The 57,671-nt window shown below is 71.2% G+C and carries 47 protein-coding genes (2 of these 47 cut by a window edge); 27 read left to right on the top strand and 20 right to left on the bottom strand.

Going from position 1 to position 57,671, the window contains the following annotated elements; all coding sequences use genetic code 11:
• Together ADK36_RS09755 and ADK36_RS09760 are read right to left on the bottom strand one after the other, a co-directional pair.
• Positions 1-336, bottom strand: the beginning of a protein-coding gene (locus ADK36_RS09755; RefSeq protein ID WP_048584383.1) for an AAA family ATPase. 1,527 nt of this gene lie to the left of the window's left edge; only the first 336 of its 1,863 coding nucleotides appear in the window; it begins with the start codon at positions 334-336; its stop codon lies off the left edge, out of view.
• Between the two features lie 435 nt (positions 337-771).
• Entirely contained in the window at positions 772-1,392 is a 621-nt protein-coding gene (locus ADK36_RS09760; protein WP_078916490.1) for a uridine kinase family protein, read from the bottom strand.
• Positions 1,393-1,669: 277 nt separating this feature from the next.
• On the opposite strand from ADK36_RS09760, the gene ADK36_RS09765 reads away from it, so the two are divergent.
• The 5 genes from ADK36_RS09765 to ADK36_RS09780 all read left to right on the top strand — a co-directional run bounded on the left by ADK36_RS09765 (position 1,670) and on the right by ADK36_RS09780 (position 6,804).
• Positions 1,670-2,623: a hypothetical protein gene (locus ADK36_RS09765; protein WP_199830139.1), complete on the top strand. Its 954-nt coding sequence runs from the start codon at positions 1,670-1,672 to the stop codon at positions 2,621-2,623.
• 36 nt (positions 2,624-2,659) lie between these two features.
• Positions 2,660-4,198: an amino acid permease gene (locus ADK36_RS09770; RefSeq protein WP_078916489.1), complete on the top strand. Its 1,539-nt coding sequence runs from the start codon at positions 2,660-2,662 to the stop codon at positions 4,196-4,198.
• Between the two features lie 247 nt (positions 4,199-4,445).
• A complete protein-coding gene (locus ADK36_RS09775; RefSeq protein WP_053197001.1) occupies positions 4,446-5,810 on the top strand; it encodes a peptidase C39 family protein in 1,365 nt (454 codons plus the stop codon).
• Between the two features lie 46 nt (positions 5,811-5,856).
• Positions 5,857-5,997, top strand: coding sequence for an SCO1431 family membrane protein (locus tag ADK36_RS47805; protein WP_107083842.1), 141 nt, complete (start codon positions 5,857-5,859; stop codon positions 5,995-5,997).
• Between the two features lie 147 nt (positions 5,998-6,144).
• Positions 6,145-6,804: a TetR/AcrR family transcriptional regulator gene (locus ADK36_RS09780; protein ID WP_048584338.1), complete on the top strand. Its 660-nt coding sequence runs from the start codon at positions 6,145-6,147 to the stop codon at positions 6,802-6,804.
• Between the two features lie 108 nt (positions 6,805-6,912).
• On the opposite strand, the gene ADK36_RS09785 is transcribed toward ADK36_RS09780, so the two are convergent.
• Positions 6,913-8,160, bottom strand: coding sequence for a glycoside hydrolase family 18 protein (locus tag ADK36_RS09785; RefSeq protein WP_048584339.1), 1,248 nt, complete (start codon positions 8,158-8,160; stop codon positions 6,913-6,915).
• 330 nt (positions 8,161-8,490) lie between these two features.
• On the opposite strand from ADK36_RS09785, the gene ADK36_RS09790 reads away from it, so the two are divergent.
• The 3 genes from ADK36_RS09790 to ADK36_RS09800 all read left to right on the top strand — a co-directional run bounded on the left by ADK36_RS09790 (position 8,491) and on the right by ADK36_RS09800 (position 12,232).
• The gene (locus ADK36_RS09790) at positions 8,491-9,663 is read left to right on the top strand and encodes an acyl-CoA dehydrogenase (protein ID WP_048584340.1); all 1,173 of its coding nucleotides are present in this window, start codon (positions 8,491-8,493) and stop codon (positions 9,661-9,663) included.
• Positions 9,664-10,075: 412 nt separating this feature from the next.
• Positions 10,076-11,122, top strand: a complete 1,047-nt coding sequence (locus ADK36_RS09795) for a hypothetical protein (RefSeq protein WP_048584384.1) — start codon at positions 10,076-10,078, stop codon at positions 11,120-11,122.
• A 12-nt stretch (positions 11,123-11,134) separates the two neighbouring features.
• A complete protein-coding gene (locus tag ADK36_RS09800) occupies positions 11,135-12,232 on the top strand; it encodes a phosphotransferase family protein (RefSeq protein ID WP_048584341.1) in 1,098 nt (365 codons plus the stop codon).
• A 40-nt stretch (positions 12,233-12,272) separates the two neighbouring features.
• Here ADK36_RS09800 and ADK36_RS09805 read toward each other — a convergent pair whose 3' ends face one another.
• Positions 12,273-12,710 carry a hypothetical protein gene (locus tag ADK36_RS09805; RefSeq protein WP_048584342.1) on the bottom strand — a complete coding sequence of 146 codons (438 nt, stop codon included), beginning with the start codon at positions 12,708-12,710 and terminating at the stop codon, positions 12,273-12,275.
• Between the two features lie 268 nt (positions 12,711-12,978).
• On the opposite strand from ADK36_RS09805, the gene ADK36_RS09810 reads away from it, so the two are divergent.
• From ADK36_RS09810 to fxsA, 4 genes are all read left to right on the top strand, one after another.
• Positions 12,979-13,419, top strand: coding sequence for an Lrp/AsnC family transcriptional regulator (locus tag ADK36_RS09810; RefSeq protein ID WP_048584343.1), 441 nt, complete (start codon positions 12,979-12,981; stop codon positions 13,417-13,419).
• A 103-nt stretch (positions 13,420-13,522) separates the two neighbouring features.
• Positions 13,523-15,136, top strand: coding sequence for an amidohydrolase (locus ADK36_RS09815; RefSeq protein WP_053197003.1), 1,614 nt, complete (start codon positions 13,523-13,525; stop codon positions 15,134-15,136).
• A 553-nt stretch (positions 15,137-15,689) separates the two neighbouring features.
• On the top strand, positions 15,690-16,502 hold the full coding sequence (locus ADK36_RS09820) for a polyprenol monophosphomannose synthase (protein WP_048584345.1): 813 nt from the start codon (positions 15,690-15,692) through the stop codon (positions 16,500-16,502).
• A gap of 125 nt (positions 16,503-16,627) precedes the next feature.
• The gene (fxsA, locus tag ADK36_RS09825; RefSeq protein ID WP_048584346.1) at positions 16,628-17,182 is read left to right on the top strand and encodes an FxsA family membrane protein; all 555 of its coding nucleotides are present in this window, start codon (positions 16,628-16,630) and stop codon (positions 17,180-17,182) included.
• Positions 17,183-17,358: 176 nt separating this feature from the next.
• Here the strand turns inward: fxsA and ADK36_RS09830 are convergent, their stop codons facing one another.
• The 4 genes from ADK36_RS09830 to ADK36_RS09845 all read right to left on the bottom strand — a co-directional run bounded on the left by ADK36_RS09830 (position 17,359) and on the right by ADK36_RS09845 (position 20,924).
• Positions 17,359-17,733, bottom strand: coding sequence for an RNA polymerase-binding protein RbpA (locus tag ADK36_RS09830; RefSeq protein ID WP_003977404.1), 375 nt, complete (start codon positions 17,731-17,733; stop codon positions 17,359-17,361).
• 278 nt (positions 17,734-18,011) lie between these two features.
• The gene (locus ADK36_RS09835) at positions 18,012-19,385 is read right to left on the bottom strand and encodes an MFS transporter (RefSeq protein WP_048584347.1); all 1,374 of its coding nucleotides are present in this window, start codon (positions 19,383-19,385) and stop codon (positions 18,012-18,014) included.
• Positions 19,386-19,440: 55 nt separating this feature from the next.
• Positions 19,441-20,211 (bottom strand): glycerophosphodiester phosphodiesterase, encoded by a 771-nt coding sequence (locus ADK36_RS09840; RefSeq protein WP_048584348.1) that lies wholly within the window; start codon positions 20,209-20,211, stop codon positions 19,441-19,443.
• Positions 20,208-20,924 (bottom strand): YczE/YyaS/YitT family protein, encoded by a 717-nt coding sequence (locus tag ADK36_RS09845; protein WP_199830140.1) that lies wholly within the window; start codon positions 20,922-20,924, stop codon positions 20,208-20,210. Before ADK36_RS09845 ends, ADK36_RS09840 begins: the two co-directional genes overlap by 4 nt.
• 64 nt (positions 20,925-20,988) lie before the next feature.
• On the opposite strand from ADK36_RS09845, the gene ADK36_RS09850 reads away from it, so the two are divergent.
• Positions 20,989-22,488 carry a PLP-dependent aminotransferase family protein gene (locus tag ADK36_RS09850; protein WP_048584350.1) on the top strand — a complete coding sequence of 500 codons (1,500 nt, stop codon included), beginning with the start codon at positions 20,989-20,991 and terminating at the stop codon, positions 22,486-22,488.
• A gap of 85 nt (positions 22,489-22,573) precedes the next feature.
• Here the strand turns inward: ADK36_RS09850 and ADK36_RS09855 are convergent, their stop codons facing one another.
• Complete coding sequence (locus tag ADK36_RS09855) at positions 22,574-24,208, bottom strand: membrane protein (RefSeq protein ID WP_048584351.1); 1,635 nt, start codon at positions 24,206-24,208, stop codon at positions 22,574-22,576.
• A 40-nt stretch (positions 24,209-24,248) separates the two neighbouring features.
• The gene (locus tag ADK36_RS09860) at positions 24,249-24,443 is read right to left on the bottom strand and encodes a hypothetical protein (protein WP_004002760.1); all 195 of its coding nucleotides are present in this window, start codon (positions 24,441-24,443) and stop codon (positions 24,249-24,251) included.
• A 335-nt stretch (positions 24,444-24,778) separates the two neighbouring features.
• Between ADK36_RS09860 and ADK36_RS09865 the strand changes: the two genes are divergently transcribed.
• From ADK36_RS09865 to ADK36_RS09885, 5 genes are all read left to right on the top strand, one after another.
• The gene (locus ADK36_RS09865; protein WP_030054818.1) at positions 24,779-25,171 is read left to right on the top strand and encodes an ankyrin repeat domain-containing protein; all 393 of its coding nucleotides are present in this window, start codon (positions 24,779-24,781) and stop codon (positions 25,169-25,171) included.
• A 301-nt stretch (positions 25,172-25,472) separates the two neighbouring features.
• The gene (locus ADK36_RS09870) at positions 25,473-26,891 is read left to right on the top strand and encodes a HEAT repeat domain-containing protein (RefSeq protein ID WP_048584353.1); all 1,419 of its coding nucleotides are present in this window, start codon (positions 25,473-25,475) and stop codon (positions 26,889-26,891) included.
• Positions 26,892-27,178: 287 nt separating this feature from the next.
• Positions 27,179-28,309: a glycosyltransferase family 4 protein gene (locus ADK36_RS09875; RefSeq protein WP_053197007.1), complete on the top strand. Its 1,131-nt coding sequence runs from the start codon at positions 27,179-27,181 to the stop codon at positions 28,307-28,309.
• Positions 28,310-28,329: 20 nt separating this feature from the next.
• Complete coding sequence (locus tag ADK36_RS09880; RefSeq protein ID WP_078942691.1) at positions 28,330-29,517, top strand: glycosyltransferase; 1,188 nt, start codon at positions 28,330-28,332, stop codon at positions 29,515-29,517.
• Positions 29,514-30,503 (top strand): SGNH/GDSL hydrolase family protein, encoded by a 990-nt coding sequence (locus ADK36_RS09885; protein WP_048584355.1) that lies wholly within the window; start codon positions 29,514-29,516, stop codon positions 30,501-30,503. Before ADK36_RS09880 ends, ADK36_RS09885 begins: the two co-directional genes overlap by 4 nt.
• 22 nt (positions 30,504-30,525) lie before the next feature.
• On the opposite strand, the gene ADK36_RS09890 is transcribed toward ADK36_RS09885, so the two are convergent.
• From ADK36_RS09890 to ADK36_RS09910, 5 genes are all read right to left on the bottom strand, one after another.
• Positions 30,526-31,395 carry a biotin-dependent carboxyltransferase family protein gene (locus ADK36_RS09890; RefSeq protein ID WP_053197009.1) on the bottom strand — a complete coding sequence of 290 codons (870 nt, stop codon included), beginning with the start codon at positions 31,393-31,395 and terminating at the stop codon, positions 30,526-30,528.
• Positions 31,392-32,009, bottom strand: a complete 618-nt coding sequence (pxpB, locus tag ADK36_RS09895) for a 5-oxoprolinase subunit PxpB (protein WP_053197011.1) — start codon at positions 32,007-32,009, stop codon at positions 31,392-31,394. The genes ADK36_RS09890 and pxpB overlap by 4 nt, the downstream gene beginning before the upstream one ends.
• Complete coding sequence (locus ADK36_RS09900) at positions 32,006-32,764, bottom strand: LamB/YcsF family protein (RefSeq protein WP_053197013.1); 759 nt, start codon at positions 32,762-32,764, stop codon at positions 32,006-32,008. Before ADK36_RS09900 ends, pxpB begins: the two co-directional genes overlap by 4 nt.
• 80 nt (positions 32,765-32,844) lie before the next feature.
• Positions 32,845-33,660 carry a putative hydro-lyase gene (locus tag ADK36_RS09905; protein WP_048584386.1) on the bottom strand — a complete coding sequence of 272 codons (816 nt, stop codon included), beginning with the start codon at positions 33,658-33,660 and terminating at the stop codon, positions 32,845-32,847.
• Positions 33,661-33,689: 29 nt separating this feature from the next.
• On the bottom strand, positions 33,690-34,988 hold the full coding sequence (locus tag ADK36_RS09910; RefSeq protein ID WP_053197015.1) for an MFS transporter: 1,299 nt from the start codon (positions 34,986-34,988) through the stop codon (positions 33,690-33,692).
• A 131-nt stretch (positions 34,989-35,119) separates the two neighbouring features.
• Between ADK36_RS09910 and ADK36_RS09915 the strand changes: the two genes are divergently transcribed.
• The 4 genes from ADK36_RS09915 to ADK36_RS09930 all read left to right on the top strand — a co-directional run bounded on the left by ADK36_RS09915 (position 35,120) and on the right by ADK36_RS09930 (position 43,128).
• Positions 35,120-35,812 carry a GntR family transcriptional regulator gene (locus ADK36_RS09915; protein ID WP_048584360.1) on the top strand — a complete coding sequence of 231 codons (693 nt, stop codon included), beginning with the start codon at positions 35,120-35,122 and terminating at the stop codon, positions 35,810-35,812.
• 90 nt (positions 35,813-35,902) lie between these two features.
• Positions 35,903-37,429: a hypothetical protein gene (locus ADK36_RS09920; protein ID WP_053197017.1), complete on the top strand. Its 1,527-nt coding sequence runs from the start codon at positions 35,903-35,905 to the stop codon at positions 37,427-37,429.
• Between the two features lie 31 nt (positions 37,430-37,460).
• The gene (locus ADK36_RS09925) at positions 37,461-38,342 is read left to right on the top strand and encodes a hypothetical protein (protein ID WP_048584362.1); all 882 of its coding nucleotides are present in this window, start codon (positions 37,461-37,463) and stop codon (positions 38,340-38,342) included.
• A 79-nt stretch (positions 38,343-38,421) separates the two neighbouring features.
• Positions 38,422-43,128 carry a hypothetical protein gene (locus ADK36_RS09930; RefSeq protein ID WP_048584363.1) on the top strand — a complete coding sequence of 1,569 codons (4,707 nt, stop codon included), beginning with the start codon at positions 38,422-38,424 and terminating at the stop codon, positions 43,126-43,128.
• A 123-nt stretch (positions 43,129-43,251) separates the two neighbouring features.
• Here ADK36_RS09930 and ADK36_RS09935 read toward each other — a convergent pair whose 3' ends face one another.
• Positions 43,252-44,811, bottom strand: coding sequence for an APC family permease (locus ADK36_RS09935; RefSeq protein WP_048584364.1), 1,560 nt, complete (start codon positions 44,809-44,811; stop codon positions 43,252-43,254).
• Positions 44,812-45,763: 952 nt separating this feature from the next.
• The gene (locus tag ADK36_RS09940) at positions 45,764-46,411 is read right to left on the bottom strand and encodes a hypothetical protein (RefSeq protein ID WP_053197018.1); all 648 of its coding nucleotides are present in this window, start codon (positions 46,409-46,411) and stop codon (positions 45,764-45,766) included.
• 422 nt (positions 46,412-46,833) lie between these two features.
• Here ADK36_RS09940 and ADK36_RS09945 point away from each other — a divergent pair, with 422 nt between their 5' ends.
• Genes ADK36_RS09945 through ADK36_RS09965 form a run of 5 tightly spaced genes read left to right on the top strand, consistent with a single transcriptional unit; the run spans position 46,834 to position 54,789 of the window.
• Complete coding sequence (locus tag ADK36_RS09945; RefSeq protein WP_048584366.1) at positions 46,834-49,689, top strand: nitrate- and nitrite sensing domain-containing protein; 2,856 nt, start codon at positions 46,834-46,836, stop codon at positions 49,687-49,689.
• Positions 49,686-50,123, top strand: coding sequence for a roadblock/LC7 domain-containing protein (locus ADK36_RS09950; RefSeq protein ID WP_048584367.1), 438 nt, complete (start codon positions 49,686-49,688; stop codon positions 50,121-50,123). Before ADK36_RS09945 ends, ADK36_RS09950 begins: the two co-directional genes overlap by 4 nt.
• A 9-nt stretch (positions 50,124-50,132) precedes the next feature.
• Positions 50,133-50,528: a DUF742 domain-containing protein gene (locus ADK36_RS09955; protein WP_048584368.1), complete on the top strand. Its 396-nt coding sequence runs from the start codon at positions 50,133-50,135 to the stop codon at positions 50,526-50,528.
• A gap of 24 nt (positions 50,529-50,552) precedes the next feature.
• Positions 50,553-54,203, top strand: coding sequence for a hydantoinase B/oxoprolinase family protein (locus ADK36_RS09960; RefSeq protein WP_053197020.1), 3,651 nt, complete (start codon positions 50,553-50,555; stop codon positions 54,201-54,203).
• The gene (locus ADK36_RS09965; RefSeq protein WP_048584370.1) at positions 54,184-54,789 is read left to right on the top strand and encodes a GTP-binding protein; all 606 of its coding nucleotides are present in this window, start codon (positions 54,184-54,186) and stop codon (positions 54,787-54,789) included. Before ADK36_RS09960 ends, ADK36_RS09965 begins: the two co-directional genes overlap by 20 nt.
• A gap of 140 nt (positions 54,790-54,929) precedes the next feature.
• On the opposite strand, the gene glpK is transcribed toward ADK36_RS09965, so the two are convergent.
• From glpK to ADK36_RS09980, 3 genes are all read right to left on the bottom strand, one after another.
• The gene (gene glpK, locus ADK36_RS09970; RefSeq protein ID WP_053197022.1) at positions 54,930-56,441 is read right to left on the bottom strand and encodes a glycerol kinase GlpK; all 1,512 of its coding nucleotides are present in this window, start codon (positions 56,439-56,441) and stop codon (positions 54,930-54,932) included.
• A 22-nt stretch (positions 56,442-56,463) separates the two neighbouring features.
• On the bottom strand, positions 56,464-57,189 hold the full coding sequence (locus ADK36_RS09975) for an MIP/aquaporin family protein (protein WP_048584372.1): 726 nt from the start codon (positions 57,187-57,189) through the stop codon (positions 56,464-56,466).
• Positions 57,190-57,667: 478 nt separating this feature from the next.
• On the bottom strand, positions 57,668-57,671 hold the end of the coding sequence (locus ADK36_RS09980; protein WP_048584373.1) for a GGDEF domain-containing protein. It continues 1,649 nt past the right edge of the window; the window shows 4 of its 1,653 coding nt (coding positions 1,650-1,653); its start codon lies beyond the right edge, outside the window — the gene reads right to left on this strand; the stop codon is at positions 57,668-57,670.

Genomic DNA, 57,671 nt, shown 5'->3' on the forward strand with positions numbered 1-57,671 from the left:
CCAGTGCGAGGCGTGGGCGAGCAGCAGATCGCGCGGGCTCTCCAGCACCGGCTGCACCCACCAGCCCAGCCAGTACCAGGAGTTGATGGTCCGCCGGTGCCGGGCGCGCTGTTCCCCGAAGCGCTCCCGGTGCCGGACCATCCGCAGCAGCGCGGTCGTCGTGTCCACGCGCAGCGCGTGCAGGCCGAGCCAGCCGTCGGCCATCCCGGGGTCGATCCGTACCGCGGTGCGGAACTCCTCCTCCGCCTGCGGATAGGCCCCCATCGTGTAGGCATCCACACCTCGCAACCAGGCGAGGTCGGCCGGGGCCTCGGGGCCCTGCGTGCCGAAGTCCATCACGTCCCCCACAAACCGTGCCCCCGTCGGTTGGCCGGTGCTCGCCCGTCGGCCGCCTTGATCAGCATGATCGAACCACCGTGCCGCGGACCGGAGTTGCAACGGTGCGCGGAGCAGCCGTCGTAGTCGCACCGAGGTCATCGTACCTGCGAGGGTGTCGCCCGCCCCAGGGTGCCGCACCGGCCGTTTGGCGAGGTGGGAGCAGATCGGGCGGAGCGCGCTCGGTGACCGAGGGTGAGCGAATCGCGCCTCTCGGCGCCCGAAAAGGGAAGTCCGGGCAGAACGAAGCCCCCGATCACGGGGGAACAACCGGGGGCTTCGCGTCTGGGGGCGGCTTCGAATAGCCGCACATTGAGAACGTAAGTCCTGTACGGCCCCCGGGTCAAGCAGAGTTGAGGCACTCCGCGAACTTGCCCGAAGAGGCTCTTCACAAGTTCAGCACATTGCCGATGGGTCATCACCGTGCGTGACGGCCTGGTCCGGTCCAACGGTCCCGGCAGGCCCAGGAATTACCTCATATCCCTTGCCGCACTGCCGAACCAGAAGGTCGGCGAAGGGCCGGGACGGGTCCTCGGCGAAGTGCCTCAGCTCCGCCCCGACCCACCCGTCCCAGAACTCCCGCTGCTCCTCCCCGTCCCGCGAGCGGCCCCGCGTCCAGGACTCCTCGCGGGGGAGTTCCATCCACAGCAGCTGGGCGAGATGCGGGCGCAGCGCGCGGCGGCCGGCGCCGACGCCCTCGACCACGATCACCGGGGCGGGCGGAACGGCGAGGGGCGGTCCGAAGCGGCGGGCCCGCCAGTCGTAAGGGGTGTAGTGGGCGGTCTCGCCCCGGGTGAGCGGCTCGATCACCTGGGCCAGCAGGCGCCCGGTCCACTCGAACAGCTCGTCATGGCTCGCGATGTCGTCGAGGCGCAGCACGGGGGCGTCGCCCAGCTCCCGGGCCAACTGCCCGGCGAACGTGGACTTTCCGGAGCCGGCGTGCCCGTCGACGGCGATCAGGCGGGCCGGGCCGCAGGACGGCGGGAGGCGGCGGAGCCGGGTGGCGAGGTCGTGAATCGTTCTTCCTGAAGTGAGACGGGGCGGTGGGCATATCTCTTTGGAACATTCTAGTAGGGGGTGAAAGCGGTTGTGAAAGCGGTCGCGGAGCGGGATGGGCGGGAGAACGAGAACGAGATGAGAAAAGGTGTCACTTTGAACTAGCTTCCGGATGTCCGCAATGCCGCCGAAAAACTCCGGCCACCCCGCTGAAATCTACGTTCCGGTTGAGCCGCACGCTGAGTAAGGTGCCTTGAGTGCAACTGTGAGGCGCCGTAACGGGGATGGGCTGGGACAGATGGCCGCGGGGTTATTCGAAGGGCAGTATGTGTGGCATCCGGCGGCCGACGACCGCGTGCTCGCGAGCGTATGCGTCGATGTCCGGGCCGGCCGATATCTGAGCTCCCTCGACGCCCTGGCCGAAACCCGCGGCGACTTCGCCCTCCGCGCCCACCGCTCCCTCGTGCTCGCCTCGGAGGCCGCCGACTCCGACCTGGCCGAGCGCTGGCTGGCCGAGGAGCCCGGTCCCGAGGCGGCGCTGATGTGGGCCCGGGTGGCCGTGCTGCGGGCGCTGCGCGCGGCCGACGCCCGCGACGCGCGGACCGAGGCGCTGGAACGGATAGCGCTGGCCGCCTGCGCCCGGGCCGCCGAGGCGGACCCCGGCGATCCCACCCCCTGGGTGGCCAAACTGGCGATGGCCCGGCTGCACCGGCTGCGCGACCAGGCACCGCGCGGGCTGCTCACGGCACCGCTCGGGCCCTGGCGCCTGTTCGCGCACGTCCTCTCGCTCGATCCCTGGCATCGCGAGGCCCACCACCGCTTCCTGGCCTGTTTCTTCACCCGCCACGGCGGCTCCGTGACCGCCGCCTGGGACGTCGCCGCCTTCCTCGGCCAGCGGGCGCCCGCCGACTCACCGCTGCGCCTGCTGCCGCTGGTCGCCCTGGTGGAGTGCTACGACCCGACCCAACTGCTCGCCGACCGGGTCTGGGAGCAGCCGCAGTGGCGCTCGACCTCCCTGTCGATCCACCAGGACTGGCTGCCCGCGGTGGCCGACTACCCCTTCACTCCGGTCCTCGACCTGGCCTACCTCGCGCACGCCCTGGTCATGGCCCGGCGAGAGGAGGAGGCACGCGCCGCCTTCACGGCGATGGGGCCGTACGCCTCGCGCATGCCCTGGTCCGTCTTCGGCGACCCGGCCGAGCAGCTGTCCCGGGCGCGCCGCGCCTGCGGACTGCCCGTGCCGGGCGCCTGACGTACCCCAACCCCCCACCAAGAGAAAGGTCCAACCGTGTCAGAACGGATATCTCCGCGTGCCCGAGCGCGCGGGGGAGCCGATCCGATCGCGCTCGACGACGACGCGACCCTGCATGCGATGGGTTATCCCAGAAAACTCACCCGCCGTTTTCAGGCATTCGACAATTTCGCCATCTCGTTCACCATCATCAACATCATCTCGGGTATCTTCTCGGGTTTCGGATTCGGTCTGAACGCGGGCGGTCCGAGCATTCTCGTCTTCGGCTGGATCGGCGTCTCCGTCATGGTGCTCTTCGTGGGAGCATCGATGGCCGAGGTCGCCTCCGCCTATCCGACGAGCGGCGCGCTGTATTTCTCCGCCGGAAAGCTCGCCAAGCGGCACAAGGGCGCCTGGTCCTGGTACACCGGCTGGCTGAACTTCGTGGGCCAGGTCGGCGGCACGGCCGCCACCGGGTACGCCGCCGCCACCTTCCTCCAGGCCTTCCTCACCCTCCAGTGGCCCTCGTACGAGCCGACCGGGCACCGAACGGTGCTGATCACAGCGCTGATCATCGTGCTCCAGGGGCTCGCCAACACCTACACCGTGCATCTGGTGGCCTTACTGAACCGGATCTCCGTGTGGTGGCTGCTGAGCGGACTTGTGATCATCGTGAGCGCCCTGATGGTCATGCCCGATGATCACCAGTCGGCTTCGTTCGTCACGCATTTCGCGAACAACACCGGTTTCACGAGCGGCCTTTACGGCGGGATGCTCGGTCTGCTGGTCACCAGCTGGACCTTCACCGGCTTCGACGGCAGCTTTCACATGTCCGAGGAAACGGTCCGGGCGACGGTCAATGCGCCGCGGGGGATCACACGGGCGATTGCCTACTCGGCGATAGCGGGACTGCTGCTGATGCTCGCATTGGTCTACAGCATTCGTGACTACGACCGTGTGGCAAGCGCCGACGCACCACCCGTGCAGATCCTGATCGACGGCCTCGGCACGGGTACCGCGAAGGCGCTGCTGCTGATCGTGATCGGCGCCATGCTCTTCTGCGGCCTCGCCAACCTCACCAGCAACACCCGGCAGATCTTCGCCTTCTCCCGGGACGGCGCGATGCCCGGTTCCCGCTGGTGGCACTCGGTCTCGCCGCGCACCCGCACGCCCGTCAAGGCGGTGTGGCTGGCGGTCGCCTGCTCGCTGGCGCTGGTGGTGCCCGGCTGGTGGTCGCACACGGCGTTCACCGCCATCGTCAGCGTCAATGTCGTCGGACTGTTCCTCGCGTACGCCGTCCCGATCCTGCTCCGGCTGCGACTCGGGGACGAGTTCCAGCCGGGCCCCTGGCACCTGGGCCGCTGGGGACGGCCGGTCGGGGTCGTCGCGGTGAGCTGGATCCTGCTCAGCAGCGTCCTGTTCATGCTGCCGCACGCCTCGCCGGTGACCGTCGACACCTTCAACTACGCACCGGTCGCCCTGGCCGCCGTCCTGGCCGTGGCCACGGTGTGGTGGTTCACCACCGCCCGCCGCCGCTTCCACGGTCCGGTCAGTTACGGCCGTCCGGATGAGGTCGCGGCGATGGATCTCGTCTGACGTCGCGTCATCCTCCCGGCGTACGCCATCGAGGCGGCGTACGCCGGGATCGTCCGCTCACCCATCCCACCTCGTATGTACGGCGGTTGGAGCAGCGGGCCTCCCCCGGTTCATGTCAGTGGTCGACACCAATATTCGTAGGCGCGCCCGGCGCGAAGTGCTGGCAGACGTCGCCCCCTGCGTTCATAGTGGGCGGACAGCCGTGCACTGGATCCGCCCCACTCGGACACCTGGGGGTCTTCCGCCCATGAGCAGAGCCGAACAGCCCTCGCGCAGAATCGTTCTGGCAGCCGCGGTCGCCGCAGCCGTCCCCGGCAGTGCGGGCCCGGCGCTCGCCGCCGACATCACTGCCGATGCCAAGGCCCCCGCACCGGTCGCGACCCCTACCGTAGACAACCGCGCCTGGACCAGTTACGCCGACTGGCGCAGCGGTGCCGCCCAGGGCACCCGGGCCCTCGCCGGCGCCCGCCCCGGCCTCGTGATCGCCACGGCCGCCGGCACCCGCGACTACACGGACCCGCACACCGGCGAGCGCGCCACATGGGAGTACGCGACCTGGACGTCCCCGGTCCACCGGCTCACCGTCCCCGCCACCGAGGCGATCGCCTCCTGGAACGCGCACACCCCGGGCGGCACCTGGCTCCAGATCGAACTGGAGGGGACGTACTCGGACGGCACCGCCACCCCCTGGTACGTGCTGGGCCGCTGGGCGGCGGGCGACCAGGACATGAGGCGGACCTCGGTCGACGGCCAGAGCGACGGCAAGAGCAGCGTCTGGACGGACACGTTCGCCATCGACGACCCGGCCACCGGGCTGCGCCTGACCTCCTACCGGCTGCGGCTGACCCTGCACCGCAAGCCCGGCACGAAGCTCACCCCCACCGTGTGGCGGGCCGGCGCGATGGGCTCCGACGTCCCGGACCGCTTCACCGTCCCGGCCTCCACCCCCGGCCTCGACCGGGAGCTGACCGTCCCGCGGTACTCGCAGGAGATCCACATCGGCCAGTACCCGGAGTACGACAACGGCGGCGAAGCCTGGTGCAGCCCCACCTCCTCGCAGATGATCGTCGAGTACTGGGGCGGCCGCCTGACCCCTGAGCAGCTGGCCTGGGTCGACCCGGCGTACGCCGACCCGCAGGTCTGCCACGCGGCCCGGTTCACCTTCGACTACCAGTACGACGGCTGCGGCAACTGGCCCTTCAACGCCGCCTACGCGGCCACCTTCAAGGACCTCCAGGGCGTCGTGACCCGGCTCGGCTCGCTCACCGATCTGGAGACGCTGATCGCGGCCGGCATCCCGGCCATAACGTCCCAGTCGTTCCTGAAGGAGGAGCTGACCGGGGCGGGGTACGGCACCGCCGGGCATCTCATGACCGTCATCGGCTTCACCGCCGAAGGCGACGTGATCGCCAACGACCCGAACTCACCGAGCAACGAGGCGGTGCGGCGCGTCTACAAGCGGCGCGAATGGGAGAACATCTGGCTGCGGACCAAGCGGTACAACGCCGAGGGCAAGGTCGTCTCCGGCACCGGCGGCATCTGCTACCTCTACTTCCCGGCGCGTCCCACCCCGCGCCAGCGCGCGGCACTCGCGGCGGTGGGCGTGCTGTGAGCAACCTCTCCGCCGCAAAGGCCGCTTCCGGTGGCAGGGTGGGCATATGACCACGCACTCCGCCACCGCCGGCCGCGTCCGTACCGGCGGCCCCGAGGAAGACGGCCCGAAGATCCTCGAGCACGTGATGGGCTGGACCCTCGTCGTGGTCGTGGCGATGCTCGTCACGCAGCTCGGCCTGCTGTGAGCTGACACACACGGCACCCTTTGATCGGACATGTCCCGGCCCTGTTGTCGAGCGGACCCATCAAAGTCGATCAGACTCGAACGAGCAGCTGGTGCAGGTCTGCCATACTGCGGATGTCCCGCCGCCCGTTGAACAACAGGGTCTAAATTGAATATTAGTCAACAGCGCGACGCGGCCCGACCTCGGGCGCGCGGCACCGAGCGCTCGATGGCGCGTCGTGCCGAACTCATCACCATCGGGCGGAAGCTGTTCGCCGACACGTCGTACGACGCGCTCTCCATGGACGACATCGCCCGGCAGGCCCATGTCGCCAAGGGGCTCATCTACTACTACTTCCAGTCCAAGCGCGGCTACTACCTGGCGATCATCCAGGATTCCGTCGCCGACCTGGTCACCTTCGCCGCGGGCGGTCTCGAACTCCAGCCGGTCGACCGGGTCCACCGCACCATCGACAGCTACCTCCGCTACGCCGAGCACAACCAGGCCGCCTACCGCACCATCGTCAGCGGCGGCGTCGGTTTCGACACCGAGGTGCACGCCATCCGGGACGGAGTGCGCGAGGCGATCGTGGCGACCATCGCCGAGGGCGCGTACGGCCGTACCGACATCGCCCCGCTCGCCCGCATGGGCCTGCTCGCCTGGGTGTGCAGTGTGGAGGGCGCCACCCTCGACTGGACGGAGCGCCCCGAACTGTCCCGCGACACCATGCGTGAACTGCTGGTGAAGACGCTGGGCGGCGCCATGCGCGCCATCGAGGAGATGGACCCCGCCTACCCGGCCCCGGAGCCCGCGCGCCGGGAGGGCTGACGCAGCAGGCTGGGCCGGCCGGCTGACCCGGAGCGGCCGACACGGACCGGCTGAAACGGCAAGGGGCGGAGGCTCGTGGCCCTCCGCCCCAAGTCCCCGTGGGACCGGCTACTTGATGGACTTGATCAGTTCACCGCCCGGCGTGTCCCCGCTCAGCTCCCAGAAGAAGGTCCCGCCCAGCCCCTGCTGGTTCTTGTACGTCATCTTCGTCGCGATGGTCGCGGGGGTGTCGTAACTCCACCACTGGCTCCCGCACTTGGCGTATGCCGTCCCGCCCACGGTCCCGGTCGCCGGGCACCTGGTCTTGAGCACCTTGTAGTCCTCGATGCCCGCCTCGTAGGTGCCGGGGGCAGCCCCGGTCGCGGTGCCGCCGGGTGCCGACTGGGTGACGCCGGTCCAGCCGCGGCCGTAGAAGCCGATGCCGAGCAGCAGCTTGGCGGACGGGATGCCCAGGCCCTTGAGCTTGGCGATGGTCGCCGAGGTGTGCAGGCCCGCCTTCGGGATGCCGGAGTAGGAGTTCAGCGCCGAGTGCGGAGCCGTGGGGCCACTGGCGTCCCAGGCGCCGAAGAAGTCGTACGTCATCGGGTTGTACCAGTCGACGTACTGGGCCGCGCCCGCGTAGTTCGCCGCGTCGATCTTGCCGCCGCTCGTCGCGTCGGCCGTGATCGCCGCGGTGACCAGGTTGCCGGAGCCGAACTTGGCGCGCACGGCCGCCATCAGGTTCTTGAAGGCATCCCGGCCGCTGGTGTCGCAGGTGGCGCCGCAGGCGTTCGGGTACTCCCAGTCGATGTCGATGCCGTCGAAGACGTCGGCCCACTTCGAGTTCTCGACCAGGTCGTAGCAGGACTGGGCGAACGCGGCCGGGTTGCGCGCGGCCTCGCCGAAGCCGTTCGACCAGGTCCAGCCGCCGAAGGACCACAGGACCTTCAGGCCCGGGTGCTTCTTCTTGAGCTCGCGCAGCTGGTTGAAGGTGCCGCGCAGCGGCTGATCCCAGGTGTCGGCGACGCCGTCCACGGACTCGGCGGCGGTGTAGGTGCGTTCGGTCGCGGCGTAGGAGTCGCCCATCGCGCACTTGCCGCCGGTGACATTGCCGAAGGCGTAGTTGATGTGGGTGAGCCTGGCCGCCGAGCCGGACGTCTCGATGTTCTTGACGTAGTACTTGCGGTCGTAGGTGCCCCATTCGGTGAAGTAGCCGACGACCTTGGAGCCGGCGGCGGCCGGTCTGGGTGACGGGGCCGGGTCCGCCGTGGCGGTGCCGGTGCCGATGCCGGCGAGCAGCCCGGCGCCGAGGACGGCCGCGCAGGCCGCGGACATGAGCGCCCGGAACCGGGTGCGGGGGCGGTGCGAGAGGTGCATCGGGTGTCTCCTCGTGGGGGGAGGAACGTGCGCCGATTGGCATGAACGCGATAGGCGTTGGTGCGTCACAGTAGGAGGACTAGACCACTACGTCAATGGTTCGGACCAATTTCCGAAGTGCGGACGGCTTGTCCGATACTTCTTGAAGTAAGCGGTCGTTAACTGGTGACTCGGTGCCTCTGATCGGGCATACTCACCGCAGAGCCGCTGGTCAGCAGCTTCCGCGACCCGGGAGTGGAGCATCGGCCGGCACCTGTGAGACACCAGGCGGAGCCGCCCCACCCAAGGCGGGAGACCGCCGACGTTCCCGAAAGGGAGGAGAGCGTCGCCATGCCCGACCGCGCCCCGCAGCCGGTGGACCGTCAACTGCCCACGGACGAGGCCCGGGATCTGATCTCGCTCGTCCGCGACATCGCGCAGCGCGAGATCGCCCCGAAGGCGGCCGAGGAGGAGGACGCCGGGCGCTTCCCGCGCGAGGTGTTCACCCTGCTCTCCGAATCAGGTCTGCTCGGCCTGCCGTACGACGTCGAGTACGGCGGCGGCGACCAGCCGTACGAGGTCTACCTCCAGGTCCTCGAAGAGCTCGCCGCGGTCCGCCTCACCGTCGGCCTCGGCGTCAGCGTGCACACCCTGGCCTCCTACTCCCTCGCCACCTACGGCACCAAGCAGCAGCAGGTCGAGCACCTGCCCGCGATGCTCGGCGGCGGGCTGCTCGGCGCGTACTGCCTGTCCGAGCCGGCCTCCGGGTCCGACGCGGCCTCACTGCGGACGAAGGCGGTCCGCGACGGCGACGACTGGGTGATCACCGGCACCAAGGCCTGGATCACACACGGCGGCATCGCCGACTTCTACACGGTCATGGCGCGCACCGGCGAGGACGGCCCCCGTGGGATCACCGCGTTCCTGGTGCCCGGTGACGCGGAGGGGCTGAGCGCGGCGGCGCCCGAGAAGAAGATGGGAATGAAGGGCTCGCCCACGGCGCAGGTCCACTTCGACGGCGTCCGGGTCTCCGACGAACGGCGCGTCGGCGACGAGGGGCAGGGCTTCGCGATCGCCCTGTCCGCGCTCGACTCCGGCCGGCTCGGCATCGCGGCCTGCGCGATCGGCGTGGCCCAGGCGGCGCTGGACGAGGCGGTGGCGTACGCGACCGACCGACGGCAGTTCGGCAAGCCCATCGCCGACTTCCAGGGCCTGCGCTTCATGCTCGCGGACATGGCGACCCAGATCGAGGCCGGCCGCGCGCTGTATCTCACGGCGGCGCGACTGCGTGACGCGGGCCGGCCGTTCGCCAAGCAGGCGGCGATGGCCAAGCTGCACTGCACCGACACGGCGATGAAGGTCACCACCGACGCCGTCCAGATCCTCGGTGGCTACGGCTACACCGCGGACTTCCCGGCCGAGCGCTTCATGCGCGAGGCCAAGGTCCTCCAGATCGTCGAGGGCACCAACCAGATTCAGCGGATGGTCATCGCCCGTCACCTAGCAGGTCCCGAGGGACGCTGAACTGGCCGTGCTTGACCGTCGGCGCCGCGAGCCGGATCCACTCCGGGTCGTGGCGCCCCGGCAGGGTGCGGCCGCGGTCGGCCCAGGCGCGCATCAGTTCACGGTAGATGGGCGGATCCGGTTGCTGCGGAGGCGCCGGAGAAAGCGTTCCAGCGGGCCGCGGCACGAAGATACGGCGCTGGGGTTCGGTCGCTGAGTAGATGGGGGGCATACCAGGGCAACGCGGAGGTGGGGGACAAGTCACCGCTTGCCGGAATAGGGCATGGGTTCGCGGTCGTCCGGCGCCCTCTCTGGCCACGTGCCGCTGTCTGACGTACCGTCAGCGCAGCCGCCTTCAGGGAGGTATGCCGTGGCCGAGGACGACCGCCCCGTAGCGCTCGACGAGTACCCGGTGCACCAAGTGCCCCTCTCCATGAAGTACGTCGCCACCAGCGACCGGAACGCCTACGACCGCTGCATCTTCCACGTCCTCGACCATCGGGGGCGCGCCCTGCTGATCCTCGGCCTCGGGGTGTACCCGAACGCCGGGGTGATCGACGCGTACGCGACCCTGCGGGTAGGGGACACGCTGCACGCGGTGCGGGCCTCGGACGCCCTCGGCGAGGACCGGATGCGGCTCGCCGTCGGGCCGCTGCGCATCGAGGTGGAGGAGCCGCTCCGACGGTTCCGTCTGACCTGCGACGACGAGGAGTTGTCGTACGACCTCACCTGGACCGCGGGCTTCCCCGCCCTCTGGGAACCCCACCACCTCCAGCGCCGCGGCGACCGGCTCACCCTCGAAGGGCGCCGCTTCGTCCAGGCCGGCGGCGTGACGGGCGTCGTGCGGGCGGGCGGCGAGGAGTTCCGCGTCACCCCCACCGAGTGGACCGGCACGCGTGACCGCAGTTGGGGTGTGCGCCCCCTGCCGGGGGAGGACGGCGGGCGGTTCGCCGAGGAGCACCCGACCGAGGGCTTCCACTGGATCTGGTGCCCGGTGCGCTTCGAGGACCGGTTTCTGATGGTGATCGTCCAGGAGGACGCGGACGGGCACCGTTCGCTGAGTGAGGCGACGATGGTCCGCCCCGGCCACCGCGACCGCCAACTGGGCTGGCCCCAGGCCGAGATCACGTACCGCTCGGGCACCCGACATCCCCGGAACGCCCTCGTCCACCTCGGTGACGTCCGCAAACCGCAGGAGCTGGAGGTGGAGATCCTGGCCTCCTCCCCGCTCGCGGTCGGCGCCGGCTACCCGCCCGCCGACGACTGGCAGCACGGCACCTGGCGAGGGCGGGGGTGGACCGAGCGCCGTACCTACGACCTCTCCGATCCCACCGCCCATCCCCGCGCCGCCTACGGGGTCACCGACCACTCCGCGCGCTTCCGTCTGAACGGCCGGGTCGGACACGGCATCTTCGAGCACGGCTCTTTCGGGCGGCACGACCCGAGCGGGTTCACGGATTTCAAGTCGGTTGCACCGTAGGGGGTTTGCGACATGGCAGCCACGGCACCCCGCCCTCGTACGACCACGCGCGACCCGGAAGAGATCACCCGTCGGCTCACCGCCTGGCTCGGCACCCGGCTGCCGGGCGCCAAGGCGGTCGGCGTCACCGTCCCCGAGTCGAACGGCCTGTCCAGCGAGACCCTGCTCTTCGACATCGAACACCCCGAACCGCCGGTGCGGGCCTGTGCGTTGCGGCTCGCGGCGGACCCGGCGGCGTACACCGTCTTCCCCGTGTACGACATGCCGCGCCAGTACCGGACGATGCGCGTCGTGGCCGAGCACACGGATGTGCCCGTGCCGAAGGTGCTGTGGCTGGAGGAGGACCCCGGACCGCTGGGGGCGCCCTTCTTCGTCATGGAGCGCGTCGAGGGGCGCGTGCCGCCGGACGTCATGCCGTACACCTACGAGGGCAACTGGCTGCACGCGGCCAGCGACGCGGAGCGTGAGCGCCTGGAGGCGGCCACGATCGGACTGCTGGCGCGGCTGCACGACCAAGTCCCGCCATGGGAAGCCGAGTTCCTCGACCTCCCGGGAGAGGGTGACGCCCTGCGACGGCATGTCACGGCCCAACGCGCGTACTACGAATGGGTGGTTGACGGGCTGGCCCGTTCACCGCTCATCGAGGACGCCTTCGACCTCCTGGAGGATCTCTGGCCGCGTGATCCGGGCACACCCGTGCTCAACTGGGGCGACGCGCGCATCGGAAACGTCGTCTACGACGGGTTCGAACCCGCGGCCGTCCTCGACTGGGAGATGGCGGCACTCGCCCCGCGCGAGGTCGACCTCGGCTGGACCGTCTATCTGCACCGCTTCTTCCACGACCTGACGGCCGCCTTCGGACAGCGCGGGCTGCCGGACTTCCTGCGCCGCGACCGGGTCGAGGCCCGCTATGCCGACCTCACCGGTCACACGCCCCGCGACATGGAGTTCCACACGCTGTACGCCGCCCTGCGCCACGCCATCGTGATGCTGCGGATCGCCTACCGCCAGGCCTACTTCGGCGAAGTCGCCGTCCCGGCGGACCCGGACGCACTGATCCTGCACCACGGCAGCCTGCGAGCCATGGTGCAGGGCAGCTACTGGGATTGAGCGATGCGGCGGTGGTGCCGCCGCGCGGGGCGGCGTGCGCTCAGGCGGCCTGCCGCCGCATGACCGGGACCCTGATGGGGCGCGAGCCCGGGCCGCCGACGTGCGAGAAGGGCTGCGTCCGCCAGTCCAGCCCCTGAGGGAGCGTCAACAGGAGGGCGGTGTCCTGCTCCTGAGGTTCCGGCGACTCGTCCGCGGAGCGGGCCTCGGCGGCCCTGCGGCCCGTGCCCGCACAGACCGTGAGGCCGAACGGATTCCACGGCGAGGCGCACAGCGCGTGCTCCGGCAGGACCTCCTCGTCCGCCAGCAGGGCGATGGGCTGAGCGCAGTCCGGGCAGATCACCCGGAACATCTCGAAGGTGTCGTACGCGTCGAACTCCTCCTCGTCGAAGGCGTCGGGTTCGACGCCCTCCGGCTCGGGCTCGACGACCGCCTGGAGGCGCTTGGGTGCGGTGCGACCAGGACGCTTAAGACTCTGCATGGATTTCTCCCCCTCGGGCTGGGCCGTGACGGCACTGCGGCCTCGACCACAGCAAGCACTTCCCGTCCGGTCTCGGCGGTAATCACGAGAACATCACGGAGCCTGTTCGGGGCCTGTGGCGTTCGTCACATGCCGCCCGCAGGTGCCCGTGGCGGCCGATTTGTCCCTCAGGACGCGCACAGCAGCCTCTCGGACACCTCACAAACCGGGCATGAGCTGGGCTGCTCAGGTACCCGTGGAGATCAGCCGCACTGTAAGTTCTTGCGCCATGGAGGAGCTGGACCGACAAATCGTGCAGCTGCTCGTCATGGACGGGCGGATGAGCTACACCGATCTGGGCAAGGCCACGGGCCTGTCCACCTCAGCGGTGCACCAGCGGGTGCGGCGGCTGGAGCAGCGTGGCGTCATCCGTGGCTATGCCGCGGTCGTGGACCCCGAGGCCGTGGGGCTGCCCATGACGGCGTTCATCTCGGTGAAGCCGTTCGATCCGAGCGCGCCGGACGACATCGCGGACCGGCTCGCGGGGGTGCCCGAGATCGAGGCCTGTCACAGTGTGGCGGGGGACGAGAACTACATCCTCAAGGTGCGGGTGGCCACGCCGCACGAGCTGGAGGAGCTGCTGGCCCGGCTTCGGTCGCTGGCTGGTGTCTCCACGCGGACGACCGTGGTGTTGTCCACGCCGTACGAGGCGCGGCCACCCCGGGTTTGAGGCCCGTGCGGAGCCGCACGGTGATACAGCCCCGCCTGCCTTCGGGGCGCTCAGGGGCGCCCCCCGTCCTGAGCGCGCGGGATGAGGCGGGAAACTGGTCCCCATGAGTGAGCGCAGCGCCGAGCCGAAGACCGTTCTTCTCCGCCGTGGAGAAGTCCACAGCCCCGCCGACCCCTTCGCCACCGCGATGGTCGTGGAGCGGGGGCAGGTCGCCTGGGTCGGGTCCGAGGGGGCCGCCGATGCCTTCGCGGACGGGGTGGACGAGGTCGTCGATCTGGACGGTGCCCTGGTCACGCCCGCGTTCACCGACGCCCATGTGCACACCACCGCCACGGGCCTCGCCCTCACCGGCCTCGATCTGTCCGGCGCCTCTTCTCTGGAGGCAGCCCTCGCCCTCGTGCGGGAGTTCGTCGCCGCCCGTCCGCACGACCGTGTCCTCCTCGGTCACGGCTGGGACGCCTCCCGCTGGCCCGGTGGCCGCCCTCCGACGCGCACCGAGCTCGACGAGGCCGCCGGTGGCCGCCCCCTCTACCTCTCGCGCATCGACGTCCACTCGGCGGTCGTCACGACGGCCCTGCTGGACCTGACGCCGGGTGACCTCGGCGCGGTCGACGGCCCGCTCGTCGCCGGTGCCCACCACGCCGTACGCGCCACCGCGCTGGGCGCCATCACCCCCGCCCAGCGCATCGAGGCCCAGCGCGCCGCCCTGGCCCACACCGCCTCCCTCGGCATCGGCACCGTCCATGAGTGCGGCGGGCCGGACATCTCGTCCGAGGACGACTTCACCGGCCTCCTCCGGCTCGCCGCCGAGGAACCCGGCCCGCGGGTCGTCGGCTACTGGGCGGAGGGGGCCGAGGCAGGAGTCGACAAGGCGCGGGAGCTGGGCGCGGCCGGCGCGGCCGGTGACCTGTTCGTCGACGGCGCCCTCGGCTCGCACACCGCCTGTCTGCACCAGCCGTACGCCGACGCGGGCCACACCGGCACCGCCTACCTCGACGCGGCCTCCGTCGCCGCCCACGTCACCGCCTGCACCGAGGCCGGCCTCCAGGCGGGCTTCCACGCGATCGGCGACGCCGCCGTCGCCACCGTGGTCGAGGGCGTCCGCGCCGCCGCCGAGAAGCTCGGCCTCGCCCGCATCCGCGCCGCACGCCATCGCGTCGAGCACGCCGAGATGCTCACCCCCGAGACGATCGCCGCCTTCGCCGAGCTGGGCCTGACGGCCTCCGTCCAGCCCGCCTTCGACGCGCTGTGGGGCGGCGAGGACGGCATGTACGCCCAGCGCCTGGGCGCCGAACGCGCCCGCTCACTCAACCCCTTCGCGGCCCTGTTGCGCGCCGGCGTGCCCCTCGCCTTCGGCTCCGACAGTCCCGTCACGCCGCTCGACCCCTGGGGCACGGTGCGCGCCGCGGCCTTCCATCACACGCCCGAGCACCGGGTCTCCGTGCGCGCCGCGTTCACGGCGCACACGCGCGGCGGCTGGCGGGCGATCGGCCGCGACGACGCGGGCGTCCTGGTGCCGGGCGCGCCCGCCGACTACGCCGTGTGGCGCACCGAGGAACTGGTGGTCCAGGCCCCCGACGACCGGGTCGCGCGCTGGTCCACCGACCCCCGCTCCGGCACCCCCGGCCTGCCCGACCTGAGCCCCGGCCGGGAACTCCCCGCCTGCCTGCGCACGGTGGTGGGCGGACGAACGGTCTTCGTACGGCCGGGCGAGTGATCTCCCGGGGTGGCGCGAACCCGATCACCGCGCGCCGTCCCGTCGTGCGACCTGCGCATCCTCTGCGCTGACCAGCGAATTGGGTGAATATCCGCAGGTCAAACGGCTGTTGACAGGCGGAGGCCCGGGGCCGGTAGGTTCGGCCGGGTCCACCACCGGACGCCCGACCGGGCAACCGCGGAAGTTCCGGGAACCCGTCGCAACGCCGCTGGGTCAGGGACGGTGTGCCGCACCGGGGCACCGTCACTGGGAGCCAGGCTCAGTGCCCGCGCGGCGACGACGGAACGTTCCGGCCGGTCGGGGAGGTGTGACCCGGGTGGGGCCCGGGCGCTCAGTAGACAACGGCTTTCGGTCGACCCGCAGCCAGCGGGTCCCAGGTCGGCCCGAAGGGCGCCGGGCCCCCATCCGCAGGAGGCGTGCAGCGGTCGTCCGGACACGGAAAACCCATGCTTACCCCGCTCTTGTGGAATCGACACCACCATACGAACGTGCTGTCGCGTCAGCGCAGGCCGCGACCACTATGGTGGACGTCTACGGACATGAAGGGGCAGCAGTGAACGACGGCGACGGGACCCTCGGGGCACAGCACCGGGGGAGGCAGTTCGGGCCGCTCGGCACGGCGTTGGTGATCATTCCGACCTACAACGAGGCGGAGAACATCAAGAGCATCGTCGGCCGGGTCCGCAAGGCGGTCCCGACGGCGCACGTGCTCGTGGCCGACGACAACAGCCCCGACGGCACCGGCAAGCTCGCGGACGAACTGGCCGTCGAGGACGACCACGTCCAGGTCCTGCACCGCAAGGGCAAGGAGGGCCTCGGCGCCGCCTATCTCGCGGGCTTCCGCTGGGGCATCGAGCACGACTACGGCGTCCTGATCGAGATGGACGCCGACGGCTCCCACCAGCCCGAGGAACTGCCCCGCCTGCTCACCGCCCTCAAGGGCGCCGACCTGGTCCTCGGCTCCCGCTGGGTGCCCGGCGGCCGGGTCGTGAACTGGCCCAAGTCCCGCGAGTTCATCTCCCGCGGCGGCAGCCTCTACTCCCGGCTCGCCCTGGACCTGCCGCTGCGCGACATCACCGGCGGCTACCGCGCCTTCCGCCGCGAGACCCTTGAGGGCCTCGGCCTCGACGACGTCGCCTCCCAGGGCTACTGCTTCCAGGTCGACCTCGCCCGCCGCGCCGTCAAGGCCGGCTTTCACGTCGTCGAGGTGCCGATCACCTTCGTCGAGCGCGAGCTCGGTGACTCGAAGATGAGCCGCGACATCCTGGTCGAGGCGCTGTGGCGGGTCACGTCGTGGGGCGCGCGGGAGCGGGTGGGCAAGTTGATGAGCCGTACGAAGCCGTCCTCGGCGCCGCGGTCGTCGTAGCGGTAGCGGGCGCTGCGCGGGGGCCACTGGCTGAGGCAGGGGCGCTGCCCTACGTCTACGACCGCACAGGCGGCGTCCGCCGTCCTCTTATCCCGCTCTGAGCCGGGCCCAGGCACACTGGACGCATGACGACTGGCGCACCGACCCCCACCTATCCCGCCCGGCCCCGGCGCTCCCGGCTGCGTACCTTCCTGCCGCTGGGCGTCGCCGCCTGGCTGGTGCTGGAGATCTGGCTGCTCACCGTGGTCGCGGACGTGGCGGGCGGGTTCACGGTGTTCCTGCTGCTGATCGCCGGTCTCGTGCTCGGCACGGTGGTGATCAAGCGGGCCGGCCGACGCGCGTTCCAGGCGCTGAACGAGGCGCTGCAGCGCGGCACCACCCCGGCGAGCGGCGGCGGCAACGGGCTGATGATGCTGGGCGGCCTGCTGATCATGCTGCCGGGCCTGATCTCGGACGCGTTGGGCCTGCTTCTGCTGATCCCGCCGGTCCAGAAGGCCCTGAGCCGGCGTGCGGAGCGCACGTTGGAGCGCAAGCTGCGCGAGGCGAACCCGGGCTCGCTCGGTGACGCCTTCCAGCAGGCTCGCATGCACCGCCCCGACGGCAAGGTCGTCCAGGGCGAGGTCATCAGGGACGAGCCGGGGGACGCCCCGGAGGGGCCGAGGCCGCCGCTTGCGCGCTGACAATGCGCTGACCTGCCCTGACGTGCCAAGGAGCCCGGCGCCATCTGAGCGCCGGGCTCCTTTTCGGGCACCCACCAGATTTTGGGCACACCAAACCGCGGGCGTCGTACGTCACGTTCACGTACGGCGCCCGCGGTTACTGGTGCCTTGGTAGATCCGCCCAAGCCCCTGAGGGGTTACGCGGACTTACGGCTGTCCCGGGGGTGAACCGCGATGTTCATCGCCCCGGAGCGGAGAACGGCAAGACGTTCCTCGAGGACCTCTTCGAGTTCCTCGCGGGTCCGCCGCTCCATCAGCATGTCCCAATGTGTACGCGCGGGCTTGGCCTTCTTCTCTTCAGGGCCGTCGCCGTCCACGAGGAGTGCCTGGGCCCCGCAGACCTTGCACTCCCACTCCGGCGGGATCTCCGCCTCGACCGAGAAGGGCATCTCGAACCGGTGCCCCTTCTCGCATGCGTACTCCACGGCCTGGCGCGGGGCCAGGTCGATGCCGCGGTCCGTCTCGTAGCTGGTCACCACGAGGCGCGTGCCGCGAAGAGCTCGCTCACTCATGAATCGTGCCTCCCGGGCTTGTCGCCCACAGGACAGGTGTCGCTGTCGTCGTCATCCGGTCAACGTCCGGTCGGCGGTAAAGATTCCCGTTCCGTGTCCCGTTCCGGGTGATGCGTCGCCGTCGTAGCCGCAGCCTTGCTGACCAATGTCGTACCCACCGGCGTCCGGTTTGTCACATCTGCTAGCAGATGTAACCCAGCGTTTCGGCATCTTTGACGCGCAGTAACGGTACGCCTGGCAGGCCAAACGCGTACACTACCGCCCTTTCACTCGGAACGCTAAATCGTTGTCGGCACCGGATTGCCCGCGTCGCTGATCGCCCGGCGCACCGGAACCCTCGCGAGCAGGGCGAATCCGATGACGAAGAAGGCCACCAACGAGATGATCGCGTCTCGATAACTTCCGGTCAGCTGGTAGGTGAGCCCGAAGAGAAGCGGGCCGAGCCAGCTCATGCCGCGGTCGCTCATCTCGTAGGCGGAGAAGTATTCGGCCTCCTTCCCCGGCGGGACGAGATGGGAGAACAGGGACCGGGACAGGGCCTGGCTGCCGCCGAGGACGAGCCCGATGCCGGCCGCCAGCGCGAAGAACCACACCGGCGCCCCGGCCGGCAGGAAGTACCCGGCCGCCAGCGTCACCGTCCACGCGACCAGCGAGCCGAGGATCGTCCGTTTCGCGCCGTACGTCCGCGCCAGCCGCCCCATCGTGAGCGCCCCGGCCACCGCCAGCACCTGGACCAGCAGCACGGCTCCGATCAGCGTCGACTGTCCGAGGCCGAGCTCTTCGGAGCCGTAGATCGACGCCTGGGAGATCACCGTCTGGATGCCGTCGTTGTAGATCAGGTAGGCGAGGAGGAAGGCGAGTGTCAGCGGGTGGCGGCGCATGTCGCGGACCGTCGCCGCGAGCTGCCGGAAGCCCATGGCGGTCTGTTTCCTCCCGGTCGGCTCCGCTTCGGCTGCGTCGCTCGTGGAGCGGCGGTCGCGCAGCCGGCGCAGCGGGATGAGGGCGAAGGCGCCCCACCACAGGCCGGCCGACGCCAGACAGATGCGGACCGCCGTGCTCTCGGAGATGCCGAAGGAGTCGTGGGCCAGATACAGGACCAGGTTCACGATCAGCATCAGCGAGCCCGACGCGTAGCCGAAGGCCCAGCCCCGGGAGGAGACCGCGTCGCGCTCCTCGGGCGGGGCGATCTGCGGGAGGTAGGAGTTGTAGAGCATCATCGCGACCGACTGGGCCGCGTTCGCGACGATCAGCAGGACGCCGCCGAGCAGATAGCGGTCGCCGTCCAGGAAGAACATGGCCGTGGTGGCCGTGGCTCCCACATAGGCGGCGGCCCCGAGGAGGGGCTTCTTGCGGCCGGTGCGGTCGGCGGCCGCGCCCACCAGGGGCATCACCAGGACGGCCACGATCACCGACAGGGACACCGAGTAGGCGAAGAAGGAGCCGGCGCGCACGGGGACGCCCAAGGGGTGGACGAACCCGTCCGCGTCCGCCGCCGCGTCGGCGACCGACGTCAGATACGGGCCCAGGAACACGGTGAGCACGCTCGTCGAGTAGACGGAGCACGCCCAGTCGTAGAAGTACCAGCCGCGCTGCTCGCGCCGGCGCCCGGCGGACTCGTCGGCCGCCTCCGTCCGCACGGTTCCCATGCCCACCCCGCGCCCTCGCTTCCCCGTGATGATCCCGCGCGCGGGTGGGGACGGGGCAGGGTCAGACCCAGACGCCGCGGTCCTCCATGACCTTGCGCAATGTGTCGATGTGATCGGTCATGATGCCATCGACTCCCAGGTCCAGGAGCCGGTGCATCACATCGGGATCATTGATGGTCCACACGTGCACCTGGAGCCCGCGCGCGTGGGCGGCTCGCACGAAGCGGTGGTCCACCACCTGGATCCCGGACTGCGCCTCGGGTACCTGGGCGGCCACCGCCGAGCGGCGCAGCGCGGCCGGCACACCCCAGGAGCGCAGCCGCAGATTGAGTACGCCCCGGGTGCCGTACGACGTCGCGAGGCGGGGCCCGGCCAGGCGCTGGGCGCGGATGACGCGGGCCTCGGAGAAGGAGCCGACGCAGACGCGGTCCCAGGCGCCGGTGCGCTCGATCAGCTCCAGGAAGGGGTGGAGCGCCGGCTCCGCCTTGAGGTCGACGTTCCAGCGCACCTCGGGGAAGGTCTCCAGGAGCTCTTCGAAGAGGGGCACCGGCTCCTTGCCGCCCACGCGCGCGTGCCGTACGTCGGCCCAGGGCAGGTCCGCGATCCGGCCCGCCCCGTCCGTGACCCGGTCCAGGGTCGAGTCGTGGAACGCGACGAGCTTGCCGTCGCGTGTGGTGTGGACGTCGGTCTCGATGTACCGGTAGCCCAGGTCGACCGCGCGCCGGAACTGGAGCACGGTGTTCTCCAGGCCGTCCGCCGCCCCGCCCCGGTGGGCGAAGGGGATCGGGCCGGGGTGGTCGAGGTAGGGGTGGCGTATCCGCGTGGTGCTCACGGACGCAGTATCGCGCGCCGGGGTTGCCCGGCGGCAACGACCGTGCTGCCGTCCGATGCCGGCGGGACGGCGAACACGCGCAGGAAGAGCTGGGCGAGCGGGCCGATGGACACCGCGTAGAGGACGGTGCCGACGCCGACCGTGCCGCCCAGGGCGAAGCCGGTCACCACGACCGCGACCTCGACGGCCGTACGCATCAGGCGGATCGAGCGGCCGGTGCGCCGGTTGAATCCCGTCATCAGGCCGTCCCGGGGGCCCGGTCCGAACCGGGCCGAGATGTAGAGGCCGGTGGCAACGCCGTTGAGCACGATGCCGGCCAGGAGGAGGGGGATCCGTACGGCCAGGCTGTGCGCCTCGGGAAGCGCGGCGAGTGTGCCGTCCATGGCGATGCCGACCACGAAGACGTTGGAGACCGTGCCGAGGCCAGGGCGCTGGCGCAACGGGATCCACAGCAGCAGCACGGCCGCGCCGACGATGATCGACACGACGCCGATCGTCAGGCCGGTGCGTTCGGCGAGGCCCTGGTGCAACACGTTCCAGGGCTCCAGGCCCAGGCCCGCCTCGACGAGCAGCGCCGAGCTCGCGCCGTACAGCGCGAGCCCGACGTAGAGCTGTGACAGCCGCCGTATGAGATGCCCGTGCGTGAGCCGCTTCACGGGATGCCCCTGCGTGGACAAGACGTGTCCCCCTGTGGTGGTAGTGGACTGATGCATGACACCCTGTGGCTTGGGAAGCATCGCCCTCCATGGCCAATTCGGGGAAGGTGGACTGGAAATCATGGCTCAGTGGACTTCCGCGGTGGGGGCCGCGCAGCTCGCCCGGCTGCTCACCTCCCAGCAGGACCGTCCCGCAGGCCCCGGCACCAGGCGCCCGCCCGCGTACCGGTCCCTGGCCGACGGCATCCGACTGCTCGTCCTGGAGGGGCGGGTCCCGGTCGCCGCACGGCTGCCCGCCGAGCGGGAACTGGCACTCGCCCTCTCGGTGAGCCGTACGACCGTGGCCGCCGCGTACGAGGCGCTGCGCACCGAGGGGTTCCTGGAGTCGCGGCGCGGGGCGGGGAGCTGGACGGCCGTACCGGCCGGGAACCCGCTGCCCGCCCGCGGCCTGGAGCCGCTGCCGCCGGAGGCGCTGGGCTCGGTGATCGACCTGGGCACCGCGGCGCTGCCCGCCCCCGAGCCGTGGCTGACCCGTGCCGTCCAGGGCGCCCTGGAGGAACTGCCCCCGTACGCCCACACCCACGGCGACTATCCGGCCGGGCTGCCCGCGCTGCGCGCGATGATCGCCGACCGGTACACGGCACGCGGGATTCCGACCATGCCCGAGCAGATCATGGTGACCACCGGGGCGATGGGCGCCATGGACGCGATCTGCCATCTGTTCGCGGGGCGCGGTGAGCGGATCGCGGTCGAGTCGCCGTCGTACGCCAACATCCTCCAGCTGATGCGCGAGGCGGGCGCCCGGCTGGTGCCCGTGGCCATGGCCGAAGGGCTGACCGGCTGGGACGTGGACCGCTGGCGGCAGGTGTTGCGGGAGGCCGCGCCCCGGCTCGCCTATGTCGTCGCCGACTTCCACAACCCGACCGGGGCGCTGGCCGACGAGGACCAGCGGCGGCGACTGGTGGACGCGGCGCGTTCGGCGGGGACGGTGCTCGTCGCCGACGAGACGATGAGCGAGCTGTGGCTCGACGACGATGTCGAGATGCCGCGACCGGTGTGCGCCTTCGATCCCGCGGGGTCGACCGTCATCACCGTCGGGTCGGCCAGCAAGGCCTTCTGGGCGGGGATGCGGATCGGCTGGGTGCGGGCGGCTCCGGATGTGATCCGCAGCCTCGTGGCCGCGCGCGCCTACGCCGATCTGGGCACGCCCGTCCTGGAACAGCTGGCCGTGAACTGGCTGTTCGGTACGGGGGGTTGGGAGCAGGCCGTGGAGCTGCGGCGCGGACAGGCCCGGGAGAACCGGGACGCGCTCGTCGCGGCCGTGCGGCGGGAGCTGCCCGGCTGGGAGTTCGAGGTGCCGCAGGGCGGGCTCACGTTGTGGGTCCGGACCGGTGGCCTGTCGGGGTCGCGGCTCGCCGAGGTCGGGGAGCGGGTGGGGGTCCGGGTGCCGTCCGGGCCCCGGTTCGGGGTGGACGGGGCCTTCGAGGGGTATGTGCGGCTGCCGTTCACCGTGGGGGGCGCGGTGGCGGAGGAGGCCGCGGCGCGGTTGGGGGCTGCGGCACGGTTGGTCGAGAGCGGGGTGACGGGGGCAGGGGAGTCCTCGCGGCCGTTCGTGGCGTGATGCTGCTCTCCCGGCGCCCGCCCGGCGTAGGTGCCGCGCCCGGCGTAGGTGCCGGGGTGGCTCGCGTGGCCCGGCGCCTACGGGACTACGACGTCTCCGCCACCACAGCCTCCGCCGGCACCGGCTCCGGCTCGTGTTCCGCCTTCTCCACGGTGCCCAGCGACTCCGCCTCCACCGGCGTCGTCCGCGCCGGCAACAGGTCGAGTACGGCCTGCCGGTGCGCGTCGCTCGTCGCGTCGTCGTACGGGTCCGGGGTCGCCGGGACCTGGAGGCGGTGGACCGGGCCCGTGCCCAGGCGCGCGTAGCCGCGGCCGGCCGGGACGTCGGCGACCGGGGTGGTGTGCGGGGGCGCGCCCAGGGCCGTGCGCAGTTGCTCCGCCGTGGCGGGGCCGAGCACGACACGCGCGCGTGTGTGCTGTCGTACGGCATCGCTCAGCGCGTCCAGGCCGTCCCACTGCTCGGCCACGACGACCGTGACGTTGGCCGCACGGCCGTGCCGGAGCGGGACCTGGAGCAGGGACTGCGGGTCCTTGCGGTTGTCCGCGGCGGCGAGGTGGGAGAACGCCGTCGGGCGGTCCAGGAGGATCCACAGCGGGCGCTTGGTGTCCTCCGGCGGCGGGTTGCCCGCCTGGCGGGCCCGGTTCACGGCGATCAGACGTCGTTCCGTCTCCGTCGCCGCCCACTCCACGCTCGCCAGAGCCCCGGCCAGCCCGCACTCGACCGCCAGGACGCCGTCCCGGCCGGTCAGGCACGCGTACTCGCCGGTGCCGCCGCCCTCGACGATGACGACGTCGCCGTGCTGGAGGGCCTGAAGGGCGATGGAGCGCAGGAGGGTCGAGGTGCCGCTGCCGGGCTGGCCCAGGGCCAGCAGGTGGGGCTCGGTGGAGCGGATGCCGGTGCGCCAGACGACCGGCGGTACGTCGCGCTGTTCCGCCCCGTGGGTGAGGGGGAGCGTGCGCTGGACCCGGGTGGGGTCGGTGAAGCCGAGGACGGTCTCGCCGGGGGCCGTGACGAAGCGCTGGGCGGCGATGTCGGTGGGCAGCGGCGCGAGGGCGGTGACCATGAGCTCGTTGCCCTCCTCGTCCCAGGCGAAGTGGTACTCCCGGCCGCGGCCGGACTTCGCGGTCAGCAGGTACTCGATCCGTGCGCGGGCCTGCGCCTCGCCGTCGGTGAAGTAGGCCGGGTAGCGGACCAGAAGGCTGCTGATCCGGCTCGTGCCGTCGAACTCGTACTCCGGGAAGGCCTTCTCCCACTCGCCGCCGTGGCTGTACAGCGGGGCCGGGTCGTCGGCCGCGGAGAAGTAGGGGACCAGTGCCTCGTACAGCGACCTCAGCCGCTCCGTCTGGGACTCGTCGGGTCCCTCGGGCGTGGCCGGTTTGCGGTCCCGGCCCTGCCAGGCTGCCGCCGCCATCAGGGTGATGACGGCGAGCAGCGGCCCGTACGGAACCAGCGCCACGACCAGGATCACCGAGGCCACCAGGAACAGCAGCGGTCCGCGCTTGTCCTTGGGGGTGTCGGCCCACTTGCGCCGCCCGGCCGAGGCCAGCCGGCGCAGACCGCGGGTGATCGTGATCAGTGGATGGAGAACGTCAGAGGCGCTGTCGCTCGCCGTCCGGGCCAGCTCCCGGCTTCGGGTGAGCTGTGCCCGGGCCAGCTCCCGGCTTCGGGCGATCTGCGCGCTGCCTGTGCTCAGGATGCGGGGGAGGGGGCGGCGGGCCACTGCGGTCTCCTGGAGGTGCGTACGGGCTGGACGGGCGGTGTCAGAACTGGATGCCGCCCAGGAGGCTCGCCAGGCTCTCGCCGCCGGCCTTGATGCTCGGGGCGATGGCCGTGCTTGCCAGATAGAAGCCGAACAGCGCCGAGATCAGGGCGTGGGACGCCTTCAGCCCGTCCTTGCGGAAGAAGATGAAGACGACGATGCCGAGCAGAACGACGCCTGAGATGGAGAGGATCATGTGAGTGCTCCTGGTTCGGGTGGGGACAGTCACCATGAGTACTTCCAGGCTCACAGGATGTATCCATACGATAAAAGGTGCAACTGGGTGAAATCCGGCAGATTTCCTTCGGATGGTGGAGTGTCCTTGACCGGATGAGCTTGGGTGTCGCGTCCGGCCGTGTCTGCGATGATCTTTGCCTCGGACGCATCGGGCCATGTGCCGCGCGAGCCAGTACCCTGGCGAATCACTCGTACGGCCGACACCGCTCGCCGGTCGTACCCGTGCTCCCCGCAGTTCCGTAGTCCCCGCAGTATCCGCAGTCCCCGTGTTCGTAGTGAGAGGCGGTCCGGCCGATGACTGATGCCCCCGACCCCGAGGTCGTGGAGCTGGCGACCAAGATCTTCGATCTGGCCCGGCAGGGGCAGACCGAGGCGCTCGTGGCGTACGTCGACGCGGGCGTTCCGGCCAACCTCACCAACGACCGCGGCGACTCCCTCGTGATGCTCGCCGCCTATCACGGCCATGCCGACGCGGTGCGCGCCCTGCTCGCCCGGGGTGCCGAGGGCGACCGTGTCAACGACCGAGGCCAGACGCCACTCGCCGGTGCCGTCTTCAAGGGTGAGACGGAAGTGATCAAGGTCCTTCTGGAAGCCGGTGCCGACCCGGCCGCGGGCACCCCGTCGGCCGTCGACACGGCCCGCATGTTCGGCAAGACCGAACTGCTCGAGCTGTTCGGCGCACACTGATCCGAATGATCTGACCAGCTGAAACACGGAAAACGGGGGAGGCGGTACAGGGCCGCCGAAATTTCGGTCGCGGCAGACGGAAGTGCCGAGTCATCATGACGTCGTGATTCACGGACGCGATGGCTGGGCAGGTGTTGCCGCACCGCGCGGGCCGTGATGCGGTCCGCGAGGGCCACTGACGAGAGGCAGAGGAAAATGGTCTACAGCAAGCAGGAAACGGCGGGCGCCCCGACGTGTTGTCACGCGGCCAGGTGAAGCAGGATCCCCGGTTGCGTCGACGCTTGATGTGAGGCTGTTTCCCATGTTCGAACCGGTCATAGCGCCCAGCGGTACGCTGCTCGGCCTGCTCCAGCGGGGTCGCGGCGACGGCACACTGCACGCGCTCACCGCCCCGCGCGCCGAGGCGCTCGCGGCCCTGAACCACTGTGTGCTGCGGGATCCCCGCCACGACTGGCAGGTGGAGAACCGCTCCCTTTACTACGCCCGTCTCTACCTCGACCTACACGGCGATCTGGACGAGATCGAGGCGCACCTCTTCGACGTCGAGGATGTCTTCGACACCGAGGAGTCACGCACGGGGCTGGCCCTGGCCGTCCTCGGCCACCTCGCCTCCTACGGCAGGCGGGATGCCCTGGAACTGCTGCGCAGGTACGCCGCCACGGGCTCCAACTGGGCCTGGGCCCTGGACGAGCTCGCGCTCAGGGACGACGACGCGGGCCTGCGCGCCCTCGCCGCGCCCGTCCTGGCACGTTTCCCGGCCGATCCCGAGGGCGAGGCCGAGCTGGCCACCGTCGTACGCGATGCTTTTGAGCCACGGCCGTGGCGGCTGTGGGCCGAGGATCCGCGCGAATCGATCGCCACGCGTGTGCGTGCCGCTCACGAGGCCGGCTGCTTCGACCGCTGGCAGCGGCAGATGCGACCTACCGGGCCCCGTCCGGGGTGGAGCGTGCAGGCGGTCTTCGAGTGGGCCCAGCAGGGCATCGAGCGCGGAGTCGCGCTCCATGTGCCCGCCGCGCGGTGCCTCATGGCCGTCGCGGGCCCCGAGGACCGGCCCGAAATCGTCGCCGCCGCCAAGGACGGCACCGACGGAGCCCGTTGCACCGCCTTGCGCTACCTCGCGGACAGCAATGATCCCGATGCCCTCGACCTGATCGAGGCGGCCGTGGTCACCGGCTCGTCGGCCGTCGTGGAAGCCGCCGTCGACGCCTTCGAACGGATGCGCAGCGTCGCCGCCGTCGACCGCGCGCGGGGCTGGGCCCGACGGCCCGATCCGCTCGGCGCCGCCGCCGGACGCATGCTCGCCTGCCGCGGCGGAGCCGAGGACAAGGACCTGGTCCTCTCGGCGCTGCGCGAGGCCGTACGGGGCGACGGTCCCGACGCTCCGACGCTGTGGACCCTCGTCGACGGCACCGGACGGCTCGGTATCGCCTGCGCCGCGCCGGTCCTGCGCCATATCTACCGCGAGACCGCCTCATCCCATCTACGCGGCCGCACCGCCCGTGCCCTGGCCGCCACCGACCCCTCCTTCCCGTCCGGCTTCGCCGTCGAGTGTCTCTGGGACTGCGAGGAGACCACCCGCGAGATCGCCGCCCGGCACGCCGAGACCGGTGACGCCCGCGTGGTCGAGCGACTGCGCCGGCTCGCCGCCGACCCGGCCGAGGAGGCCGAGGTGCAGACGGCCGTACGGAGTCGGATCGGACCGGACATGACAGCCGGCTGATCATCAGGCTGCCCTCCATTGCCCCGACCGGTCCTAGGGCCCTCCGAGGCCTCCGACTGATCGTCGGGCGGGACGTGACCCACGACTGAAGCACCGGCGGGACATGTGTCCGCGCCGTGAACGTCGGGGAGATCCGCCCGCCGGGTGAACACGGGATGACCTGCGGGTCAGGTGCGTATGGACGTGATCTGACCCGCTCGGGGGCGCAGCGGAACGCTCATGGGACGTTTGTCGTTCGGAAAGATCCACTTTGACGCGGCCACGTCCAGCACGGCGACAACACCGGTATGCGTGTCGTCATCGTGACCGAATCCTTTCCCCCCGATGTGAACGGCGTGGCCCACTGCGCGCTCCAGACCGCCCGACACCTCGTCGATCGCGGTCACGCCCCCATCGTCGTCGCCCCGGCTCCCGCTCCCGGGAACAAGGCAGCCGCCGCCCTGGCGCCCTGCCCCGTCGTCCATGTCCCCTCCCTCCCGCTCCCCGGCTATCCCCAGGTCAGGGTCGCGCTCCCCAGCCGGCGCCTCGCCGCGGCGCTGATCCAGCACCAGCCCGACATGGTGCACCTGGCCAGCCCCTTCGTCCTCGGCGTCCGCGGCATGGCCGCCGCCGCCCGGCTCGGCATCCCCGCCGTCGCCGTCTACCAGACCGACCTGGCCGGATACGCCCGCACCTACATGGGCGCCGGCGAGGCCGCGGCCTGGCGGCGCATACGCTCCGTCCACTCCGCCGCCGACCTCACCCTCGTCCCGTCCAGCGCCTCCATGCGCGATCTGGAGACCCATGGCGTGCCCCGGCTCAAGCTGTGGGCCCGCGGCGTGGACACCGCACGCTTCCGCCCCGAACTCCGGGACGAGGCGCTGCGCCGCGAACTCGCCCCGAACGGCGAGATCATCGTCGGCTACGTCGGGCGGCTCGCCCCGGAGAAGCACATCGAGCTGCTCTCCGGCGTCCACGGCATGCCGGGCGTGAAGGTCGTGATCGTCGGTGACGGGCCGAGCCAGCCCGCGCTCGCCGAAGCCCTGCCCGGCGCGGTCTTCCTGGGCCGGCGCGGCGGAGACGACCTCGCCCGGATCTTCGCCTCGTTCGACGTCTTCGCCCACACGGGGCCGTTCGAGACCTTCTGCCAGACCGTGCAGGAGGCCATGGCGAGCGGCGTCCCCGTCGTCGCGCCCGCCGCCGGAGGCCCGCTCGACCTGGTCGACCACGGCCGCACCGGTCTCCTGGTGCCCCCGCGCGACGCCGACGCCGTACGGGACGCCGTGCGGTCCCTCATCGCCGACCCCGCGCTGCGGGCCGCCTACGGGGCCGCCGGACGCGCCACGGTCGAGGGTCGCACCTGGGCGACCATCGGCGACCAGCTCATCGCCCACTACGAGGCCGTGCTCAAGGCACGGAGGCCGGCGGTGGCAGTGTGAACGCCTCGCCTCGCAACGGGATGAACACCTCGCCGAGCAACGCTGTGAACACCTCGCTGCGCATCGTCCGGCTGGCGAACTTCGTCGCCCCCGCGTCCGGAGGGCTGCGTACCGCGCTGCGCGAGCTGGGCAAGGGCTTCAAGCTGGCGGGGCACGACCCCGTCCTCGTCGTGCCCGGTGAGAAGTACGGCGACTGCCAGACCGAGCAGGGCCGCGTGATCACCCTGCCCGGCCCGATGCTGCCCGGTACCGGCGGCTACCGCGTGCTCGTCGACAAGCGGCGGGTCGCGGCCCTCCTGGAGGAGCTCGCCCCCGACCGCCTGGAGGTCTCCGACCGTACGACGCTGCGCTGGACCGGCAGGTGGGCCCGCCGCGCCCGCGTGCCCGCCGTGATGGTCTCCCACGAGACCGCCGACGGCGTGCTGCGCACCTGGGGGCTGTCGGAGAACCTGTCCCGGCGCGCCGCGGACGCCCTCAACGTCCGTACGGCCCACACGTACTCGAAGGTCGTGTGCACCACCGAGTTCGCCGAGCGGGAGTTCGTGCGCATAGGCGCCCGCAACGTCGTACGGGCTCCGCTGGGCGTCGACCTGATGAACCGGCGTCCCACCCTGCGCGACGCGGCGCTGCGCGAGACACACGCGCGTGCCGACGAGAAGCTGCTCGTGATGTGCTCCCGGCTCTCCGTGGAGAAGCGACCCGGCACCGCGCTGGACGCCCTGGAGTCGCTGCGGGGGCGCGGCGTGCGGGCGGTGCTCGTGGTGGCCGGTAACGGCCCCCTGCGAGCCCGGCTCGAACAGCGGGCACAGGAGCGCGACCTGCCGGTGACCTTCCTCGGGCATGTCGCCGACCGCAGCCTCCTCGGCGCGCTCCAGGCCTCCGCCGACATCTGCCTGGCCCCCGGGCCCGCCGAGACCTTCGGGCTCGCCGCCCTGGAGGCCATGGCCTGCGGTACGCCCGTGGTGGCGAGCGCGTCGTCCGCGCTGCCGGAGGTGATCGGCCCCGCCGGGGCCACCGCGGCGGACAACGGGGACGCCTTCGCGGACGCCGTGGAGATGCTGCTCGACCGTCCCGAGCGCGAGCGCCGGGAGGCGGCACGCGCGCGTGCCGAGTGCTTCGGCTGGGGCACGGCGGTGGACGCCTTCCTCACCGCACACGACGCCGCGGTGCCGGTGCGTCCCTTCGTGCGCGCGGAGGGCGCGGCATGAGACCGCTCCGCTATGTCGCCCTCGGGGACTCGCTGACCGAGGGCGTGGGCGATCCCGTCGGGAACCGGAACGGGAACGGGATCCGAAACGGGAACGGGGACGGAAACGGGTGGCGCGGCTGGGCCGCGCTGCTCGCCGGTGGGCTGTCCGAACCGTCCGCCGAGTTCACCAACCTGGCGGTCAGCGGGGCGCAGACGCGGGACGTGCTGGAGGTTCAGCTGCCGGCGGCGCTGTCCCTGCGACCCGACGTCGCGTCCGTTCTCGTGGGCGTCAACGACACCCTGCGCAGCACCTTCGACATAGAGAAGATCGCCGAGCGCCTCGACAGGGTCTACGCGTCCTTCACCCGTCAGGGCACGGCCCTGCTCACGGCCTGTCTGCCCGACCCGGGCACGATGCTGGGACTGCCGGGGGTCCTGGGCAATCCGCTGGCCCGGAGACAGCGGGCCGTCAACACGGTGGTCCACACGTTGTCCGAGCGGTACGGGGCGGTGCATCTGCACGCGGTCGACGACCCCTGGATCATGGACCGCGCGATGTGGAGCTCGGACCGGCTGCACCCCGGGGAGCGCGGGCACCGGCAGATCGCCCTGCGCTTCCACGCGATGCTGGCGCACAGGGGCATCGCGACGCGGCCGGCGCCCTCGCCCGACCCCGAGTTCCCGCCGCCCACCACATCGGCGAGCCTGTTGTGGCTGGCCACGGCGGGGACCGCATGGGTCGTCCGGCGGTGCAACGACCTGCTGCCCCAACTGCTGTGCCTCGCCGTCGACGAGATGCGCCACCGCGCGAAGGGCACCTGCGGCCGGCTCGACCTGCGCGCGGCGCAGGCGGTGTCCAGGGCGCTGGCCGCGCTGTCGGCGCCCGAGTCGATGCGGGTGCCCGAGCAACGGCCGGTGCCGGGCCAGCGGTCCCTGCCGGAGGGACTGGCGCTGCCCGGACAGCGCCCGGTCCCGAAGCAGCAGCCCGAACCGGAGGCGGCGTAGCGGTACGCGCGCGTGGTGGCCGTCAGCGACGCCGTACGGCCACGAAGCGGATCGGCGTGCCGGGCACCGCCTGGGCGGCGGCGGGGAGGTCGGACGCGCGGACGACGGCGATCACCGGGTAGCCGCCCGTGGTCGGGTGGTCGGCCAGGAACACGACCGGCCGGCCGTCGGGCGGTACCTGGACCGCGCCCAGGACCACGCCCTCGCTGGGGAGTTCACGCGTGGTCGCCCGTTCCAGGGCGGGACCTTCGGTGCGCAGTCCGATGCGGTTGCTCGCGGGGGAGACGCGGTAGGCGCGGGAGGTGAAGGCGTGTACGGCCGCCGCCGTGAACCAGTCGTCGCGAGGGCCCGGCGTCACGCGCAGGACGAGTTCGGCGGGCGGCGCCGGCTGCGGGGCGACGTCCACGCACGCGTGGAGCTGCGTCGATCGGCCGAGGGGCAGCACAGTCCCGTCCGCGAGGGGTGGTGGGCCGAGGCCGGACAGGAGGTCCGTGGAGCGGCTGCCGAGGACCGGTTCGACGGTGATGCCGCCGGAGACGGCCACATAGCTGCGTACGCCGGACAGGGCCGCCCCGACGTCCAGGAGCGCACCGGCAGGCACGCGCACCGGGGCGCTCCACGCGACCGGGCGTCCGTCCACCGTGACACGGCACGGTGCGCCGCCTACCGCGACGGTCACCGTCGAACGAGGCCGCACCGCACAGCCGTTGACCGTGGTCTCCAGAACGGCCGCCTCGGGGCCATTCCCGACCAGTCGGTTGACCAGCGCCGCCGCCGGCCCGTCCAGCGCGCCCGAGCGGGGCACTCCGAGGTGGGCGTGTCCGGGGCGGCCGAGGTCCTGCACGGTGGTGAGCGCCCCGGCGCGTACGACGGAGAGCGCGCGGTCGGTCATGAGCTCCCCACCGGAACGAAGCGCACGCGCGTGCCCGGTGACAGCAGCGCGGCCGGCGCACGCGTGTGGTCCCACAGCACGGTGTCCGTGGTGCCGATCAGCTGCCAGCCGCCCGGCGACGAGCGCGGGTACACGCCCGTGTACGGGCCCGCCAACGCCACCGCACCGGCGGGGACGGCCGTGCGCGGAGTGGCCCGGCGCGGGACGTCGTAACGCGGCGGCAAACCTGTGAGATAGCCGAAACCGGGAGCGAATCCGCAGAAGGCGACGCTGAATTCGGTGTCCGCGTGGATGCGGACCACCTCGTGCGGCGAAACGCCCCAGTGCGCGGCGACATCGGCCAGGTCCGGGCCGTCGTAGCGGACCGGGAGTTCGACCACCTCACGCGCGCGTGGGGGAGCGGGCGGGACGTCGGCGGTGGTCAGTTCGGAGGCCAGGCGGGCCGGGTCCGCGAGGCCGTCGAGCAGGACGGTCCGGGCCGCGGGGACGATCTCGCGGACCGACAACGAACCCTCGGTACGGCGCCGAAGCAGCTCCGCGTGCAGGGCCTGGGCCTCCTCGCCCGAGGCCACCTCGACGAGCAGGGCGTCGTCGCCGACGGGCAGCGCCCTCATACGAAGGCCTCCACCCGGACACCCGACTCCTCCAGCCGCGCCCGCACCCGGCGGGCCAGCTCGACGGCGCCGGGCGTGTCCCCGTGCAGGCACAGGGAACGCGCGCGTACCTCGATCTGCGTCCCGGCGCGGGAGGTGACCACGCCCGAGCGGGCCAGGCCCACCGAACGCTCCACGACGGCCTCCGGGTCGGTGACCACGGCGCCGTCCTGGCCGCGCGGCACGAGCGTGCCCTGGTCGGTGTAGGCGCGGTCCGCGAACGCCTCCGTGACGGCCGGGAGTCCGGCCTCGGCGGCCAGTTCCAGCAGCCGCGAGCCGGGCAGGCCGAGCACGGGGAGTGTGGCGTCCGCGAGGAGCACGCCGTCGACGACCGCGCCGGCCTGCTCCTCGTCGTGCACGACACGGTTGTAGAGCGCGCCGTGCGGCTTGACGTACGACACGCGCGCGCCTGCCGCTCGCGCGAAGACCTCCAGGGCGCCGATCTGGTAGGCCACTTCGGCCGCCAGTTCGGCGGGCGGCACGTCCATCGCGCGCCGCCCGAAGCCCGCCAGGTCCCGATAGGAGACCTGGGCGCCGATCCGTACTCCGCGCTCGGCCGCCTGCTCGCACACCCGCCGCATGGTGGCCGCGTCCCCGGCGTGGAAGCCGCAGGCCACGTTGGCGCTGGTGACGACGGACAGCAGCCGTTCGTCGTCGGTGAGATGCCAGCGGCCGAAGCCCTCGCCGAGGTCGGCGTTCAGGTCGATGGAGGTCATCGGTCCGTCGTTTCTCCTGTCGGTGATTCTCAGGTGGTACGCAAGGGGCAGGGCCCAAAGGGCAGGCCCAAGGACAGTGCTCAAGCGATGCGGTACTGCTCGTCGCGGGCATCGGTGAGGAACATCTGGCCCGGTGCGTGGGTGATGGCGAACGGCGGGCGCGAGGCCATCACGGCGGCCTGCGGGGTCACTCCGCACGCCCAGAACATCGGGATGTCGTCCGGCTCGGCGTCCACCGGATCGCCGAAGTCGGGCCGGCCGAGGTCGGCGATGCCCAGGGCCGACGGATCGCCACAGTGCACGGGGCTGCCGTGCACCGCCGGGAGGAGACCGGTCTCCCGCAGTGCCGCCGCCACGTGGACCGGCGGCACCGGGCGCATCGAGACCACCATCGGGCCGTGCAGCCGCCCCGCCGGACGGCACTGACGGCTGGTCACGTACATCGGGACGTTGCGGCCCTGCTCGACATGGCGGATCGGTACACCCGCCTCGGCCAGTGCCCACTCGAAGGTGAAGCTGCACCCGATCAGGAACGACACCAGATCGCTCCGCCAGTGGCCGCGCACGTCCGTCGGCTCGTCCACCAACTCGCCGTCCCGCCACACCCGGTAGCGCGGCAGATCGGTGCGCAGGTCGGCGCCGTCGGCGAGGACGGTCGTCCAGGAACCGGCGTCCGTGACGTCGAGGACCGGGCAGGGCTTGGGGTTGCGCTGGCAGAACAGCAGCATGTCGTACGCCCAGTCGGCGGGCACCGAGATCAGGTTGACCTGGGTGTGGCCCGCCGCGACCCCGGCGGTGGGGCCCGTGAGGCCCTCCCGGAAGCGGGCGCGGGCCGTTGCCGGGCTCCACGCGTGCGCGTGCTCGTCGACGAGGGTGAGCGGGCGGTCTTGGGTCACGAGGGTGAGCGCGCGGTTGTCCGTCGGGTTCACGCCAGCTCCTTCCCGCGCGTCTCCGGCAGCCCGAGCAGGGCCAGCGCGGCGATGCCGTAGCCGATCGCACCGAAGACCAGTGCGCCGCCCACGCCCCAGCTGTCGGCCAGGAAGCCGACCGTGGTGGGGAAGACGGCGCCCACCGCGCGGCCGGTGTTGTACGTGAAGCCCTGTCCCGTGCCGCGCACCGCCGTCGGGTACAGCTCGCTCAGGTAGGACCCGAAGCCGCTGAAGATCGCCGACATACAGAACCCGAGCGGGAAACCGAGTATCAGGAGCAGGGTGTTGGAACCGCTCGGGATGTTCGCGTACGCCAGGATGCAGACGGCCGACAGCAGCGCGAACAGCCAGATGTTGCGCCGGCGGCCCAGCCGGTCGGTGAGGTAACCGCCGGTCAGATAGCCGAGGAAGGCACCGGAGATGAGGAACGTCAGATAGCCGCCGGTGCCGACGACCGAGAGGTCGCGCTCGGTCTTGAGATAGGTCGGCACCCAGGTGGCGAGGGTGTAGTAACCGCCCTGGACCCCGGTGGAGAGCAGCCCCGCGAAGATCGTCGTTCGCAGCAGGCCGGGCTTGAAGATGGCCGCGAACGAGCCCTTCTCCGTGCTCCGTTCCCGTACGGCCACCGCCTCCGGGGCGTCGTGCACGCGGCGTCGCATCCAGATGACGAGCAGCGCGGGCAGCGCGCCGGTCCAGAACATCACGCGCCAGGCCAGGCCGTCGTCGACGAACGAGAAGACCAGCGTGTACATGATCGCGGCCAGGGCCCAGCCGACGGCCCACGAGCTCTGGATCGCGCCGAGCGTTCGGCCCCGGTGCTTGGCGCTCGCGTACTCGGCCACCAGGATCGCGCCGACCGCCCACTCGCCGCCGAAGCCGAGGCCCTGGAGAGCGCGGAAGACCAGCAGCGTCTCGTAGTTGGGTGCGAAGCCGCAGGCGACGGTGAAGACCGCGTAGGTGATGACCGTGATCATCAGCGCCTTGACCCGGCCGATCCGGTCGGCCAGCACACCGGCGAGCGCGCCGCCGATCGCTGAGACCACGAGCGTGACGGTGGTGAAGAGACCGGTCTGGCCGCTGTCCAGGCCGAAGTACGCGGCCAGCGCGACCATGCTGAGCGGCAGCGTGAAGTAGTCGTACGAATCCAGCGCATAGCCACCGAAAGCGCCCGCGAAGGCGCGGCGGCCGCGCGGCCCCAGGGCGCGCAGCCAGGCGAACGCGCCGTCATCGGCGGCGCGTTCGTCGGTCGTGGGGTTGGCGTCGGCCAGGGCCTGCGGTGGAGGGGTCGTGCTCATGGGCACCTCGCAGAGAGGGGGACGGAGGGTGCGGAACTGAGCTGTACGGTGAGCAGCAAGGTAGAGGATCGTTGAACGATCCTTCAATACCCGTGTTGTTTCGTTCTTGTGTCTGCGGTTGAATTCCGGGCATGGCAGAGCAGCTGGGCGGACTGGCCGACGACCGTGCCCTCCTGGGGCGTACGAGCACGGCGGAACGGGTCTCGGACATCCTCAGAAGCCGCATCGCCGAGGGCTTCTTCCCTCCCGGCACCCGGCTGTCGGAGGACAGCATCGGAGGCGCTCTCGGTGTGTCCCGCAACACACTGCGCGAGGCGTTCCGGCTGCTCACCCATGAACGGCTGCTCGTCCATGAACTGAACCGGGGCGTGTTCGTGCGGGTCCTGACGGTGGAGGACGTCGAGGACATCTACCGCACCCGACGCCTCGTCGAGTGCGCCGTCGTGCGCGGGCTCGGCGAACCGCCGTACCCCCTGGAGGGGCCCGCCCAAGCGGTCGCCGAAGGGCAGCGCGCGGTGCGCGAAGGTGACTGGAAAGGGCTGGGCACGGCCAACATCCACTTCCACCGGGAGCTGGTCTCGCTCGCCGGGAGCGCCCGCACCGACGAGCTGATGCGCAGCGTCTTCGCGGAGCTGCGTCTGGCCTTCCACGTGGTGGACGATCCGCACCGGCTCCACGAGCCCTACCTCGCGCGCAACCGGGAGATCCTCGGGGCCTTGGAAGCGGGCGACACGGGCGAAGCCGAGAAGCTCCTCGCGGTCTATCTCGACGATTCGCTGGAACGGGTCGTGGAGGTCTACCGGCGGCGGGTCAGCGCCCCGTAGCGGCCACGACCGGCGCGACCTGCGGCTCAGGCTCCCGGCGGTACGCGTTCGTTTGGGTCGTTGTCAGACCTAGGACCTAGTCTGTGCACCGTGACTTCGCCTGCATCGACGGACCGTGTTCCGCCCCAGCTCAGCGCGGGGCCGCGCCCGGCTCCGGGCCCGGCCGCCGACGAGGGGCTGGCGCGGCGGCTGCGCGCGCTCGCCTGCACCGCGCCGCTGCACGACCTCGACGCGCGCAAGGCCAACCTCGCGGGTGAGTACTCGGTGTACGGCATGGCGGAGGTGGCGCTCGCCGCCATCGACCTGGTCACCCTGAACATGGACTTCGACACGGGCGCCGACCACGACCAGATCGTCGCCCGCCTCATCCCGCGCATCGCCGCCCAGGCCCCCCACCGCCCGGTCGCCGAGCACGAGCGGGTGGCCCGCTGGGTCCTGGAGAACCTGATCAACGTCGGCAGCGTGGACCGCGGCTTTCGCGCCGTGTACGGCACGTTCGCGCCGGACGGCAGCTATGTCCGCCGTGACTACGACTTCAAGCTGATCGAGGAAGTGCCGGGACCGGGCGGCACGGTGTACCTCCGCACGACGGACGAGGCGGTCAACGTCCTCGTCGGTGCCCTCGACACGGACGTCACCAGCGCCCAGATCGCCGCCGAGGTCAAGCTGGAGGTGCTGATCAACCGTGGCCGTCTCACCGATGCCCAGCTGGCCGCCGAGCAGGCCCGGTACCGGACCGTGCAGTACTCCGAGACGCTCCGCAGGGCCCTGGACGCGACCCGCCGCAACGTTCGCGCGGTCGACTGGCTGAACGCCGTACCGGACATGATCGCCGAGGCGCTCGACCACGTCGCCGACCGGTACCGCCACGAGAACGCGATCCTCACCAACATCCGCAAGGCGCGCGACGAGACCGAGGATCCCGAGCACAAGCGGCGCGCCGCCGAGCTGGTCGACATCGTGAAGGACTGCATCCGACGCCATACGCAGTTGCAGTCCCGGTTGTTGGAGGCCGGCCCGCTCTTCCGCGCAGAACAGGACCGGCAGGCCTTCGCGACACCGATGACGACGTCGGGGATCGACCTGTACGGGCATCTCGTCGCGCCCGTTCTGCCCTTGGCGCTGGAGCAGGCCGTCCGGGTCACGGACGCCTTCTTCGCGCGCGGGACCGGGTTGCGTACGCCGGTGTCGGTGCGGGTGGGTGATCTCGTCGACATACTGCTGACGCCACCCGTGGAGCGGGAGCACCTGGGCGCCGAGATGCCCGAGCCGGACCTCATCGCGACGCCTGACGACAGCCGGTTCAGCGAGGCGCAGCTGGCCGCGGCGATGGAGCTGCTGGATCTGCCGGCCGACGCACCGCGACGGCTGTCGGGCCTGTTGGCCCAGGCGCGTCGACAGGACCCGGACCTGCCCTATCTCGTCGCGCTGCTGGCCGTGCACGCGGCCAGTCCGCCGGTCGGCACGGCCTATCGGCAGGGCGAGGAGAAGCTGCTGTTCGCCGTGGACGACGGGACGGAGCTGGACGATCCCGAGTTCGGCGGAGCCGACCTCATCGTCGGCACGGCCCTGCTGGACGCGGCGGGGATGGCGGCGGACAGGACGGAAGCAGCATGAGTCAGCAACTGCGCAGCGAGGAGCCCCGACCGTGAGCGAGCACGTCGAGTGGAGTGACACGGAGGCACCCACCCCGTCGGCGACCGCCGCCGTCACGCCCGCCGACGCCGCCGACGCGGCCCGGCTGGTCGCCTTCGGACTCCAGCCGAAGCTTCAGCCCGCACGGGACCAGGAGTACGCGGAGCTGCTGCGGCGGTACCGGGAGGACCCGCCTTTCGCGCGGCTCGCGGATGCCGTGGCCGCCGGGCTGGGACTGGTCGTGCTGGAGGTGTCGCCGCGGGCGGGGATGGCGGTGACCGCCGCCGAGGACTCGGTGTTCGCCGTCCGCATGGGTGACTACGCGCGTCGTACGTCCGCCGACGGCGGCGACCGCTTCCTGCACGGCCTGGCCCACCTCGCCATCGCCGCGATGGCGTTCCCACGGCCCGAGGACCTCGCCGACGACGGCTACATCGGGCGCGTGACGGTCAACGGCGTCGACGCCTTCGTACGGCAGGCCTGCCGACGGCTGGAGGAGCGGGCCGACGAACAGGGCGAGAACACCGACCCGGCGACGGACGCGCCCGGCCTCGAGGCCGCCTGGCGCATCTGGGTGAGACGCAGCGCGACCGGCGCCACCAAGGACGCGCGCAGACTCGCCGGTTCGACCACCGGCATCGTCGGCAAGGCGGCCGCCTTCCTCACCGACTCGGGGTTCCTGCAGCGAACGGGCGACGACAGCGGCGGCACCTACCGGACGACCGCCCGCTACCAACTCCAGGTGCGTGACATGGCGGGCAGCGCCGCCATGGCCGAGCTGCTGGAGCTGGGCGTGGTCCCGGTCACCGACGGCACGGCGACGTTGCTGGCCGCCGAGGACACGGACGACCTGGAGCTGGTGGCCGACGCCGGGCTGCCGTTCCACTCCGCCTGAAGCCCCGGCACCTCACTGATCCGAACCCACCTGATCCGACCAACTCCCCCGATCTGACGAAGACTTACGAGAGTCCGCCATGTACGAGCTGTCCCGGGTCCGCCTCTACTCCATCGGGCCGGCCGGTGCGCGCTACGCCGACACCGTGCTCGACCTGCGCGGTGTGGGCGCGCCCGTGCCCGACCCCGCGCCCACGCAGGCGGAGTTCTTCGAGGAGGAGCCCGTCGGGCCGCCGCGCCGGCCCGCTCCTGCCGGGGTGCTCTTCCTGGAGAACGGCGGCGGCAAGTCGGTCCTGCTCAAGCTGATCTTCTCCGTGATGCTGCCCGGCCACCGCAACACCCTCGGCGGCGCCAGCTCCGGTGTGCTGCGGAAGTTCCTGCTCGCCGACGACTGCGGCCATGTCGCGCTGGAATGGCAGCACACGCTCACCGGCGAGTGCGTCGTGGTCGGCAAGGCGAGCGAGTGGCGCGGGCGCCAGGTCTCCAACGACCCGCGCAAGTTCGCCGAGGCCTGGTACTCCTTCCGGCCCGGACCCGGGCTGAGCCTGGACAACCTGCCCGTCGCCGAGTCCACCGCCGTACGGCCGCCCGTCGAGGGCCAGTCGGGCGCGCAGGGCCGGCGCCGCACCATGAAGGGCTTTCGCGACGCCATCACCGAGGCGGGCAAGGCGTACCCCCATCTGGAGGTGCACTGGGAGGAGATCCACGACCGCTGGATCGAGCACCTCGGAGACCTCGGCCTCGACCCCGAACTCTTCCGCTACCAACGGGAGATGAACGCCGACGAAGGTGAGGCCGCCGGCCTCTTCGCCGTCAAGAAGGACTCCGACTTCACCGACCTGCTGCTGCGGGCCGTGACGGACACGCGCGACACCGACGGCCTCGCCGACCTGGTCAGCGGCTTCGGCAACAAACTGGGCCGACGCGCCGAGCTGATCGCCGAGCGGGACTTCACCGCCGGGTCCGTCGACCTGCTCGGCCGGATCGTCGAAGCCGCCGAGACACGCTCACGCGCGCGTGACATCCACGCCGGCGCCGAGCGGCGGACCCGGACCCTGGCACGACGGCTGTCCGCGCGCGGTGTCCAGGAGCGGGTCCGGGCGGGCGACCTCGCCCAGCGGGTCACCGCCGCCGCGTACGCCGTCACCCACGCCGAGGCGGCGCGGGAGCGCAGCGCGCTGATCGCCGCCGAACTCGCCTATCGGCACGCCTCGTTGGCCCTCGCGGCGGCCGAGAAGACGGCGGCCGCGCAGAAGCGTGAGCTCGCCGAGGCGCGCACGCTGCACTCCGCCTGGCAGGCCGCCGAGACCGCCCTGCGCCACCGCGCCGCCGCCGACCGCGTCGCGCGCGTGGCCGCCGCGATCCAGGAGGCCGAGCGCGACGCGGCTCCCGCGCTGGCCGCCCGCGCCAAGGCCGCCGTCGATCTCGTACGGGCCCTGCAGGCGGCCGCGCAGAGCGCGGAGACCCTCGCCAACGAGGAGGAGGAGCGGTCCGCCGCGCTCCAGGAGGTCAGCGACTCCGCCTACCGCGACTCCACCGCCGCCGCCACCGAGGCACAGCGGGCCCGCAGTGAGGTCGGGCATCTGCGGCAGCGGTTGTCGGAGGTCGAGCAGGAGACCGCCGAGGCCGTGCGGGCGGGCTGGCTCGACGACAGCGCGCCCGACGCCGACCCGGCCCGCGCGGCCCTCGCGGCGAGCGACGCCGAGAAGACGGCCGTCGCCGCCTGGGACACCGCTCGCGAGGCCTCCCGGCGAGCCTCGGAGCACGCGCGCGAGGCGGCCTCGACCGAGTCCCGCGCTGAGCTGACGGCGGCTCGTGCGGCGGACGCGGCGACCGCCGCGGAGCGTGCCCATGACGCCGAGCGCCGTCTCGCCGAGGGGCTAGCGGCGGAGCAGCGGCTTGCCGAACTGATCGGCCTGACCGGCGAGTCCGCCGAGGCCGGCGATTCCGGTGCGAAGCGCGGAGCCGTGCCTGCTCCTCGAACCGGCGACGACGCCAAGGGGACCACGACCGCGCGCGGCGGCGCGGAGACGGCCGCCCCGAGTGTCGCCGCCGAAGGCGCCCTCACGCCGGAGGAGCTGGACCGGTTCGCCGACGAGCTGCGCGAGATGCTCGACGACACCGTCTCGTCCGCCGAGCGGCAGCTCTTCGAGCTGCGTACGGCAGCCGCCGACGACTCCCGGATCCTGGGCGCACTCGGTGACGGCGGGTTGCTGCCGCCCGGCCCGGACGTGCTGGCCACCGTGGAGTTCCTCGGCGAGCAGGGCATCCCGGCCCTGCCCGGCTGGCGCTATCTCGCCCAGGCCGTCGACCCCGCCGACCACGCGCGCGTGCTGGCCGCCCGGCCCGAACTGGTCGACGGCGTGATCATCACCGACCCCGACACGCACGCGCGTGCCCGTGAAGCGCTGGGCGACGCGGCCCTGCTGCCCCGGTCGGCCGTCGCGGTGGGCACGGCAGCCGCCCTGCTCGCCCCGACCCCGGCGCCGGACGCGGGAAGCGGAGACGTCTTCCTCGTACCGCCGAACCCCGCCATGCACGACGAGCACGCCGCCGACGAGGAGCGGCAGGCGCTGCGCGCGCGGGCGACCGAGCGGGACGACGAGATCCGCACGCTCGCCGCGCGGCTCGGCAAGGACCGGGAGCTGGCGGCGCGGCTCGCCTCGTGGCGGACCGGCTGCCCGGCCGGCCGACTGGTCGAGCTGGCGCAGGCGGCCCGGGACACGCGGGCGTTCGCCGATGAGTCCGAGGCCGAGCTGGCCGAGGCGCGGAGCGTGCGGGTCGAGGCCGACGAGGCCGCCGCCGAGGCCGCCCAGGTCCGCGACGAGCGGCAGGAGGCCGCGCAGAAAGCCCGGCGCGCCGCCGACGCCTTGGCCGGGCTGGCCTTCCGGCTGCGCGAACGGGCCGGCTGGCAGGTCAAGCTGCGCGAACTCGCCGACGAGGCCACCGAGTCCGAGGCCCGGGCCCAGGTGTGCCTGGAGCGAGCCCGGGCCGCCGACGAGGACCGCCGTGCCGCCCAGCGCGCGGCGGACGACGCGCGCCGCACCGCGCGTGCCCTGCGCGCCGAGCGCTCGGAGATCGCGGGCGCTCCCGACGACGTACCGGACGCTGACACGGACGCCGGTGCTGATGCCCCGAGGGCTTCCCTGCCCGCGCTGCGCGAGGCGTACCGGGCGGCCTCCCAGGTGTACGAGAAGGTCGGCGTCGGCGCCGATCTGCGGGCCGAGCAGGCCCGGGCGGAGAGCGACGAGAGCGCGGCCCGCGCGGAGCTGGACCGGCTGAGCAACAAGGTCCGTACCCGGGCCGAACAGCTCCTTCAGTCGCCCGACGGCTCCGACGGACCGTCCCGGCAAGCGGCCGCCACGCGCGCGGAGGAGCTGGTCCAGCTCCTGGAGACCCGTATGTCCAGCGCGAGCGAGCAGCTCGGACGGCTGCGCGGCGAGGCCGAGCGGCACGCGCCCGAGGACGGCGAGGCGCACACCGAGCTGTCCGAGGAACTCCAGCCGCGCGACGCCGAGCACGCGCAGGCCCTACTGCGCACGGCCACCGCCGAACTCGCCTCCCGTACCGAGGCGTTGACGCAGGCCCGCGAGGCGCACACCGAGCTCCTCGAAGCGCACCGCGCCGCCGAGGACGCGGCCGGCGGCTTCGACGAGATCGCCGCGATGCTGCGCGACCTGTTGCGGGAGCACACCTCGGACGAGGAGCAGGAGACGCCGGAGCCGTACCCCGGCAGCCCGGAGGAGGCTCGGCAGTCAGCCGCCGAGGCCCGCCGGTCGCTGCGCGGCTGTGCCGCCGACCTCTCCGCCGCCGAGGCCGCCGTACGCGAGGCGAGCGACGTGCTCGTACGGCACGCCAACGCCACGCGCTACGAGCAGGTCCGCACCCCCGCTCGCCAGCAGATCCGCGAGCTGCCCGCCGCCGCGCTGCCCGAGCACGCGCAGAAGTGGGCGGATGCCTTCGCGCCCCGACTCCGCGTGCTCACCGACGAGTTGGCGCAGCTGGAACGCAATCGAGACTCGATCGTGGACCGGCTGCGGGGCCTGGTCGAGTCCGCGCTGACGACGCTGCGGTCCGCCCAGCGCCTGTCCCGGCTGCCCGAGGGGCTCGGCGAGTGGTCCGGCCAGGAGTTCCTGCGCATCCGCTTCGAGGAGCCCGACCAGGCCACCCTCACCGAACGGCTGGGCGAGGTCATCGACGAGGCGACACGGGCGGCGGTGAAGAAGAACTCGGACATGAGACGGGACGGTATGTCCCTGCTGCTTCGAGGTGTTGCCGCGGCGCTTCAGCCGAAGGGCGTCGCCGTCGAGATCCTCAAGCCGGATGCCGTACTGCGTGCCGAGCGCGTGCCCGTCGGGCAGATGGGCGATGTGTTCTCCGGTGGTCAGCTGCTGACGGCAGCCATCGCGCTGTACTGCACGATGGCTGCCCTGCGGTCGAACGACCGGGGCCGGGACAAGCACCGGCACGCCGGGACGCTGTTCCTGGACAACCCGATCGGCCGTGCCAACGCCACCTACCTGCTGGAGCTCCAGCGAGCCGTGTCGGACGCGCTCGGCGTCCAGCTCCTGTACACCACGGGCCTGTTCGACACGACTGCGCTGGCCGAGTTCCCGCTGGTCATCAGACTGCGGAACGACGCCGACCTCAGGGCCGGCCTGAAGTACATCAGCGTGGAGGAACACCTCCGCCCGGGACTGCCGCAGCAGCCCCAGGCGGGGGAGGCGGTGCACAGCGAGATCACGGCTACCCGGATGTACAAGCGCCAGGCACCGGCAGCGCCCTGATGGGCACAGGGCCGCGCGGGTGGCTGTGTGGGTGGCCGCGTGGACATGCGGCTCCGCCGCCAGGCCCGACGGTGTTTCCCGCGGTGCGGCCGCCGACCACGACACGGTCGACTCCGCGGACCGTCATGGAGAGTTGACCTCCGTGGCCGGCGCCGCCGCGCCTTCCAGGCTGTGCTCGGCGAGGACACCCGTCCGATGCCGCTGGATGAACCAGTAGTAGGCGAAGCCCCCGCCCGCGATGACCGCGACGAACAGCACCGCGCCCCAGCGCAGATACCAGTGGTACGGAGCCGTCGCGTTGTAGACCGAGGCGCGTGGCCAGATCAGGTTGAGGGTCATGCCCGCGCCCCACACCACGGCGACGATGTTGACCAACAGCCCCCACCGGCCCAGCGAGAACTTGCCGTCGCCCGCCGGCCGCCACCTGCCACGCAGCCGCGCCACCAGCATCGGGGCGGTGACCCCGAGGTAGGCGAGGTAGATCATGATGATGCCAATGCTCGTGACGACGGTGAAGATCTGCGGTTGACGGATATTGACCACCAGGATCGCGAGCGCCAGGATGCCGATGATCACGGTCGGCAGAATCGGCGTCTGGAAGCGCGGGCTGACCCGCGCCAGCCGTGAGGACGCCGGCAGGTTGTTGTCCCGGGCCATCGCGAACGCCAGTCGGATCGCGGCCGTGTGGACCGCCAGGGCGCACACCGTGACGGCGATCAGCACGCACCACAGCATCGCCTTGCCGGCCGTCGGGCCGAGGACGTTGAGCACGACGTACTGCAGGCCGTCCGTGGACAGCTTCTCGCCCTTCAGGCTGGAGACGCTCATCAGAGCCAGCAGCAGGATCAGGCCGCCCAGGACGAAGGAGGCCACGATGGCGCGGATGATGGCGCGCGGCGCGTTGCGGGACGGGTCCAGACACTCCTCACCGAGGGAGGAGGCCGTGTCGAAGCCGTACATGACGTACGCCGACGCCAGGGACGCCACGAGGAACGCGCCCAGGTACCCGGTGCCGTAGTCCGCGCCGGTGCCGTTCGTCTCCATCACCACCTGCGGGCCGCGGGTGATGTGGACGGCGAACAGGACGATCAAGACGACGGTGGCGATCAACTCGATGAATACGCCCGCCGTGTTGATCCTCGCCATCAACTTCACTCCGAAGGCGTTCACCAAGGTGGTGAAGAAGATCAACACCGCGGCCAGGATGACCGCGTTGGTCGCCACGTCGTACGTGCCGGTGCCGTCCCCCACGATCTGGAAGGCCGACGAGATCTGAGGGAGCGTCAACTGGTAGGCCAGCGCCACGGCCGATATGGACACTATGGAGGCGATCAACATCATCCAGCCGGCGAGCCAGCCGAGATGCGGATTGCCTATCTTCTTCGACCAGTTGTAGACGGAGCCCGCGACGGGGTAGCGGGCGGCCAGCTCCGCGAAGCAGAGGGCGACCATGAACTGGCCGATGAAGACCATCGGCCACGACCACCAGTAGGCGGGTCCGCCGCTGCCGTAGCCGAAGTAGAACAGCTGGAACGTGCCGGTCAGGATCGAGATGTAGCTGATCCCGGCGGCGAAGGTATGGAAGTTGCCGAGCGTGCGCTTGAGTTCGGGTTTGTATCCGAACTCGGCGAGTTCGGCGTCGTCGTGACTGTGTGGACCGGTTGGGTGCTCCGTGGTTGACATGAGCGGACTCCTCGTGGGCCGGAGAAGGGGAGAGCGCGGCTCGTGGGGGCGCCGGGATCAAGGACGGGTGATGAGCCTGCTGTTACCCGCGAGTCACGCGAGCCACCCCTGCGGCGTGGGATTGGTGTCGCGCCAGATGTGCTTCGTCCTGCGGTACCCGGTGAGCCCGGTGGGGCGCCGAACTCGCGGCCGCAGCCGGACTACTGGAAGGTGATCCCTTCTCCGAGGTGAGGTCCCCCATGCGTTGCGCTCGAACGGCGCGCCCGGCTCGGCGAGACCGGTGCTGCGGTTGCGATAAGGCTGGGGGAGAGATCCGGCGGGCCGCGGAGAGCAGGGTCTTCGGAAGGGGTCTCCGGAAACAGGTGTTGCCACATGCGAGTTCGACAGCGGGCGCGGCGCCGAGGCTGGCGGGGTCGAACAGACTGATCGGGTGCCCGGTGGTGCCGCTCACGGCGAGGTCGGCGAGGATTTCGCCGGCAGCGGCGTGAGACGGCAGGTCGGCTCTCGGGCGTTCTCCACCTGGGCCTTCCCGACGAAGTCCTTGACGAGCCATTCCGACGGAGCGCACACCGCTGCCGGCGACGGTGCATTGGTGCGCGCACCCCGGGTGGCCGACTGTGCTGTCGGCCACGGAGATTGATTGTGCCGATGCGGCGGCCTGGCGGGCATCCGGCCACTGGCGTCGAGCGGGTCTCGGTCGGGGCGGCCCGTCGGCACACCGAGCTGGCCGGTCGCTGTCCACGGGCTCGGAGAGACGCCTCGGAAGCGGCGGTGGCAGTGGCTGCCGTGATCCGGGCCGCTCCCGTGATCCCGGACGGGTGAGCTTCGCACCCGCCGCGTCCGAGAGGTGCCTGGTCGGAACGACACGGCCACGCCCTGGCCCCGAATCGGCTCGCTCAAGCCCGTGAGTGCCGTGCGCCGAGCCTCCCGGCTGACCCTCGCTCGACTGTGCTCAGGAGTGCGACAGCTGCCCGGCCCCGCCCCGTCGGCGTATTCGTTCCTGTGCGCGCTCGGCCTGCCGTGCCTGGCGTCGCGTCCGGCGCCGCTCACGTCGCAGGGCACGCGCCGTGCTGCTCGGCGTCGAGACGACGCCATGGCGCTGCTTCCACACCTGGCGGGTCACCCAGACGTCCAGGGCGCCCCAGGTGGCCACCACCGTGCTGACCACACTGCTGATCACCATCGGGAAGGCCAGCCACGATCCGGCCAGAGTGCACAGGAAGGCCACCATCGCCTGGATCAGCGTCACCGCGATGAGCAGCACCGCCCGCACGGCCGCCGTACGCACCGGATCCGGCATCCGGCGCCGCGGGGCGGGCTCCTCCACCCACAACGGCCGGTAGCCCGACCACGCCCGGTCCGCCCCGCTGTCGACAGCACTGGCCGTGCTCTCCTCCATCGCGGCCTTGACGCCGGACTCGGCCAATGCGCCGCGCCCGTCCGCTGTCACCGCACCTGTGCCCACCGGAACGTCTCTACCGCCCGTCGCCTCGCGTCCGTCTGCCGGATTGTCGCGATCCTGCGCTTCGGGGCCGCGCCGTGCCGTCACATGCGTCGTGGCGCCGTCCTCCGGCGCCTCCTGCCGCTCCGCCGTGCCCATCACCGTGTCACTCCCCACCGCCAGCAGACCGCTCGTCCCAGCCCGAAGACTTGGCTCCCCAGCGGATGCCCGGCTTGCGCTGTTTTACGCCGCCCGGGGGCGGGATGCGGCTCCTGTGGCCCATTCCGCCTCCATCTCCCGTACAGAAGGACGACCGACGCGTCCTGAAGATTCCCGAGAAAGATAAATTTCCGGCCAACTGGCCCTGCAGACCGGCTGGATCCGTCCATAGAGGCGCCGTGGGATCACGGGAGGCAATCTCCCGCAATGCCCGGACAACTCCCCATGTCTCGTCGGCGGTGCGGAAGTTCATCTTCCGGATCACTCTTCGAGTTACTTGTGCGTCGGTAGTAGGCTCGCGCCAATTGTTGACGCACAGGTGTGCCCCCCTGGCCAATGGGGGGTTTGAGCTGGGGGAGGCCATGCGCTTTCGCGGGAAGTCGATCCGCCGGAAGATGGTGGCGCTGCTTCTCGTGCCGCTGGTGTCCCTGACCGCCATCTGGGGCTTCGCCACGGTACTCACGGGGCGAGGTGTGGCCCAGCTCTTCACGGTGTCGTCCCTCGTCGAGAAGATCGGTTACTCCACCGAGGACGCGGTCCGCGTCCTGCAACAGGAACGCCGCCAGGCGCTGGTGTACCTCGCCGATCGCCGCGCCTCGGACGCGCTGTCCGCACTGCGGGCCACCCGGAACGCCACCGACACCGCCGTCGCCGCGATCCGCAAGAACGCCAAGGACCCCGACGTCCGCGACGGGTTGGACCAGGGCGACAGCGAGCGTCTGACCGCCGTCCTGGACGCCTTCGAAGGCATCAATCCCCTGCGCCGCAGTGTCGAGGACGGAACGGTCACCCGCGCCAAGGCCCTCGACCTCTACAACCGGCTCGTCGACCCCTGCTACGCCCTGCTGGGCTCCCTCGACGGGATCGACAGCGTGGCGATGGACAAGCAGGCCCGCGCCCTGCTCAACGTCACCCGTGCGCGCGAACTGCTCTCCCGCGAGGACGCGTTGCTCAGCTCCGCCCTCGTGGTCGGCAAGCTCACCCGCGCGGAGATACACGGCGTCTCCGACCTCGTCGCCCAGCGCACGCTCATGTACGACATCAGCCTTGCGGACCTGCCCTCGTCGGAGCGTGAACGCTACGAGCGCTTCTGGAGGAACGCCTCCACGGCCCCACTGCACACCGCCGAACAGACCGTCATCGCCACCCAGCCCGGCAGGCCCAGCACGGTCGACGCCAAGAGCTGGGACACCGCCGCCGGCAGTGTCCTCGACGAGCTCAGCCAACTCAACGACGAGGCGGGCACCCGCTATCAGGACCGCGTCCGCCCCGTCGCGATGGGCGTCATCATCAAGGCCGCCGTCGCCGGTGTCCTCGGTCTGCTCGCCCTGCTGTTCTCGCTCTTCCTGTCCGTGCGCGTCGGCCGTGCGCTCATTCGCGATCTGCGCCAGCTGCGCCTGGAGGCCCACGAGGCGTCCGGTGTCCGACTGCCCAGCGTGATGCGCCGCCTCTCCGCAGGCGAACAGGTCGACGTGGAGACCGAGGTCCCCCGCCTGGAGTTCGACAAGAACGAGATCGGTGAGGTCGGCCAGGCCCTCAACACCCTGCAACGCGCCGCCGTCGAGGCAGCCGTCAAGCAGGCCGAACTGCGCGCCGGCGTCTCCGAGGTCTTCGTCAACCTCGCCCGCCGCAGCCAGGTCCTCCTCCACAAACAGCTCACGCTCCTCGACACCATGGAACGCCGGACCGAGGACACCGACGAACTCGCCGACCTTTTCCGCCTGGACCACCTGACCACCCGCATGCGCCGGCACGCCGAGGGCCTGGTGATCCTCTCCGGCGCCGCCCCCTCCCGGCAGTGGCGCAAGCCCGTGCAGCTCATGGACGTCGTCCGTGCCGCGGTGGCCGAGGTCGAGGACTACGAGCGCATCGAGGTCCGCCGCCTGCCCCGTGTCGCCGTCACCGGCCCGGCCGTCGCCGACATCACCCATCTCGTGGCCGAACTCCTCGAGAACGCCACCGTGTTCTCCCCACCCCACACCGCGGTCCAGGTCCTGGGTGAGCGGGTCGCCAACGGCTTCACCCTGGAGATCCACGACCGCGGGCTGGGTATGGCGGCCGACGTCCTGCTGGACGCCAACCTCCGGCTCGCCGAGACGCCCGAGTTCGAGCTGTCCGACACCGACCGGCTCGGCCTGTTCGTGGTCAGCCGGCTCGCCCAGAGGCAGAACGTCCGGGTCTCCCTGCAGCCCTCGCCGTACGGCGGAACCACCGCCGTCGTCTTCATCCCCGACGCGCTGCTCACCGACGACGTCCCGGACACCAACGGCATCGGGTTCCGCCTCGACCGCCCCACTCCCTCCAAGGAGGCCGAGCTGGAGGAGGCGCGCCGAGCCGCACTGTCCCACGCACCGGTCCGTGTGCCCGGCCTGCCCGCCTCGCTCCTTGACGGCCCGGTCGAGCTGGAGGCGCCCGTCGATCTCGACACCCTCACCGGCTTCCCGGACGGGCTCGACGACGAGGACAGCGAACGTGGCGGCCTCTTCCGCTCGCGTCGCACCCTTGCCTCCATGGAGGACGAGACGACAGGCCCGGTCGGCGAACAGCGGCCGGTCTCCGACATCCATGGCGGACCGGCCCAGGCCGACCCGGACGACGGTGCGAGCGCCCCGGTCCCGCTGCCCCGCCGCAGCAGGACACCCAAGCTGGTCAGCTCGCACGGGCGTCCGGTCACCGAGCAGCGCTCCCGGCGGGAGAAGGGCGACGCGGAGCCTTCGACAGGCCCGAGCCGTCCGGAGCCGAACGGCCTCGCTCCGCTGCCGACCCGCCGCCGCGGTACGGCCGACCGGGGCGAGGGAGCCGGTGCGCCCGACCGGACAGGTGACCGTGCCGACGCTCCCTCCACCACCGGGTACGGCCCTGGTGAGCCGCCGGAGCCCCCGGCTCTCCCCAGGCGAGCACGGCGTCCCGCCATCGCGTCGAGTGGCTCCGACGACTCAGCCCCGAACCGTGCCGCTACACAGGGGGAGACCGGCTCCGGAGCGGGGGCGTTGCCCCGACGCGTACGACAGGCCAACCTCGCTCCGCAGCTCAGGCAGCGGTCCGCACCGCGTGCCGAGGACCCTACGGAGCTCGCCGAGCGGGACGCGGACGAGGTCCGCAACCGCATGGCCTCGCTCCAGCGCGGCTGGCAGCGCGGCCGCCAGGAGAACGCCGCGGGCGATGACGCCCACAGCGGCACAGCACCACAACGAACGACTAAGGGGGACGGTCGATGACCGCACCGAAGGCGACCGGCCACACCGCGACCAACCAGTCCGGCGAGCTCAACTGGCTCCTCGACGACTTGGTGGACCGCGTCGCCAGCATTCGCAAGGCCCTCGTCCTCTCCAGTGACGGCCTGCCGACGGGCGTGTCCAAGGACTTGACCCGTGAGGACAGCGAGCACCTGGCCGCCGTGGCGTCCGGCTTCCACAGCCTTGCCAAGGGTGTGGGCCGCCACTTCGAGGCGGGCAACGTCCGGCAGACCGTCGTCGAGCTCGATGACGCCTTCCTGTTCGTGACGGCCGCCGGCGACGGCAGCTGCCTCGCGGTGCTCTCGGACGCCGACTCCGACGTCGGCCTGGTCGCGTACGAGATGACGCTCCTCGTCAAGCGTGTCGGGGTGCATCTGGGCTCCGCTCCGCGCACCGATCTGCCCGCGGGCGGGTAGTGGGATGGCATGAGCGCTGACGGTCAGGGAAGAAGCCACTGGTTCGACGACGAAGCCGGACCGGTTGTCCGTCCGTACGCCATGACGCGTGGCCGCACCACCAGTGCGGCCCAGCACCGCCTCGACCTGATCGCGGTGGTCGTCGCGGAACCGCACGCGGACGATCCGGACGCGGACTCCACGCTGTCCCCGGAACACGTGGACATCGTCGGGCTGTGCCGTGACACCCCGCAGTCCGTGGCCGAACTCTCCGCTGAGCTCGATCTGCCCATTGGAGTCGTACGTGTCCTCATCGGGGATCTCGTGGACGCGGAATTCGTCCATGTGAACCGGCCAGTACCGCCTGCGGAGCTGGTGGACGAGAGTATTCTGCGCGACGTGATCAACGGCCTGCGGGCGCTGTGAGCGGCGCGGAAGCGGGGTAGTGACGTGACAGGCTGGCAGTTCTGGGTCGACCGAGGCGGCACCTTCACGGACATCGTCGCGCGACGCCCGGACGGCCGTCTGCTGACGCACAAGCTCCTGTCGGAAAATCCGGCCCGCTACTCCGACGCGGCAGTCGCGGGCGTGCGCGAGCTGCTGGACGGATCCCAGGACCCCATCGAGGCGATCCGCATGGGCACGACGGTCGCCACGAACGCCCTGCTCGAGCGCAAGGGCGAGCGCACCCTGCTGGTCATCACCCGAGGCTTCCGCGACGCCCTGCGCATCGCCTACCAGAACCGCCCGCGGATCTTCGCGCGCCGTATCGAACTGCCCGAGCTGCTGTACGAGCGGGTCGTGGAGGTCGACGAGCGCATCGCCGCCGACGGCACCGTGGTACGCGCTCCCGACCTGGACGCCCTCGCCGGCCGCCTCCAGCAGGGGTACGACGACGGGATCCGTGCCGTCGCCGTGGTCTGCATGCACAGTCACCTCCACCCCGCGCACGAACAGGCCGTCGGGAAGCTCGCCGCCCGCATCGGATTCCCTCAGATCTCGCTGTCCAGCGAGGTCAGCCCCTTGATGAAAGTCGTCCCACGCGGGGACACCGCCGTCGTCGACGCCTACCTCTCGCCTGTGCTGCGCCGCTACGTCCAGCACGTCGCCGAGAAACTCGAAGGCGTACGGCTGATGTTCATGCAGTCCAACGGCGGCCTCGCCGAAGCCGGGCAGTTCCGCGGCAAGGACGCCATCCTCTCCGGCCCCGCCGGAGGCATCGTCGGCATGGCGCGTATGTCGCAGCTCGCCGGCTTCGATCGTGTCATCGGGTTCGACATGGGCGGCACCTCCACCGACGTCTCCCACTTCGCCGGCGAATACGAACGCGTCTTCACCACACAGATCGCCGGCGTCAGGCTGCGCGCCCCCATGCTGGACATCCATACCGTCGCGGCGGGCGGCGGCTCGATCCTCCACTTCGACGGCTCCCGCTACCGCGTAGGGCCGGACTCGGCGGGCGCGGACCCGGGACCCGCCTGCTACCGGGGCGGCGGCCCGCTCGCGGTCACCGACGCCAACGTCATGCTCGGCCGCATCCAACCCGCCCACTTTCCCAAGGTGTTCGGTCCCGAAGGCGACCAGCCGCTCGACGACACCCTCGTCCGTGAGCGTTTCACCGCCCTCGCGCGTGAGATCCGGGAGCGGACCGGCGACGACCGCACGCCCGAGCAGGTAGCCGAGGGCTACCTGCAGATCGCTGTCGCCAACATCGCCAACGCCGTCAAGCGGATCTCCGTCCAGAAGGGCCACGACGTCACCCGCTACGCCCTCACCACCTTCGGGGGTGCGGGTGGACAGCACGCGTGCATGGTGGCCGACTCGCTCGGCATCCGCACCGTACTCGTCCCGCCCATGGCAGGCGTCCTCTCCGCTCTCGGCATCGGCCTCGCCGACACCACGGCCATGCGCGAACAGTCCGTCGAGGCGCCCTTGCAGCCCACCTCGATGCCCGGCGTCCTGAAGACGGCGAGCGACCTCGAAGCAGCCGCCCGCACCGAACTTCTCGACGAGGAAGTCCCCGAGGAGCACATCAAGGTCACCCGCCGCGCCCAACTCCGCTACGACGGCACCGACACCACCCTCACCGTCGAACTCACCGAGCCCGACGCGATGAGGCATGCCTTCGAAGATCGTCATCGCGCCACGTACTCCTTCACGCTCGACCGCCCGATCGTCGTCGAAGCCCTCTCCGTCGAAGCCACCGGCATCACCGACCCCCCCGATCTCTCTGCTCTCGCCCCCTACGAAGCCACCCCTGAAGGCAGCCCGGCCGCACCGGAAACCGTCCGCCTCCACACGGGCGGCGCCTTGCGCGACGTACCCCTCCACCGCCGTGAGTACCTGCCTCCCGGCGAAACCGTCACCGGCCCGGCGATCATCACCGAGGCCAGTGCGACGACCGTCGTCGACGACGGCTGGCACGCCGCGACGACCGACGACGGGCATCTGGTCATGGAACGGGTGGCGATTACGCAGAGTTCCGATCTCGATACAAAAGCCGACCCGGTTCTTCTCGAGGTCTTCAACAACCTCTTCATGTCCATCGCCGAACAGATGGGCGCCCGCCTCGAATCCACCGCCCAGTCCGTCAACATCAAGGAACGCCTGGACTTCTCCTGCGCGCTCTTCGACCCGGACGGAAACCTCGTGGCCAACGCCCCACACATCCCCGTCCACCTGGGCTCGATGGGTACCAGCGTCAAGGAGGTCATCCGCCGCCGCGGCTCCCGGATGCGCCCCGGCGACACCTACGCCGTCAACGACCCGTACCACGGCGGCACCCACCTCCCCGACGTCACCGTGATCACCCCGGTCTTCGACTCGGGAAGTGCGGCGAACACGGAGGGTGGTCAGGAGATCCTCTTCTACGTCGCCTCACGCGGCCACCACGCGGAGATCGGCGGCATCGCCCCCGGCTCCATGCCCGCGAACAGCCGCACCATCGAGGAAGAGGGAATCCTCTTCGACAACTGGCTGCTCGCCGAGAACGGCAGCTTCCGCGAGCAGGAGACCCTCCGGCTGCTCACCGAGGCGCCCTACCCCTCCCGCAACCCCAAGACCAACCTCGCAGACTTGCGCGCCCAGATCGCGGCCAACCAGAAGGGCGTCGACGAAGTCGCCCGGATGATCGACAACTTTGGCCTCGCCGTCGTCCAGGCGTACATGAAGCATGTCCAGGACAATGCGGAGGAAGCAGTACGCCGCGTCATCGACGCCCTGGACGACGGTGAGTACGCGTACGAGACCGACTCGGGCGCGATCATCCGGGTACGCGTGCGCGTGGACCGCGAGAACCGCTCCGCCACCGTCGACTTCACCGGCACGTCCCCGCAGCTCTCCACGAACTTCAACGCCCCCTTCTCGGTCGTCAACGCGGCGGTCCTGTATGTCTTCCGGACCCTTGTCGACGACGACATCCCGCTCAACGACGGCTGCCTGCGCCCCCTCGACATCATCGTGCCGCCCGGTTCCATGCTCGCTCCCGAACCCCCGGCAGCGGTCGTCGCGGGAAACGTGGAGACCTCCCAGGCCATCACCGGCGCCCTCTACGCCGCACTGGGCGTCCAGGCCGAGGGCTCCGGCACCATGAACAACGTCACCTTCGGCAACGAACACCACCAGTACTACGAGACCGTCGCCTCCGGATCCGGCGCCGGCGACGGGTTCCCCGGAGCGCCCGTCGTCCAGACCCACATGACCAACTCGCGGCTCACGGACCCCGAAGTGCTGGAGTGGCGACTGCCCGTACAGCTCGACGAGTTCGCCGTACGGCGCGGCAGCGGAGGGGCCGGGCGGTGGCCCGGTGGTGACGGCGCCCTGCGCCGTATCCGGTTCCACGAGCCCATGACAGTCTCCACGCTGTCCCAGCACCGCCGAGTCCCGCCGTACGGCATGGCGGGCGGCGAACCCGGCGCGCTGGGTGCCAACCGCGTGGAACGCGCGGACGGCACGGTCACCGCACTCGGCGGAAGCGATTCCGCAGATGTCCGACCCGGCGACGTACTCGTCATCGAAACCCCTGGCGGCGGAGGCTACGGCCGACCGTCGCGCGACCCCCATCAAGCAGGAGAAGAGATCGATGATCTTCGGGCGTTCTGAGCGCGGGAAGCCTCCGGTCGAGCCCGTCACGCTCAAGATCCTGGTGGCCGGCGGCTTCGGCGTGGGCAAGACGACCCTCGTCGGCGCGGTCAGCGAGATCAGGCCGCTGCGCACGGAGGAACTGCTCACCGAGGCCGGCCGCCCGGTCGACGACACAAGCGGTGTCGAGGGCAAACGCACCACCACCGTGGCCATGGACTTCGGCCGGATCACGTTGCGCGAGGATCTCGTGCTGTACCTCTTCGGTACGCCCGGCCAGGAGCGGTTCTGGTTCATGTGGGACGAGCTGTCCGAAGGCGCGCTCGGTGCCGTCGTACTCGCCGACACCCGCCGCCTCGAGGACTGTTTCGCGGCCGTCGACTACTTCGAACGGCGCTCCATACCCTTCCTCGTCGGCGTCAACTGCTTCGAGGGAGCCGACCGTTACCCGGTGGAGGCCATCCGGCAGGCCCTCGACCTCGACAGCGACGTACCGCTGCTGCTGTGCGACGCCCGCGACCGGGAGTCGGTGAAGGAGACCCTCATCGGTGTCGTCCAGCACGCGATGGCCTTTCAGGCGGACCGCCGCGAGGCCGTGACCACCTGAGGCGGGGGTACGGGCACGGCCCGTACCCCCGCCGACCGGGGTACGGGCCGTGGCTCAGGGCCACGCGCGTGTGGCTCACATGGGACGCACGCACGCGTGGACCGCTCTTCGGCTCCAGCCTTCCGCTTCAGCCGTCTCCGTCAGCTCTCGCCGTCCTCCAGCCAGCCGAAGCTCTTCTCCACCGCCTTGCGCCAGTTGTGGTGCTCGCGGTCACGCACATCGGCAGGCATGGCGGGCGTCCACTCGGCGTCCTTCGCCCAGTGCGTCTTGAGCTCGTCCAGGTCGTTCCACACACCGGTGGCGAGGCCGGCCGCGTACGCGGCTCCCAGGCAGGTCGTCTCGGAGACCTTGGGCCGGATCACCGGGACGTCGAGCACGTCCGCCTGGTGCTGCATGAGCAGGTTGTTCTTCGTCATGCCGCCGTCGACCTTCAGGGTCGTGATGTGCACGCCGGAGTCCTGGTACATGGCGTCCACGACCTCGCGTGTCTGCCAGCTCGTCGCCTCCAGCACCGCGCGGGCGAGGTGCGCCTTGGTGACGTACCGCGTCAGTCCGGTGATCACCCCACGCGCGTCCGAACGCCAGTACGGCGCGAACAGGCCGGAGAAGGCGGGCACGATGTAGGCGCCGCCGTTGTCCTCGACACTCGCCGCCAGAGGCTCGATCTCGTCGGCGGTGCGGATGATGCCGAGCTGGTCGCGGAACCACTGGACCAGCGCGCCCGTTATGGCTATCGACCCCTCCAGGCAGTACACCGGCGCCTCACTGCCGATCTTGTAGCCCATCGTCGTCAGCAGCCCGCTCTTCGACGGCACCGGCCGGTTGCCGGTGTTGAGCAGCAGGAAGCTGCCCGTGCCGTAGGTGTTCTTCGCCGTGCCCACGTCATAGCAGGCCTGCCCGAACACCGCCGCCTGCTGGTCGCCCAGGGCGGAGGCGACCGGCACACCGGCCAGCTGCCCGACGGCGGTCCCGTACACCTCGGCCGAGGACCTGATCTCCGGAAGGACGGCCTCCGGCATGTTCATGGCGGAGAGGATCGAGGAGTCCCACTGGAGGCTCTCCAGGTTCATCAGCATGGTGCGTCCGGCGTTCGTCACGTCGGTGACGTGATGCCCGCCCTCCGTGCCGCCGGTGAGGTTCCAGATCAGCCAGGAGTCGATGGTGCCGAAGGCGATCTCGCCGCGCTCGGCGCGGTCCCTGAGGCCGGGCACGTTGTCCAGCAGCCAGGCCGCCTTGGGGCCGGAGAAGTAGCTGGCCAGCGGCAGGCCGGTCTGCTCGCGGAAACGGTCCTGCCCGTCCGAGCCGCCGAGCTGGTTGCACAACGCCGCCGTGCGTGTGTCCTGCCACACGATCGCGTTGTGCACCGGCTTGCCCGTCGCGCGGTCCCACAGGACAGTCGTCTCGCGCTGGTTGGTGATGCCGAGCGCGCTGAGCTGGTCGGCACGCAACCCGGCCTTGGCGATCGCGCCGGCCACCACCGCCTGCACCTTGGACCAGATCTCGGTGGCGTCGTGCTCCACCCAGCCGGGTTTGGGGAAGATCTGGCGGTGCTCGCGCTGGTCGACGGCCACGATGGCGCCGTCCTGGTTGAAGATCATGCAGCGGCTCGAGGTTGTGCCCTGGTCGATGGCGGCGACGAACTTGTCCGTCATGACGTCCCCTTCGTCGGTTCCTTCAGAAGGCTGCGTTGAAGATGAGCCCGGACAGCACCCCGCCGATCAGCGGTCCCACCACCGGGATCCACGCGTAGCCCCAGTCCGAGGTGCCCTTGTTGGGAATCGGGAGCAGGGCGTGGACGATGCGCGGGCCCAGGTCACGGGCCGGGTTGATGGCGTATCCGGTGGGACCGCCGAGCGACAGACCGATGCCGACCACCAGGAACGAGACGATCAGAATCGCGGTGCCGGACACGCCGAGCCCCTTGGTCAGGCCGAAGGCGAGGATCGGCAGTACCAGCGCGATCGTCGCGATGATCTCGGTGATGAGGTTCGCCACGACATTGCGGATCGCGGGCGCGGTGGAGAAGATTCCGAGGGTCGGCTGAGCGATGTCCTTGTCGGCGTTGGCCTGGAACTGCGCGAAGTAGACCAGCCAACACAGCACCGCACCCAGGATCGCGCCGACCATCTGCCCGGCGATGTAGATGTGGACCTTGTCCCATACCCCGGTGTCGATGGCGATCCCGAGCGTCACGGCGGGGTTGAGCTGCCCACCGGACAGCGGCGCGGCGGTGTATGCGCCGGCCATCACGCCGAAACCCCAGCCGAAGGCGATGACGATCCAGCCCGCGTCCTTGGCCTTGGAGTAGTTGAGTACGACGGCGGCGACCACTCCGGCTCCGAAGAGGATCAGGATCGCGGTACCGATGACCTCACCGAGGAATATGTCTCCGTTGCTCATGGCGGCTCCTAGGCCCTGACCGGGACGATCGGCCCCGGTTCTTCGTGCGGGGTGCGTTTCCCATGGCGACTTCAGCCGAGGGCAGGGAGGTCCCGCGCCCCGTTCGGCGTCCGTGATGAGCGTGCCGTCGCAGCCGACTCGCCCGTGGGGGAGGACGCCCTTGGTGCAGGCGGAACCGCGCGGCGCAGTGCGTGGATACGCCAAAAATGTACGGCGATGTCGACTGACACCGGGAAGTGTTCACCGGCGTTCAAGGGGCGTCAAGGTCGCGGACGCCAACGGTTGAGGGCGTGCCGACGGGGCACGGACCGTCGCCGAACGGGCTGTCGGGACGCCCACTCGGGGGGCGGGACGGACACCGGGCCCTGCTGAGGCCGGCAGGGAGGCCAGTTCCTGCTGAACCCGGCAGGGGCTGAAGACCAGGGCTGTGCTGAGGCCGTGCGGATTGGGCCTCCGCCGACCTCGTAGAAGAAGCGTCTCAC

The sequence above is a fragment of the Streptomyces viridochromogenes genome, assembly GCF_001270495.1.
Lineage (GTDB): Bacteria > Actinomycetota > Actinomycetes > Streptomycetales > Streptomycetaceae > Streptomyces > Streptomyces viridochromogenes_A.

Coding starts and splice junctions, on each gene's coding strand:
- ADK36_RS09975 (WP_048584372.1), bottom strand. CDS start 57,189: ATGAGCAACGGAGACATATTCCTCGGTGAGGTCATCGGTACCGCGATC.
- ADK36_RS09785 (WP_048584339.1), bottom strand. CDS start 8,160: ATGCACCTCTCGCACCGCCCCCGCACCCGGTTCCGGGCGCTCATGTCC.
- pxpB (WP_053197011.1), bottom strand. CDS start 32,009: ATGAGGGCGCTGCCCGTCGGCGACGACGCCCTGCTCGTCGAGGTGGCC.
- ADK36_RS09860 (WP_004002760.1), bottom strand. CDS start 24,443: ATGATCCTCTCCATCTCAGGCGTCGTTCTGCTCGGCATCGTCGTCTTC.
- ADK36_RS09790 (WP_048584340.1), top strand. CDS start 8,491: ATGCCCGACCGCGCCCCGCAGCCGGTGGACCGTCAACTGCCCACGGAC.
- ADK36_RS09900 (WP_053197013.1), bottom strand. CDS start 32,764: ATGACCTCCATCGACCTGAACGCCGACCTCGGCGAGGGCTTCGGCCGC.
- ADK36_RS09955 (WP_048584368.1), top strand. CDS start 50,133: ATGAGCGCTGACGGTCAGGGAAGAAGCCACTGGTTCGACGACGAAGCC.
- ADK36_RS09885 (WP_048584355.1), top strand. CDS start 29,514: ATGAGACCGCTCCGCTATGTCGCCCTCGGGGACTCGCTGACCGAGGGC.
- ADK36_RS09805 (WP_048584342.1), bottom strand. CDS start 12,710: ATGCAGAGTCTTAAGCGTCCTGGTCGCACCGCACCCAAGCGCCTCCAG.
- ADK36_RS09845 (WP_199830140.1), bottom strand. CDS start 20,924: ATGCATCAGTCCACTACCACCACAGGGGGACACGTCTTGTCCACGCAG.
- glpK (WP_053197022.1), bottom strand. CDS start 56,441: ATGACGGACAAGTTCGTCGCCGCCATCGACCAGGGCACAACCTCGAGC.
- ADK36_RS09870 (WP_048584353.1), top strand. CDS start 25,473: ATGTTCGAACCGGTCATAGCGCCCAGCGGTACGCTGCTCGGCCTGCTC.
- ADK36_RS47805 (WP_107083842.1), top strand. CDS start 5,857: ATGACCACGCACTCCGCCACCGCCGGCCGCGTCCGTACCGGCGGCCCC.
- ADK36_RS09800 (WP_048584341.1), top strand. CDS start 11,135: ATGGCAGCCACGGCACCCCGCCCTCGTACGACCACGCGCGACCCGGAA.
- ADK36_RS09880 (WP_078942691.1), top strand. CDS start 28,330: ATGAACACCTCGCCGAGCAACGCTGTGAACACCTCGCTGCGCATCGTC.
- ADK36_RS09850 (WP_048584350.1), top strand. CDS start 20,989: ATGGCTCAGTGGACTTCCGCGGTGGGGGCCGCGCAGCTCGCCCGGCTG.
- ADK36_RS09815 (WP_053197003.1), top strand. CDS start 13,523: ATGAGTGAGCGCAGCGCCGAGCCGAAGACCGTTCTTCTCCGCCGTGGA.
- ADK36_RS09950 (WP_048584367.1), top strand. CDS start 49,686: ATGACCGCACCGAAGGCGACCGGCCACACCGCGACCAACCAGTCCGGC.
- fxsA (WP_048584346.1), top strand. CDS start 16,628: ATGACGACTGGCGCACCGACCCCCACCTATCCCGCCCGGCCCCGGCGC.
- ADK36_RS09910 (WP_053197015.1), bottom strand. CDS start 34,988: ATGAGCACGACCCCTCCACCGCAGGCCCTGGCCGACGCCAACCCCACG.
- ADK36_RS09795 (WP_048584384.1), top strand. CDS start 10,076: ATGAAGTACGTCGCCACCAGCGACCGGAACGCCTACGACCGCTGCATC.
- ADK36_RS09865 (WP_030054818.1), top strand. CDS start 24,779: ATGACTGATGCCCCCGACCCCGAGGTCGTGGAGCTGGCGACCAAGATC.
- ADK36_RS09915 (WP_048584360.1), top strand. CDS start 35,120: ATGGCAGAGCAGCTGGGCGGACTGGCCGACGACCGTGCCCTCCTGGGG.
- ADK36_RS09890 (WP_053197009.1), bottom strand. CDS start 31,395: ATGACCGACCGCGCGCTCTCCGTCGTACGCGCCGGGGCGCTCACCACC.
- ADK36_RS09810 (WP_048584343.1), top strand. CDS start 12,979: ATGGAGGAGCTGGACCGACAAATCGTGCAGCTGCTCGTCATGGACGGG.
- ADK36_RS09940 (WP_053197018.1), bottom strand. CDS start 46,411: ATGGGCACGGCGGAGCGGCAGGAGGCGCCGGAGGACGGCGCCACGACG.
- ADK36_RS09935 (WP_048584364.1), bottom strand. CDS start 44,811: ATGTCAACCACGGAGCACCCAACCGGTCCACACAGTCACGACGACGCC.
- ADK36_RS09875 (WP_053197007.1), top strand. CDS start 27,179: ATGCGTGTCGTCATCGTGACCGAATCCTTTCCCCCCGATGTGAACGGC.
- ADK36_RS09945 (WP_048584366.1), top strand. CDS start 46,834: ATGCGCTTTCGCGGGAAGTCGATCCGCCGGAAGATGGTGGCGCTGCTT.
- ADK36_RS09830 (WP_003977404.1), bottom strand. CDS start 17,733: ATGAGTGAGCGAGCTCTTCGCGGCACGCGCCTCGTGGTGACCAGCTAC.
- ADK36_RS09965 (WP_048584370.1), top strand. CDS start 54,184: ATGATCTTCGGGCGTTCTGAGCGCGGGAAGCCTCCGGTCGAGCCCGTC.
- ADK36_RS09775 (WP_053197001.1), top strand. CDS start 4,446: ATGAGCAGAGCCGAACAGCCCTCGCGCAGAATCGTTCTGGCAGCCGCG.
- ADK36_RS09765 (WP_199830139.1), top strand. CDS start 1,670: ATGGCCGCGGGGTTATTCGAAGGGCAGTATGTGTGGCATCCGGCGGCC.
- ADK36_RS09930 (WP_048584363.1), top strand. CDS start 38,422: ATGTACGAGCTGTCCCGGGTCCGCCTCTACTCCATCGGGCCGGCCGGT.